General features: G+C 71.7%; 35 protein-coding genes and 1 pseudogene. 19 read left to right on the forward strand and 17 right to left on the reverse strand.

Annotated elements, in window-relative coordinates:
• Positions 1-345, reverse strand: a 345-nt coding sequence (locus ACWC21_RS20330; RefSeq protein WP_450883682.1) for a carboxyl transferase domain-containing protein, incomplete at its 3' end; no start/stop codon positions are given.
• 96 nt (positions 346-441) lie between these two features.
• On the opposite strand from ACWC21_RS20330, the gene ACWC21_RS20335 reads away from it, so the two are divergent.
• From ACWC21_RS20335 to ACWC21_RS20355, 5 genes are all read left to right on the forward strand, one after another.
• Complete coding sequence (locus tag ACWC21_RS20335; protein WP_450883684.1) at positions 442-1047, forward strand: SACE_7040 family transcriptional regulator; 606 nt, start codon at positions 442-444, stop codon at positions 1045-1047.
• Positions 1048-1097: 50 nt separating this feature from the next.
• Positions 1098-1673: a Uma2 family endonuclease gene (locus tag ACWC21_RS20340; RefSeq protein WP_450883808.1), complete on the forward strand. Its 576-nt coding sequence runs from the start codon at positions 1098-1100 to the stop codon at positions 1671-1673.
• Between the two features lie 121 nt (positions 1674-1794).
• A complete protein-coding gene (locus tag ACWC21_RS20345; protein WP_450883686.1) occupies positions 1795-2952 on the forward strand; it encodes an acyl-CoA dehydrogenase family protein in 1158 nt (385 codons plus the stop codon).
• A gap of 35 nt (positions 2953-2987) precedes the next feature.
• Positions 2988-3863 (forward strand): acyl-CoA thioesterase, encoded by an 876-nt coding sequence (locus tag ACWC21_RS20350; protein WP_450883688.1) that lies wholly within the window; start codon positions 2988-2990, stop codon positions 3861-3863.
• Positions 3864-4103: 240 nt separating this feature from the next.
• Positions 4104-4571, forward strand: a complete 468-nt coding sequence (locus tag ACWC21_RS20355) for a hypothetical protein (RefSeq protein ID WP_450883690.1) — start codon at positions 4104-4106, stop codon at positions 4569-4571.
• A gap of 136 nt (positions 4572-4707) precedes the next feature.
• Here ACWC21_RS20355 and ACWC21_RS20360 read toward each other — a convergent pair whose 3' ends face one another.
• Positions 4708-4971 carry a hypothetical protein gene (locus tag ACWC21_RS20360; RefSeq protein WP_450883692.1) on the reverse strand — a complete coding sequence of 88 codons (264 nt, stop codon included), beginning with the start codon at positions 4969-4971 and terminating at the stop codon, positions 4708-4710.
• Between the two features lie 259 nt (positions 4972-5230).
• Here ACWC21_RS20360 and ACWC21_RS20365 point away from each other — a divergent pair, with 259 nt between their 5' ends.
• Positions 5231-6757, forward strand: a complete 1527-nt coding sequence (locus ACWC21_RS20365; RefSeq protein ID WP_450883694.1) for a hypothetical protein — start codon at positions 5231-5233, stop codon at positions 6755-6757.
• A gap of 250 nt (positions 6758-7007) precedes the next feature.
• On the opposite strand, the gene ACWC21_RS20370 is transcribed toward ACWC21_RS20365, so the two are convergent.
• Positions 7008-7802, reverse strand: coding sequence for a phosphatase (locus tag ACWC21_RS20370; RefSeq protein WP_450883695.1), 795 nt, complete (start codon positions 7800-7802; stop codon positions 7008-7010).
• 78 nt (positions 7803-7880) lie between these two features.
• A complete protein-coding gene (locus ACWC21_RS20375) occupies positions 7881-9344 on the reverse strand; it encodes a PucR family transcriptional regulator ligand-binding domain-containing protein (RefSeq protein WP_450883697.1) in 1464 nt (487 codons plus the stop codon).
• Between the two features lie 147 nt (positions 9345-9491).
• Between ACWC21_RS20375 and speB the strand changes: the two genes are divergently transcribed.
• Positions 9492-10472: an agmatinase gene (gene speB, locus ACWC21_RS20380; RefSeq protein WP_450883699.1), complete on the forward strand. Its 981-nt coding sequence runs from the start codon at positions 9492-9494 to the stop codon at positions 10470-10472.
• Entirely contained in the window at positions 10469-12154 is a 1686-nt protein-coding gene (locus ACWC21_RS20385) for a thiamine pyrophosphate-binding protein (RefSeq protein ID WP_450883701.1), read from the forward strand. Before speB ends, ACWC21_RS20385 begins: the two co-directional genes overlap by 4 nt.
• A gap of 54 nt (positions 12155-12208) precedes the next feature.
• On the opposite strand, the gene ACWC21_RS20390 is transcribed toward ACWC21_RS20385, so the two are convergent.
• Positions 12209-12565, reverse strand: coding sequence for a peptidase inhibitor family I36 protein (locus ACWC21_RS20390; protein ID WP_450883703.1), 357 nt, complete (start codon positions 12563-12565; stop codon positions 12209-12211).
• A 282-nt stretch (positions 12566-12847) separates the two neighbouring features.
• Here ACWC21_RS20390 and ACWC21_RS20395 point away from each other — a divergent pair, with 282 nt between their 5' ends.
• From ACWC21_RS20395 to ACWC21_RS20410, 4 genes are all read left to right on the forward strand, one after another.
• On the forward strand, positions 12848-13771 hold the full coding sequence (locus tag ACWC21_RS20395) for a serine hydrolase (RefSeq protein ID WP_450883705.1): 924 nt from the start codon (positions 12848-12850) through the stop codon (positions 13769-13771).
• A gap of 53 nt (positions 13772-13824) precedes the next feature.
• Positions 13825-14853, forward strand: coding sequence for an esterase-like activity of phytase family protein (locus tag ACWC21_RS20400; RefSeq protein WP_450883707.1), 1029 nt, complete (start codon positions 13825-13827; stop codon positions 14851-14853).
• A 103-nt stretch (positions 14854-14956) separates the two neighbouring features.
• Positions 14957-18700 (forward strand): ABC transporter ATP-binding protein, encoded by a 3744-nt coding sequence (locus tag ACWC21_RS20405; RefSeq protein ID WP_450883709.1) that lies wholly within the window; start codon positions 14957-14959, stop codon positions 18698-18700.
• Between the two features lie 113 nt (positions 18701-18813).
• Complete coding sequence (locus ACWC21_RS20410) at positions 18814-19209, forward strand: hypothetical protein (protein ID WP_450883710.1); 396 nt, start codon at positions 18814-18816, stop codon at positions 19207-19209.
• 13 nt (positions 19210-19222) lie between these two features.
• Here the strand turns inward: ACWC21_RS20410 and ACWC21_RS20415 are convergent, their stop codons facing one another.
• The 3 genes from ACWC21_RS20415 to ACWC21_RS20425 form a co-directional block, all read right to left on the reverse strand.
• On the reverse strand, positions 19223-19843 hold the full coding sequence (locus tag ACWC21_RS20415) for a hypothetical protein (RefSeq protein WP_450883712.1): 621 nt from the start codon (positions 19841-19843) through the stop codon (positions 19223-19225).
• Positions 19844-19957: 114 nt separating this feature from the next.
• Positions 19958-21814, reverse strand: coding sequence for a glycoside hydrolase family 3 protein (locus tag ACWC21_RS20420; protein WP_450883714.1), 1857 nt, complete (start codon positions 21812-21814; stop codon positions 19958-19960).
• Between the two features lie 169 nt (positions 21815-21983).
• Positions 21984-22391 carry a DUF3224 domain-containing protein gene (locus ACWC21_RS20425; protein ID WP_450883716.1) on the reverse strand — a complete coding sequence of 136 codons (408 nt, stop codon included), beginning with the start codon at positions 22389-22391 and terminating at the stop codon, positions 21984-21986.
• A gap of 101 nt (positions 22392-22492) precedes the next feature.
• Between ACWC21_RS20425 and ACWC21_RS20430 the strand changes: the two genes are divergently transcribed.
• Positions 22493-23500: a helix-turn-helix transcriptional regulator gene (locus ACWC21_RS20430; protein ID WP_450883718.1), complete on the forward strand. Its 1008-nt coding sequence runs from the start codon at positions 22493-22495 to the stop codon at positions 23498-23500.
• Between the two features lie 47 nt (positions 23501-23547).
• Here the strand turns inward: ACWC21_RS20430 and ACWC21_RS20435 are convergent, their stop codons facing one another.
• From ACWC21_RS20435 to ACWC21_RS20450, 4 genes are all read right to left on the reverse strand, one after another.
• A complete protein-coding gene (locus ACWC21_RS20435) occupies positions 23548-24348 on the reverse strand; it encodes a sugar phosphate isomerase/epimerase family protein (protein WP_450883720.1) in 801 nt (266 codons plus the stop codon).
• A 76-nt stretch (positions 24349-24424) separates the two neighbouring features.
• Entirely contained in the window at positions 24425-25018 is a 594-nt protein-coding gene (locus ACWC21_RS20440; protein WP_450883722.1) for a dihydrofolate reductase family protein, read from the reverse strand.
• 39 nt (positions 25019-25057) lie between these two features.
• Positions 25058-25324, reverse strand: a complete 267-nt coding sequence (locus tag ACWC21_RS20445) for a hypothetical protein (protein ID WP_450883724.1) — start codon at positions 25322-25324, stop codon at positions 25058-25060.
• 435 nt (positions 25325-25759) lie between these two features.
• Entirely contained in the window at positions 25760-26806 is a 1047-nt protein-coding gene (locus tag ACWC21_RS20450; RefSeq protein ID WP_450883726.1) for a LacI family DNA-binding transcriptional regulator, read from the reverse strand.
• Between the two features lie 266 nt (positions 26807-27072).
• Here ACWC21_RS20450 and ACWC21_RS20455 point away from each other — a divergent pair, with 266 nt between their 5' ends.
• Genes ACWC21_RS20455 through ACWC21_RS20465 form a run of 3 tightly spaced genes read left to right on the forward strand, consistent with a single transcriptional unit; the run spans position 27073 to position 30214 of the window.
• Complete coding sequence (locus ACWC21_RS20455) at positions 27073-28224, forward strand: Gfo/Idh/MocA family protein (protein WP_450883728.1); 1152 nt, start codon at positions 27073-27075, stop codon at positions 28222-28224.
• The gene (locus tag ACWC21_RS20460) at positions 28221-29372 is read left to right on the forward strand and encodes a dihydrodipicolinate synthase family protein (protein ID WP_450883730.1); all 1152 of its coding nucleotides are present in this window, start codon (positions 28221-28223) and stop codon (positions 29370-29372) included. Before ACWC21_RS20455 ends, ACWC21_RS20460 begins: the two co-directional genes overlap by 4 nt.
• The gene (locus ACWC21_RS20465; protein WP_450883732.1) at positions 29369-30214 is read left to right on the forward strand and encodes a sugar phosphate isomerase/epimerase family protein; all 846 of its coding nucleotides are present in this window, start codon (positions 29369-29371) and stop codon (positions 30212-30214) included. The genes ACWC21_RS20460 and ACWC21_RS20465 overlap by 4 nt, the downstream gene beginning before the upstream one ends.
• A 191-nt stretch (positions 30215-30405) precedes the next feature.
• Here ACWC21_RS20465 and rbsD read toward each other — a convergent pair whose 3' ends face one another.
• From rbsD to ACWC21_RS20490, 5 genes are all read right to left on the reverse strand, one after another.
• Positions 30406-30795, reverse strand: coding sequence for a D-ribose pyranase (gene rbsD, locus ACWC21_RS20470; RefSeq protein WP_450883734.1), 390 nt, complete (start codon positions 30793-30795; stop codon positions 30406-30408).
• A complete protein-coding gene (locus ACWC21_RS20475; protein ID WP_450883736.1) occupies positions 30792-31694 on the reverse strand; it encodes a ribokinase in 903 nt (300 codons plus the stop codon). The genes rbsD and ACWC21_RS20475 overlap by 4 nt, the downstream gene beginning before the upstream one ends.
• A gap of 88 nt (positions 31695-31782) precedes the next feature.
• Positions 31783-33732, reverse strand: a complete 1950-nt coding sequence (locus ACWC21_RS20480; protein WP_450883738.1) for an ABC transporter permease/substrate-binding protein — start codon at positions 33730-33732, stop codon at positions 31783-31785.
• Entirely contained in the window at positions 33722-35269 is a 1548-nt protein-coding gene (locus ACWC21_RS20485; protein ID WP_450883740.1) for a sugar ABC transporter ATP-binding protein, read from the reverse strand. The genes ACWC21_RS20480 and ACWC21_RS20485 overlap by 11 nt, the downstream gene beginning before the upstream one ends.
• A complete protein-coding gene (locus ACWC21_RS20490; RefSeq protein ID WP_450883742.1) occupies positions 35266-36303 on the reverse strand; it encodes a LacI family DNA-binding transcriptional regulator in 1038 nt (345 codons plus the stop codon). Before ACWC21_RS20490 ends, ACWC21_RS20485 begins: the two co-directional genes overlap by 4 nt.
• A gap of 849 nt (positions 36304-37152) precedes the next feature.
• On the opposite strand from ACWC21_RS20490, the pseudogene ACWC21_RS20495 reads away from it, so the two are divergent.
• The 3 genes and pseudogenes from ACWC21_RS20495 to ACWC21_RS20505 all read left to right on the forward strand — a co-directional run.
• Positions 37153-37596, forward strand: a pseudogene (locus tag ACWC21_RS20495) (RNA polymerase subunit sigma-70); the annotation flags it as partial.
• 86 nt (positions 37597-37682) lie between these two features.
• A complete protein-coding gene (recD2, locus tag ACWC21_RS20500) occupies positions 37683-39989 on the forward strand; it encodes an SF1B family DNA helicase RecD2 (RefSeq protein WP_450883744.1) in 2307 nt (768 codons plus the stop codon).
• A gap of 212 nt (positions 39990-40201) precedes the next feature.
• Positions 40202-41491, forward strand: coding sequence for a citrate synthase (locus ACWC21_RS20505; RefSeq protein WP_450883746.1), 1290 nt, complete (start codon positions 40202-40204; stop codon positions 41489-41491).
• The last annotated feature ends 271 nt before the right edge of the window (positions 41492-41762 follow it).

Consider the following 41762-nt stretch of genomic DNA (forward strand, 5'->3'; position numbering starts at 1 on the left):
AACGGTGGCGTCGTTGGCGACGATCACGCACTCGCGCCCGCTCACCCGCCCGATCCCGGCGATGACACCGGCGGCCGGGGCCTGGCCCTCGTACATCCCGTCGGCCGCCAGCGGGGCCAGTTCCAGGAAGGGTGAGCCGGGGTCGAGGAGGGTGTCCACCCGGTCCCGGGGCAGCAGCTTGCCGCGCGCGGTGTGGCGGGCGCGGGCCTTCTCGCCACCGCCGAGCGCCGCCACGGCGAGCTTGCCGCGCAGCTCCTCGACGAGGGCGCGGTGCGCTTCCTCGTTGGCTCGCCAGGCCTCCGACGCGGGGTCTGCCGCGCTGTGAAGCTCCGGTGCCTCGTGCATCCTTGCGGTCCCCTCACCCAGTGATCGACTGTTAATGAGCGTTAACCATTTCCTTCAGGTTAACGAGCGCTAACCTCGCTGTCTAGAATTGTTCTCATGGCCACCAGAACCGACGCCTCCACCCGACGCGAGCAGATCCTCAAGGAGGCCGCGCGGCTCTTCGCCGAACGCGGCTTCCACGGCGTCGGGGTCGACGAGATAGGGGCGGCGGTCGGCATCAGCGGGCCCGGCCTCTACCGCCACTTCCCGGGCAAGGACGCCATGCTCGCCGAGCTGCTGGTCGGCATCAGCGGCCAGCTGCTGACCGGGGCCAAGCGGCGCCTGGCGGAGGCCGACGGTGCGGCTGCCCCGGAGACGGTCCTCGACTCGCTCATCGAGGGGCACATCGACTTCGCGCTCGACGACCGCCCACTCATCACCCTGCACGACCGCGAGCTGGACCGCCTCCGCGACAGCGACCGGAAACTGGTCCGCCAGCTCCAGCGGCAGTACGTCGAGCTGTGGGTGGAGGTGGTCCGCGAGGTCTACCCGGACCTGGCCGAACCGGCGGCCCGCTCGGCCGTCCACTCGGTCTTCGGCCTGCTGAACTCCACACCGCACCTGGGCCGCGCCGGCTCCCTCCCGGGGCGGGGCGCCACGGCGGTGCTGCTGCACCGGATGGCGCGGGGGGCGTTCGAGGCGGCGGGGGTGGCCGGGGGCTGAGTCGAGGCGGGGCCGGTGTCGGTCCGCGTCGATATGCTCGGACCATGGGCATGGATTACGCCAAGATGCGTGCGATCGCCGAGGAGCTCGGGGCCTACGCCGAGCAGCTTGAAGGGGCTTGGAGCGTCGAGATCGGTCCCTCAGGCCCGATACTGGCCATGATGTGCCCGTCGAAGCGGCACGAGGGGACGGTCAGTCGCATCCGTAATCAGCTCAATGCGCAGCTCCCCGCCACCCATTCGGGGTACGTCTGTGAGAACGGCCCCGAGATCGAGCACCCGGCCATTGGCCGCATGCGTCTCCCCGACGCCGTCGTCATCCCTGACGGAGTCCTCGACGAGGAGGGTGTCGCCGTCGACGCGACCCAGGTTCTCGCGGTCATCGAGATCGTTTCGCCGTCCAACCCGAACAACGACTACATCGAAAAGCTTGCCGACTACCCGGCCATGGGCATCGCCCACTATCTGATCGTCGACCCGCGCACCGGCACGATCGAGGTTCACTCCGATCCGTGCAAGGGCCGCTACACCCGCAAGGATCCGTACATCTACGGAGACTCCGTACAGTTCGGCCCCTGGACGATCGAGACCTCCGCCTTCCGCCGCTACGGCAAGCCCGGGAACTGACGCCCGCCGCCCATCCCGGCAACCGGGGTGGGCAAGGTCACCCTTTACGGCTCAACGTACTCGCCGGTACCTTTGACATGAGCAAGCGCTTAGACATGTCGAGGCAAGTGGAGGTGGCGGGGTGCGCCGCACGGTGTTCAACGAGGATCACGAGGCGTTCCGGGAGACCCTCCGCGCCTTCATCGAAGCCGAGGTCGTACCCGTGTACGACGAGTGGTTCGCCGCGGGCCAGGCGCCGCGCGACTTCTACCACAAGCTCGGCGACCTGGGCATATTCGGCATCAACGTGCCCGAGGAGTTCGGCGGCGCGGGCCTGGACACCCACAAGTTCGAGGCCGTCCTCTACGAGGAGACCGCCCGCGCGGGCGTCCAGTTCGGCGGCTCCGGCGTGCACGTCCTGCTCGCCCTGCCCTACATCAAGATGCTCGCCACCGACGAGCAGAAGAAGCGCTACCTGCCGAAGTTCGTCACCGGCGAGGAGATGTGGGCGCTGGCGATGACCGAGCCGGGCACCGGCTCCGACCTCGCGGGCATGAAGACCACGGCCAAGCTGTCCGAGGACGGCACGCACTACGTGCTCAACGGCGCCAAGACCTTCATCACCGGCGGCGTGCACGCCGACCGCGTGATCGTGGCCGCCCGTACCTCGGCGCCGTCCGCCGAGGACCGCCGCTTCGGCATCTCCCTGTTCGCCGTGGACACCAAGTCCGAGGGCTACTCCATCGGCCGCAAGCTGGACAAGCTCGGCCTGAAGACCTCCGACACCGCCGAGCTGGCCTTCGTCGACGTCAAGGTGCCCGCCGAGGACCTGCTCGGCGAGGAGAACAAGGGCTTCTACTACCTCGGCCACAACCTGGCCTCCGAGCGCTGGGGCATCGCCTTCGGCGCCTACGCCCAGGCCAAGGCCGCCGTCCGGTTCGCCAAGCAGTACGTGCAGGAGCGCACCGTCTTCGGCAAGCCCGTCGCCTCCTTCCAGAACACCAAGTTCGAGCTGGCCGCCTGCCAGGCCGAGGTCGACGCGGCGGAGGCCGTCGCCGACCGCTCGCTCGAGGCCCTGGACGCCGGCGAGCTCACCCCCGCCGAGGCCGCCTCCGCCAAGCTGTTCTGCACCGAGGTCGCCCACCGGGTGATCGACCGCTGCCTGCAGTTGCACGGCGGCTACGGCTTCATGAACGAGTACCCGATCGCCCGCCTGTACGCGGACAACCGCGTCAACCGCATCTACGGCGGCACCAGCGAGATCATGAAGACGATCATCGCCAAGGACATGGGCCTGTAAGCCGCCCGCAATCACTGGCCTATACAACCGACTCCATGAGCCAGGCACTTCAGGATCTCCTCGATCTGCTCGACCTCGAGCAGATCGAGGAGAACATCTTCCGCGGCCAGTCCCGGTCCGCCGTCGTCCCCCGCGTCTTCGGCGGACAGGTCGCGGCCCAGGCACTGGTCGCCGCCGGGCGTACGGTCCCCGCGGACCGGCCCGCCCACTCCCTGCACGCCTACTTCCTCCGCCTCGGGGACCCCGGCGCGCCCATCGTCTACGACGTCGAGCGCATCCGCGACGGCCGCTCGTTCACCACCCGCCGGGTGGTCGCGATCCAGCACGGCAGGCCGATCTTCACCCTGTCGGCGTCCTTCCAGACGTACGAGGACGGCCTCGACCACCAGACCCCGATGCCGCCCGCACCCGACCCGGCGACCCTGCCCACCTCGCAGGAACGGCTGCGCGGCTACGACCACCTCGACCCCCGGGTCGTCGAGCGGTTCCTGGAGGCCCGCGAGGCCGTCGACCTGCGCTATGTCGACGAGCCGCCGTACGGGAGGTTCGGCGAGCCGCGCGAGCCGCACTCCCAGGTGTGGTTCCGCGCCAACGGCAAGCTCGAGGGCGCCATCGACATCCCCCTCCTGCACGTCGTCCTCGCCACCTACGTGTCCGACATGACCCTCCTCGACTCCGTGCTCCTCGCGCACGGACGGGGCGGCTGGGCCGTCGGCGACGTCGTCGGCGCCTCCCTGGACCACGCCATGTGGTTCCACCGGCCGTTCCGGGCCGACGAGTGGCTGCTGTACGACCAGGAGTCGCCGTCGGCGTACGGCGGCCGCGGGCTCGGCCAGGCCCGCATCTACACCCAGGACGGGCGGCTCGCCATCTCGGTCATCCAGGAGGGCGTGGTCCGCGTCCCTCGGTGAGAGGGCGGTCGGACGTCGTCTTCCTGGATCAGCGCAGGGTGCCCGGCAGCACCTTGCCGTCATCCAGACGCTTGCATCCCGGGTGATCGGCGCGACGCGGTACGACCGGCGGCAACGGCTCGATCCGCGCCCGGGGGCCACGGCGGAGCGCCGGGCACTTGAGGTTGTCAACTGCCTTTCCGTCGCAGCGGTTTGATGGGAGCATGCGAGCTCGACATCGCCGCAGGGGGTAGGTCAGGCATGAATGCGCTCACGTTCTTCCAGCTCAACCGGAGCCGGGCGGCGGTGATCGTCTCGGCGTTCGCGCTCGCCGGGATCACGAGTGTCACCCCCGCTCACGCCGGTCCGAACTGCAGCATCGCCGGCTGCTCGTCCACTTACAACGACACCGGGGCCACGGCGACCGCCCTCTTCAACTGGTGCACCTCCGGCGCTTCCACGGGCGACGCCACCACGACGCCGCCGAGGTGTAGCAGCGACGGCGTGGCTCAGAAGTCGTATCTGCTGTTCGGCCATGAGCACACTCCGGAAAATCAGGACTGGGACGTTCTGGAGATCCAAGCCGGCTGGTGCTACAAGGTCTACTTCGACAGCATCACCAATTTCACCCGCACGTACGACCGTCGGGGAAAGACGACGGAGTGGGTGAAAATCGCTGATTACGCCGATGCTCATATCCAGGGTCAGTCGAACACCTCATGCCCATGACCACTCGCTGACGCTGCGTCGCCGGCTCCGGGCTGGTGTCTGAAGGCGTACTGGTCGGCGGTGCAGCCGAAACCGGCGGCGGCGCCCAGTGCCCCGCTCCCGAATCGCATGATGTGCGACAGCTGCACCTTGCTGGTCAGGGACGGTCCTCCTGCGAAGCGGGCGCGGACGTGCGGCGGACCGCCTTCTTCACGTCGAGCTCTACGCCGGCCCGCATCGTGCTCTGCTCTTTCGCGTGCTCGGTGACTGCGGCTTGTACGTCCAGGGCGAGGTCACGCCATGCCTGCCATGCGGTCTCGTACGCGGCCGGGTCGCCTTGGCCGCGCAGGGCTTGGGCGGTCGCGTGTGCCTGGTCGGCGGCGCGTTGTTTCTCCACGAGTTCCTCGAAGGTGTGTGCCACGTGCCGGGATCCTACGTGTCAACGTGGCGAACCCCCCGCCTCGACCCGCGAGACGGAGGCCTGGGCGCGCGGCGCTACGGCCGCCACTCCTCGCGGTGGCCGGCCAGTCCGTGTGGGGCGGCGAGTCCACCACACGCTGCAGGGCGAGTTCACCGATCTCCGCCCTGGTGCCGCGTACGGTGGGCCCGCCGCCGCAGCCATCGGGCACGGCAGGCAGTGAGGCGACGATCGAGGACGCGGAAGCGGGAGGAAGAACGGGATGACGCAGGCTGCGGGGAGCGAACTGGACGAGCGAGTGCCGGGACGCCGGTGGACGGTGCGTCTGGACGCCGCCGGCCGCGGCAGCGCGGCGGTGCGCGTCTCGTGCAGCCGCCCCGCCTGCGCCGAGCAGCGTCTGCCGTCCGCGGCCGCCGGCCGTATGGCCGCCATCGCCCACCTCAAGGCCCACCTGCGTGCCGCCCCCACACCCAGAGCCGGGGCGTACTGCGCGTGCAAGGCTGAGGGCTGCCACACCCACCTGCCCGACACCGGCCGGCATGCGCGTGCCGAACCCTGGCGGTGCGGCGGGCCGATCGTCCTGGCCGTTGTCACCGACCGGGAAGGACGCTGGTGGCAGGCCATGGAGTGCTGCTCTCGGTGCGCGGCCGCCACACCCGGAGCGAAGACCGTGGGCACCGCCCAAGCCCCCGGGCCCCGGACCACCGAATCGCCGCCACCCACAACCCCGGAAGCGGGCACGCCGCAGTTCTCCGACCGCCAGGCCGCGGACGGGAGGGGGGTGCCGGCTCCCCGCTCCGCACCTGTACGCCGCCCGCCACATGTGAAGATCGCCCAGCGTGTCATCCCCCACGATCTGCGGCCTGTCGCCCTGCGGGACGAACTCATGGAACTCGGTAACCTTTTCCGCGCCTACCAGCAGCGCACCGAGCCCGACCTGGCGCTCCTCGCCGACCTCCACGAGCGCAAAGCACGGGCCTTCACCACATGGGCCGACGTCAGCGGCATCGTGAGCCTGCGGCTGGAGGCCCGGCGCGCCGAGCAGGCCGCCACCGCTGCCCGCTTCCAGCACCAGCAGCGCACCGGCGGCATCGTGGACGGCGACGGGCCGGCCGTGTCGCGCCTGCTGACCGTGCCGACACAGGGGGACCACGCACGCTCCGTCCTCGCATACGTGGCCGACCACAGCCCCCTGCCCGGCCCGGAAGCACGGCTGCTGGTGCTGATGCTGACCCTGCGCACCGCACACAAGGGCACCGGCAACCTCGTCGGCCAGGACATCACTGCGCTGGGCCTGACCGACCCGGAGGACCTGGTCGAGAAGCTGACCGGCTGCGGCTGGCTCACCCTGCCCGGCACCACCGGGGACCTGCTCGCCTCCCGGCCGGAGAACCCCACCCCGTTCACCGTCCCCTCACTGGTGCCCCACGAGGACAAGGCGGGCCCGTTCACGTTCGGCAAGAAGATGCGGCCCAAGCTCTCCGGCTGGGCGCAGAAGGTCATCTCGGACAAGAAGCTCCGCAAGGCCAAGGCCACCGCCGGCACCCGGCTGCTCGCCCTGACGCTGGCCACCCGGACCGACGCCTCGGGGGTCCTCGGTCCCCGCGGCCAGGGCATCGCCCTGAACGCTCTCACCGCCTGGGTCCCGGTCGATTCCGGCGAGCTGCACCACCTGGTCGACCAGCTGACCGCAGCGGACTGGCTCACCGACGCCGCCCTCACCGACAACCGGCTCACCGGACAGCTGACCGAACGCGTGCTCCCGCTCACCTGTCCCCTCCGAGCTTGAAATACAGGACCCGTCCGGGTGAACCGGTGACGCTGTCGTCCGTCCCGTCCCTGGCCGTGGTTGTGCGGGACGCTGGTCGGAACCGGCCCGAGGCGGGCCGGTTCCGACCGCCGCCTGATCCGGTCGCGCCGGCCGGAGCCCGCACCGTCGACCAGCTCGAGCGCGGTGGCGACCACGGCGGCAACCGCTGACCCCACCGTGGACACGGGCGGTGTGCGGCTCCTCGACCGGGCCGCGCGCCGCCGGCGCTTCACGCCCCGGACAGTCCCGCCTGCGCCAGCAGATACGCCGTCAGCGGGTCGTAGTGGCGCGGGCTGAGCACATGGTCGTCGAGCGGGACGGCCACCTGCAGGGTGTCCTCCGACTCGGCCAGGAACAGGGCCGGGTCGTTGCAGTCCGCGTATCCCACGGAGTCGACGCCGTGCTGTCCCGCGTAACCCGCCCAGCCGTGGTCGGCGACGACCAGGTCGGGCAGCGGGCGGCCCTCGCGCTCAAGTGCTGTGAGAATGGCGCGCATCGGCTCCCCGGAGTGGGTGTGCCACAGCGTGGCGCCGTGCTCGAGCACCGCCACGTCCGCGAACTGCATCACATAGCCCTCCTCCGTCTGCAGCCCGTCGGGGATGACGACGATCTCGCAGCCGGCGGCGCGCAACGCGGCGGCCGTGGCCCGGTGCACGTCGAGCAGACCACCGGGATGGCCGGTGGCGAACAGCACCCGCTGCTGCCCGTCCGCCGCCTTGCGCAGCCGTCCCGCCAGGCGCTCCAGGGCGTCGACGGTCAGCTCGGGATCGATGGTGTCCTGGCCGTACCGGTACTCCGCGTCGTCGTTGACGCCGACCCGCTCCGCCATCACCGCCAGCACGTCCTGCTCGTCCCGCCAGCGGTCGCCGAGTTCCAGGCCGAGCCAGAAGTTGCGCTCGCCGTTGGCCAGCCTGCGGTAGTGGGAGAGGTTGTTCTCGCGGGGCGTCGCGACGTCGCCCGCGATACGGGTCCTCACAAGGTGGTCGACGAGCTCGGCGCGGCTGGGTGTCCCGGGTATCGGCATCTCTCCATTGTGAGGCAGGCAACCGTCCGCGTCCCTGGCTTACCGCCCGCTGGGACGTGGGTCACTTCGCAGGTCACGTCAGGTTTGCCGAAGGGCGAACCACAGCTCCATCCGGACGTCCGGATCGTCCAGATCGGCGTCCAGAAGTGCCGCGCAGCGGGCGATCCGCTGCCGGACGGTGTTGCGGTGCACCGACAGGGCCACCGCCGTACGGTCCCAACTGCCGTGCAGGGAGAGCCAGGTGCGCAGGGTCTCGGTCAGGGCGGGGCTGTCCGCGACGGGCCCGAGGAGCGCGCGGGCGTGAGCCTCGGCCTCGCCGGGCGGCACCAGCTCGGCCAGGCCCGGCCGGCCGCCGTGCCGGACCAGCGCGCTACGGGTGGCCCGCGCCCGGGCCAGGGCACGGGCCGCCTGGATGTCGGCGGCCGGCCAGTCGTCCGGCGCCACGGGGGCGCTGACCCCGAGGGCCCAGCCGGGCTGCGGGGCCGGCTCACGGCCGGCCGGGACGAGGACCCGCACGACGCCGTCCGCCAGGTCGACCAGCGCGGACCCGAGGGCGGCGCCCAGGGCGGAGGCGGCCATCGCGCCGGGGGCCTGCCGCTCCGGCCGCGCGTGCACGACGACCCATCGGTCGGCCCCGAGCAGCGGTGCCACGTCCGCGGGCCCGGCGCCCAGCAGCAGCCGGACCAGCGCCGACGAACGGGCCGCCCCCGCCCCGCTGTGGTGCTCGCCGGTGAGCAGGGACAGGAGGACGGCGGCGACGGAGGCGATGGTGTGGTCCCCGGGTTCACGCCGCGTGGTGGCGACCCCGAGCACGAAGCCCCGATCGGCGCCCAGGGCGTAGGCGGCCAGGTGGGTGCCGGAGACGGTGTCGGTGGCGGACGAGGGGGCCTGCGCCCGGTCGGGCCGTACGACCCCCGCCAGCCCCGCCAGCGCCGCTCGTACCTGCTGCGGCGTGTCCCCGCCGGCCGCCGCGATCTCGGTGCCGTCCGGGCCGTACAGCGCCGTCCGGCCGCCCAGGTGCCGGGCCAGCCGGCGCAGCACCGACGGCACCGGATCGGGGCGGGAGGCGGCGGAGGCGAGACTCTGCTGGGCCTCCGTGACCCGGCGCAGCTCCGCCAGGCGGGCCTGCGCCATCAGCTGCCACACCGCACGCGCCACCCCGGAGAAGGTGGTCCGCGGCGGCACCTCCAGCAGGGGGAGCGCATGGGCGTCGCAGGCGGCGACCAGGGCTCGCGGCACCGTCTCGTGCACCGGTGCCAGCCCGAACCCGAGGGCCGCTCCGCCCGCCGCGACGATGCGGGAGACATAGCCGTCGAAGTATGCCCCCGACCCGGCCGCCTCCGGCACGTGCACGCCCGCCGTCAGCAGCAGCTCGCCGCCCAGCAGGTACGGGTACGGGTCGGCCATCTCCGAGGTGTGCGCCCAGTGGATCACGACGCCCTGGCCGTCCGGGCCCGCGATCTGCCGGAGGCCCAGGTCCTCGCGGGCCAGCAGGGCCACCAGAGGGACCGGCGGTGTCGGCGGTACGGGAGTGCCCGACATGATGGACGATTCCTCCATCCGGAACGGCCACTATGGATGAAACGTACACTTCTGCGGCTGTCCCCGGCCACCCTAGGCTCGAAGGAGGCGTAGGCGCAGAACAAGACGCACATCACGCGACGCAGCGCAGGAAAGAAGGCAGTACCCATGAGCAGCAACGAGACGCCCCGCGGCCCCGTCGACTCCTCCCGCGTCCCGCGGTACGCCGGACCCGCGACCTTCGCGCGGCTGCCCCGCCTCGACGAGGTCGGCACCACCGACGTCGCCGTGGTCGGTGTCCCGTTCGACTCCGGCGTGTCGTACCGGCCGGGCGCCCGCTTCGGCGGCAACGCCATCCGCGAGGCGTCCCGGCTGCTGCGCCCCTACAACCCGGCGCAGGACGCCTCCCCCTTCGCCCTCGCGCAGGTCGCCGACGGCGGCGACATCGCGGTGAACCCGTTCAACATCAACGAGGCCGTGGAGACCGTCGAGGCCGCCGCCGACGAACTGCTCGGCACCGACGCCCGGCTGATGACCCTCGGCGGCGACCACACGATCGCCCTGCCCCTGCTGAGGTCCGTGGCGAAGAAGCACGGCCCGGTCGCCCTGCTCCACTTCGACGCCCACCTCGACACCTGGGACACCTACTTCGGCGCCGAGTACACGCACGGCACGCCGTTCCGCCGGGCGTTCGAGGAGGGCATCCTCGACACCTCCGCCCTCTCCCACGTCGGCACCCGCGGCCCGCTGTACGGCAAGCAGGACCTCACCGACGACGAGAAGATGGGCTTCGGCATCGTCACCTCCGCCGACATCTACCGGCGGGGCGCCGACGAGGTCGCCGACCAGCTGCGGCAGCGCATCGGCGACCGCCCGCTGTACATCTCCATCGACATCGACTGCCTGGACCCGGCGCACGCGCCCGGCACCGGCACCCCGGAGGCGGGCGGCATGACCTCCCGCGAACTGCTGGAGATCCTGCGCGGACTGGCATCCTGCAACCTGGTGTCGGCGGACGTCGTCGAGGTGGCTCCCGCGTACGACCACGCGGAGATCACGTCGGTGGCCGCGTCCCACACGGCGTACGAACTGACCACGATCATGACCCGGCAGATCGCGGCGGCCCGCGAGGAGAACGAGGGCAAGTGACCCACGACCACGACCTGGTGCTCCGCCCTACGCCCGCCCAGACGGAGGCCGCCCTGAACCCTCCCCCCGGCCGGAGCGGCGGAGACCTGGTCGTGGAGACGCTGGCCGGGCTCGGCGCGACCACCGTCTTCGGCCTGCCCGGCCAGCACGCGCTGGGCATGTTCGACGCCCTGCGCCGCTCCTCGCTGCGGTACGTCGGCCTGCGCATGGAGAACAACGCGGGGTTCGCGGCGGACGCGTACGGCCGGATCACCGGCGAGGCGGCCCCGCTGCTGCTGTCGACGGGTCCGGGAGCGCTCACGTCCCTGGCCGCGCTCCAGGAAGCGGCGGCCGCGTCCGCGCCCGTCGTCGCGATCAGCAGCCAGGTCCCCACCGCGGGCCTCGGCGGCGGCCGGCACGGCTATCTGCACGAGCTGCCCGACCAGGCGGCCTCGTTCCGGAGTGTGGTCAAGTCCGTCCACACCGTCCGCGCCCAGTCCCAGATCCCGTCGGCCGTCGCCGCGGCCTGGAAGTCGGCGCTCACGGCTCCGCACGGCCCGGTGTGGGTGGAGATCCCGCAGGACGTACTGCTCGCGCCGACCGCCCTGCCGGTGGTGACGGGGGTCGACGCCACCCCGGACGAACTGCCCCCGCGACCCGAACTGACCGCCGTGGCCGCCGACCTGCTGTCCCGCGCCGCCCGTCCGGCGATCATCGCGGGCGGGGGAGTGGTACGGGCGGACGCGCCGGGCAAGCTGAGGCAGCTCGCCGAGCGGCTCCGGGCACCGGTGGTGACGACGTTCGGCGGCAAGGGCGCCTTCCCCTGGGAACACCCCCTGTCCCTCCAGTCCTGGCTGGAGGACCGGCACACGACGGACTTCCTGGAGGATGCGGACGTCCTCCTCGTCGTCGGCTCCGGACTCGGTGAACTGTCCTCCAACTACCACACGTTCAAGCCTCGCGGCCGTGTGATCCAGATCGAGGCCGACCTCGGCAAGCTGGAGTCCAACCACCCGGCGCTCGGTATCCACGCCGACGCGCGCCTCGCCCTCCAGGCACTGCTGGAGACGGTGGACCAGCGTGCCGACGAGACGGCACCGGACCGGGTACGGGAGCTGCTGGCGAAGGTGGCGGCTCGCCTGGCCTCCCAGGAACTCACCCTGGAACAGGACGTACTGGCGTCGGTCCGCCGGGCCCTGCCCGCCGGCTCCCCGTCCTTCTGGGACATGACGATCCTGGCGTACTGGGCCTGGTCGGCCTTCGACCCCCGGGGCGCGAACACCATGCACTCGGCCCAGGGCGCCGGCGGCCTCGGCTACGGCTTCCCGGCGGCGCTGGGTGCGGCCGTCGCCGACCCGACCCGCCCGGTGCTGGCGGTGTCGGGCGACGGCGGCGCCCTGTACTCGATCGCCGAGCTGGCCACGGCCAAGCAGTACGACCTGCCGGTCACCTGGCTGATCGTCGACGACGGCGGCTACGGCATCCTGCGCGCCTACATGACCGACGCGTTCGGCGAGACGACGGCGACGGAAATGACCGGCCCGGACTACGCGGCGCTCGCGGAGTCCTTCGGGGTGCCGGGGGTGCGTACGACGCCCCGGACGCTGGAGGCGGACCTGGCGAAGGCCCTGTCGACGCCCGGGCCGTCGGTGGTCGTACTCCCGGCCGCACTGCGGATGTTCGCGCCGACGCACCTGGACTGACGAGACCGACGAGACCGACGAGACCGGCGAGACCGGCGAGACCGGCTCCCGGGATCAGCAGTAGCCCGGACCCACTCCGTCGATACGGCCGCCGAAGTCGCCGAGGTAGCGGGAGCGCCAGTCGCCGTTGTAGACGTCCCGCTTCTCGACCGGCTCCCAGTTGATGAAACACGCCTTGGTGCTCGCGACGGCCGAGCCGACGTGGTCGTGCAGGAAGGACGGCATGTCGCGGTAGCCGCTGCGGGCGGTCCACTCCCAGTAGCTGCCGCTGAAGCCCTCCCCGCTCCAGAAGCACACGGATCCGTCCGGGCAGGGCGGCGGGGCGGCGGCCTGCGCGGTGGCGCTCTGGGCGGGCAGGACGAGGGCGGTCAGCGCGAACACCGCGGCGAGGGACCAGGAACGAAGCGTCATGGGGCTCTCCTGAAGCGGGAGTTGGCGCCCCGGCCGAACTGCCGAGGCGCCGCCATGCTCCTGTCCGGGTGCGGGGACACGCCCGAGCCCAAGATCGACCTCACCTGTGTGAGCGAACTAGTAGAACCAGTACGACCGGGCTGCCGGCAGCTCGCCCATGCAGGAGTTGCCGCCGTCGGTCACCTCCGATGGAGCCCGCCGGTCGACTCGTCGTACAGCCTTTGCCCAACGATCAGCCGGTCTCGTACAACCATTCACTCGAACCTGTGAGTCATCAGATGCATGACTCACGGGAAAACCAGAAGGGCCCGAGCACTGGCGGCCGCCGTCGGCGCCGCCGTACTCATACCGGGCGTCGTCGCCGCCACCCCGGCCGCCGCGACGACCCCCACGGTCAGCTGTACGTCCGCAAAGGCGGGCCTGGCCGACAAGTTGAAGAAGGACATCACGGCGGCCCTCGCGAACCGCAAGGGCACCGTCGCCGTCGGTCTCTACGACCGCTCCACCAAGACGACCTGCACCCTGCGCGCGACCACGTCCTACGACTCGGCCAGCACCGTCAAGGTCACCGTCCTCGCCACGCTGCTGTGGGACGCGAAGAAGCACAACCGGTACCTGACGACCACCGAGCAGTCGCTCGCCAAGGCGATGATCACGCAGTCGGACAACGCCGCGACCACCAGGCTGTGGAAGCAGCTGGGCCTGACGAAGATCAAGGGCTTCCTGGCCGCCGCCGGCATGACGAAGACCACGCCGGGCGCGGACGGTTACTGGGGACTGACCCAGGAGAACGTCAACGACGAGCAGAAGCTGCTCCAGCTCGTCACCGCCAAGAACACGGTGCTGAGCGACAACTCCCGCGCCTACATCCTCAAGCTGATGGGCCAGGTCATCTCCTCGCAGCGCTGGGGCACGCCCGCCGGCGCGCCGTCCACCGTCTCCGTGCACGTCAAGAACGGCTGGCTGCAACGCGCCACGCACGGCTGGCGGGTGCACAGCCTCGGCACCTTCAACGGCGCCGGACACGACTACATGATCTCCGTGCTGACGCAGGACAACAGCACCATGGACTACGGCGTCACCACGATCCAGAACGTCGCCAAGGCCATCCACAAGGACCTGGTGCCGACCACGTCCTCGGTCACGACCTACACCCCGACCAGCACGCCCCGCGAGGCGTTCGTGGCGGTGCCGGAACAGGGCTGACGCTTCACGAGGCGGTCTCCCGCCGGTCACCGGACCGTCCTACGGTGACCGTCATGCGTCCGAGAACCGTACTCGCCACCCTCACCGCCTGCCTGGCGGCGGCCACCTGCCTGTCCGCCGCCGGGCCCGCCGACGCGGCCAATGCCGCCGACAGCCAAGCCTGTTCACCCGCCGTCTCGATCGACCGCTTCTCCGACGCGCTCGACAAGACGACGTACCGGGGCACCTTCGTCGGCAACTTCTCCGCGCTCGCCGTGGACCGGGGTGGCACGCTCGCCGCCCTCTCCGACCGCTCCTCCCTGTTCTCCCTGGACGCGAAGACGCTCGCACCGAAGGCCGTCGTCCCCCTCGCCGACGAGAGCGGCGCCGCGCTCGACTCGGAGGGACTGGTCGTCGACCGGGACGGCACCCGCCTGATCACCTCCGAGACCGAGCCGTCCGTACGCCGCTACTCGCGCGACGGCCACGTCCTCGACCGGCTGCCCGTGCCGAGCCCGCTCCGGGTCGCCCCGGCGGGCCGTGCCCAGTCCAACGGCACCTTCGAAGGGCTGACCCTGCTCCCCGGCGGACGCACCCTGCTGGCGTCCATGGAGTACGCGCTCTCCGGCGACACCGCCGGCATCGTCCGTTTCCAGACCTGGCGGCGGACGAAGGGCGACCACTTCAGGCTCGGCGCCCAGTACGCCTACCGCACGGACTCCGGACTCGGCGTCCCCGAGGTGCAGGCAACCCCGGACGGCCGGCTGCTGGTCCTCGAGCGGGGCTTCACCTCCGGCGTCGGCAACACGGTCCGCCTCTATCTCGCCGACCCGCGCCGCGCCACCGACACCAGCGGCATCGAGAACCTGACCGGCCAGGCCGGCGTCCGCCTGATCAGCAAGACCCTGCTCACCGACATCGCCACCTGTCCGACCCTGGGCGCCACCGCACGGCAGCCCCAGCCCAACCCGCTCCTCGACAACATCGAGGGGATGACGGTCACGGGCCGGGTGCACGGCCGCCTCGAGGTCCTGCTGGTCAGCGACGACAACCAGAACGCGGTGCAGACGACGCGGTTCTACCACCTGCGGGTGCGTGTCTGATTCTCGTTCCCGCTCCATCCCCGATTGTTGCGGAGGGATGAAATCCGCTTCCGTGAGCGTTGGTGCCTTCCGGCAGGCCAGGACGAAGACCGGAGGGCACCGCGTGACACCGCAACGGGGATGGGCACGACGACTGGCCGGATACGCATGGAGGTATCCGAAGGACGTCGTCCTGGCCCTCGGCGCCTCGCTCGCCGGCATGGCCGTCATGGCACTCGTCCCGCTGATCACCAAAGTGATCATCGACGACGTGATCGGCAACCACAGCCGGCACATGGCCCCCTGGGCGGGATCCCTCGTCGCGGCCGCGCTCCTCGTCTACGCATCGGCCTACGTCCGCCGCTACTACGGCGGCCGGCTCGCCCTCGACGTCCAGCACGACCTGCGCACCGAGATGTACGGGACGATCACCCGCCTCGACGGCCGCCGCCAGGACGAACTGTCCACCGGACAGGTGGTCGGCCGGGCCACCAGCGACCTCCAGCTCATCCAGGGCCTGCTCTTCATGCTGCCGATGACCATCGGCAACGTCCTGCTCTTCCTGATCTCCCTGGTGATCATGGCCTGGCTGTCGCTGCCGCTGACCCTGGTCGCCCTCGCGGTCGCCCCCGCGCTGTACTGGATCGCCAAGCGCAGCCGCTCCAGGCTGCACCCCGCCACCTGGTACGCCCAGGCCCAGGCCGCCGCCGTCGCGGGCGTGGTCGACGGGGCCGTCAGCGGCGTACGCGTGGTCAAGGGCTTCGGACAGGAGGAGCAGGAGACCGGGAAACTCCGCGAGGTCGGCCGCCGCCTCTTCGCGGGACGCCTGCGCACCATCCGGCTGAACAGCAGGTACACCCCCGCACTGCAGGCCGTGCCGGCGCTCGGCCAGGCCGCCATGCTGGCGGTGGGCGGCTGGCTGGCCGTACGCGGCCACATCACCCTCGGCACCTTCGTCGCCTTCTCCACCTACCTCGCCCAGCTCGTCGGCCCGGTCCGCATGCTCGCCGTGGTCCTCACCGTCGGCCAGCAGGCCCGCGCCGGCACCGAACGCGTACTGGAGCTCATCGACACCCGGCCGTCGATGAAGGACGGCACCAAACCCCTCCCCGCCGACGCCCCCGCGACCGTCGAGTTCGACGACGTGTCCTTCGGATACGCGGACGAGCACCCGGTGCTCCAGGGCCTGAGCTTCGAGATCCGCCCCGGCGAGACCCTCGCCGTCGTCGGCTCCTCCGGCTCCGGCAAGTCCACCGTCTCCCTCCTCCTGCCGCGCTTCTACGACGTCACCCACGGCGCCGTGCTGATCGGCGGGCACGATGTGCGCGAGCTGACCCTCGACTCGCTCAGGGCCGCGATCGGCCTGGTCCCCGAGGACTCCTTCCTCTTCTCCGACACCGTCCGGGCCAACATCGCCTACGGCCGCCCGGACGCCACCCAGGAGGAGATCCAGGCCGCCGCCCGCGCCGCCCAGGCCGACCGCTTCATCGCCGAGCTGCCCGACGGCTACGACACCAAGGTCGGCGAGCACGGCCTCACCCTCTCCGGCGGCCAGCGCCAGCGCGTCGCACTCGCCCGCGCCCTGCTCACCGACCCCCGGCTGCTCGTCCTGGACGACGCCACCTCCGCCGTGGACGCCCGCGTCGAGCACGAGATCCACGAGGCGCTGAAGCAGGTCATGCGGGGCCGTACCACCCTGCTCATCGCCCACCGCCGCTCCACCCTCAACCTCGCCGACCGCATCGCCGTCCTCGACGCCGGCCGCCTCGCCGACATAGGCACCCACCAGGAACTGCAGGAACGGTCCGCCCTCTACCGCCGCCTGCTCACCGACCCCGACGAGCTCGGCGGCGTCTCCCCGGGCCATGCCCAGCCCGCCGCACCGGACGAGGACACCTCGGTCCGGGACGAACTCGACGCCGAGTTCGACGCCGAGCGGGGTGTGACCCCCCGCCTGTGGACCGGCGACCGCGAACCGAAGGACACCGCACTCGCCGGAACCCCGGCCACACCCGACCTCCTCGCCCAGGTGGAGGCGCTGCCCCCGGCCACCGACACCCCGGACATCGACGAGGCGCGCGCGGTCCGCCCGGAGGACTCCTACGGCCTCCGGCGCCTGCTCCACGGTTTCGGCCGGCCCCTCCTCGTCAGCCTGCTGCTCGTCGCCGTCGACGCCGGCATGGGCCTGCTGCTGCCGATCCTGATCCGGCACGGCATCGACCAGGGCGTCACCCGGATGGCCCTCGGCGCGGTCTGGTCGGCCTCGCTGCTCGCCCTGCTCGCCGTCACCCTGCAGTGGGCCGCGCAGATCGGCGAGACCCGGATGACCGGCCGCACCGGCGAACGGGTCCTGTACTCCCTGCGCCTGAAGATCTTCGCCCAGCTCCAGCGGCTCGGCCTCGACTACTACGAGCGCGAGCTGACCGGCCGGATCATGACCCGCATGACGACCGATGTCGACGCTTTGTCGACATTTTTGCAGACGGGTCTGGTCACGGCGTTCGTCTCGGTCGTCACCTTCTTCGGCATCATGGTGGCCCTGCTGGTCATCGACGTACAGCTGGCGCTGGTCGTCTTCGCGACCCTGCCCCCGCTGATCGTCGCCACCTACTTCTTCCGCCGGGCCAGCGTGAAGGCGTACGAACTCGCCCGCGAGCGTGTTTCGGCGGTCAACGCCGACCTCCAGGAGTCGGTGTCCGGACTGCGGATCGTGCAGGCCTTCCGGCGCGAGCGGGACGGCGGGCGCCGGTTCGCCGAACGCAGCGACAGCTACCGGCGCGCACGCATACGCGGCCAGTGGCTGATATCCGTCTACTTCCCCTTCGTCCAGCTGCTGTCCTCGGTCGCCGCGGCCTCCGTGCTGATCGCGGGCGCGGGCCGGATCGAGGCGGCCACGCTGACGACGGGCGCGCTGGTCGCCTACCTGCTCTACATCGACCTGTTCTTCGCCCCCGTCCAGCAGCTCTCCCAGGTCTTCGACGGCTACCAGCAGGCGACGGTGTCGCTGGGCCGCATCCAGGAACTGCTCCAGGAGCCGACGTCCACCGAGTCCGCCGGGCAGCCGCAGCGGGTGCGCTCGCTCCGGGGCGACCTCGCCTTCGAGAACGTGCACTTCGCGTACGGCCAGGACCACGACCCGGCGGGCGGCGCCGGCGAACAGGCGCTGACCGGCATCGACCTGACGATCCCCGCCGGTCAGACCGTCGCCTTCGTCGGCGAGACCGGCGCGGGCAAGTCGACCCTGGTGAAGCTGGTGGCCCGGTTCTACGACCCCACCGCCGGCCGGGTCACGGTCGACGGCACCGATCTGCGCGCCCTGGACCTCACCTCGTACCGGCACCGCCTCGGCGTGGTGCCCCAGGAGGCGTACCTCTTCCAGGGCACCGTCCGCGACGCCATCGCCTACGGCCGCCCCGACGCCACCGACGCCGAGGTGGAGGCCGCGGCCCGGGCGGTCGGCGCACACGACATGATCGCCACCCTCGACGGCGGCTACCTGCACGAGGTCGCCGAACGCGGCCGCAACCTGTCGGCGGGTCAGCGCCAGCTGATCGCCCTGGCCCGCGCCGAACTCGTCGACCCCGACATCCTGCTCCTCGACGAGGCCACGGCGGCCCTCGACCTGGCCACGGAGGCCCAGGTCAACCAGGCGACGGACCGTCTGACGGGCCGTCGCACCACGCTCGTCGTCGCCCACCGGCTGACCACGGCCGCCCGCGCCGACCGGGTCGTGGTGATGGACCACGGCCGGGTCGCCGAGGACGGCACCCACGAGGAACTGCTCGCCCTGGACGGCCGGTACGCCGAACTGTGGCGGACGTTCATCGGCCGGGCGGAGCCGGAGGAGCCGGTGGGGGCGCCCCGCTGAACAGCCGCACGGCGCCTGCATCCGACGATCGTGCAACCATCCGACATATGTCGTGCGTCCGTACATCAGTACGTTCATGGCTGGTACATGACCGATGTACGGGAGGGACGACAGTGGACAGTGGTGCGATACGCAGGCGCCTGGCGCTCGGCGCGGCCGTGCTGGCCGCGTCGGGGGTGCTCGGCCTCGCGGCGCCGGGCAGCGCCCAGGCGACGACGACGGCGACGTCCTGCGCCGGGCGCGAGGTGAAGACCCTGCCCTTCTCCACCGGAGCCGTGCACGTCTACAAGCGCAATGGCTACGTGTGCGCGCTCACCACACCGGAGAAGACCGGCGCCAAGCGCACCATGTCGGTCAGCGTCCAGGCGCGCGGCAACCGGCCCGTCGTCGACAAGGGCCACTACGCCCACCACGCCGGCCCGGTGACGGTGCACGCCGGCCACCGCTGCGTGTGGATCAAGGGCTCGGTGGGCCGCGGTTCGGTGAGCTCGGGCTGGATCCTGTGCTGACCCTCCGGGGGGCTCACAACCGGCGTGCGCAGCCCACCGGATGGCGCCCGCCGAGCTGGACGTACAGGGCCGTCGACGGCGGGCACTGACGGCGGGCCGCCACCGTCTTCGTGATCTTGTACCGGGGTTTCCGGGTGCCCGAGCCGTCGCACGCCGTCTCACGCACCCGGCCGCCGCCGGAGCCGTAGACGCAGTCGCCCGGGACGGTGCGGGGCCCGCCACCGCCCCCCGGGTCGCCCGGGTGCGGCGGTTCGAGGTTGCGCATGCAGGCGTACCCCTGGGGAATCGTGCCGTCCCCGTGCTCCGGGGAGGACGGGTCCCGCGCGCCGATGTGCAGGACGAAGTCGGTGGTGGGCGGGCACAGCGGGCCGTTGCCAGGGGTGCCGTCGTGGCGGGCGACGACCCGGGCCGCCGCCCGTTCCCCGGCGCACGGCACCTCGGTGAAGCCGGCGGTGCCGAAGGAACTGCACTCGCCGACCGCGAGGAACCGGGCGCCGTAGCCGGTGGTCGGGGCGGCCGCCCCGGTCGGTGTGCCGTGCGCGGTGGGCCCGGGCGAGCGCTGGCAGCCCGTCAGCAGGGCGAGGGGCAGCGCCAGCAGCCCGCACACCAGCCCCACGGAACGTCTCACGTGCATCCCCATCCCCCCAGACACCCCCTGCCCAGCGTGACCCGTCGTGAGTGGGCCACGCCAGCCGTTTCGGAGGCTTTCCGCCCCTTGTGGGGGTTACGCCCCATGCGTGACGTACGTCTAGTACGTCAGCCCATGGCCGATGGGGTACAGCACCTGCGCCGGATCGTCCGCCCGCTGCACCGGCACCGGCAGCCTGCCGCGCGGCCCGACCCGCCCGGCGACCACCCTGGCGGCGGCGCGCAGCTCGACGTCGGTCCACGAGTAGACGGCCAGGCAGGACTTCACGGAAGGCAGCACCGCCACGTCGTACGGGTTGCGAACGGCGATCGCCACCACCGGAACGCCCGTGCCGACCAGCCGTTCGACCAGCGTCTTCTGGCTGCTGCCCGCCGTGACGTTGTACGTCGCCACCACCACCGCGTCCACCCCCTGGGCCGCCGTGACCGCCTTGGCGACGGCCGCCTCGGAGGGGTCGGTCCCGGTCGGCAGGGCGGTGGCGGTGAAGCCGAGTTCGGTGAGGGCGGCGGCCAGCACGCCGGTGGGCGGGCCCGTGGTCCCCGAGGGCGAAGCCGGGTCGGCGCCGACCACCAGCAGCCGGGGGTGCGTGCGGCGGGACAGCGGGAGCAGCCGGCCCTCGTTGACCAGCAGGGTGGTCGTGCGCTCGGCGATGCGGTCGGCCGTGGCCAGGTGCTCGGCGACGCCGACCGTCCGGTGCACGCCGGCCGCGTCGACGTACGGCTGCTCCAGCAGCCCCAGCTTCGACTTCAGCCGCAGGATCCGCAGCACCGATTCATCGAGCCGGCCCTCCGTCAGCTCGCCCTCCTTCACCGCACGGAGCACGGCGTTCCAGGCCACGTCCAGGTTCGGCGGGTTGAGCAGTTGGTCGACACCCGCCTTCAGCGCGAGCACCGGCACCCGGTCGTCCCCGTACTTCGTGCGGACGCCCTGCATGCCGAGGGAGTCGGTGACCACGACCCCGTCGTAGCCGAGTTCCCCGCGCAGGATGCCGGTGAGGACGGGCCGGGAGAGGGTGGCCGGGTCACCGGAGTCGTCGAGGGCCGGGAACTGGATGTGGGCGGTCATGACCGAGTCGATGCCGGCCCTGATCGCCGCCCGGAACGGCACCGCGTCCAGCTTCTCCCACAGCTCCCGGCTGTGGGTGATGACGGGGAAGCCGAAGTGGCTGTCGACGGCGGTGTCCCCGTGCCCCGGGAAGTGCTTGGCGGTCGCCGCGACCCCGGCCGCCTGATACCCCTTCACCTCGGCCGCCACCAGCCCGGCCACCGCCTGCGGGTCCGCCCCGAAGGAGCGTACGCCGATGACCGGGTTGGCCGGGTTGACGTTCACGTCCGCGTCGGGGGAGTAGTCCTGGCGGATACCCATGGCGCGCAGCTCCGCGCCGGAGATCCGGCCGAGGGTGCGGGCGTCGGTGCGGGAGCGGCCCGCGCCGATCGCCATCGCGCCGGGGAACAGCGTCGCGGGCTTGCCGACGCGGCACACGGCGCCGTGCTCCTGGTCGGTGGCGATGAGCACGGGCAGACCGCGGGGCTCCTCCAGCGACGCCCGCTGGATCCCGTTGGACAGTTCCGCGATCTGCCGCGGATCCCGGGTGTTGTGCGCCCAGGTGAAGTAGATGATGCCGCCGACCCGGTACCTGGCGATCAGCTCGGCGGCCGTGCGTACGCCGATCTCCTTGAGGTTGGCGTCGATGTCGGCCTGGTCGGGGGCGGTGGCCGAGTGCCCGTACACCCGCATCACGAACAGCTGACCGACCTTCTCCTCCAGCGTCATGCGGGAGACGAGGGCGCGGAGCTTCCTGTCGCCGGGTGCGGCGTGCGCGACACCACCGACCGTCGCGGTCGCGGTGAGCCCCGCCGTGGCGGCGAGGACGGTACGCCTGGAGGGCCGTGCGGTGCTTGCCGTGGGTCCTGTGGGTTCGGTGGGTCCCGGGCTTCCCGTGCCGGTCTGGTGCACGTGCACTCCTTCCGGAGAGGATCCGCTGGAGGTCCGCTGAAGGAAACTTCCGAGAACTCACCCATATCCGGGAAGTTTCTGCCAGTCAAGGGAATGCACACTAACCAGAAAGGCGCCGCCATCGGCGCAGGCGCCGGGGGGCGCGCCGATGGCGGTACGCTGCCGCCGCTCAGTCCAGCTCGTAGTCGAAGGAGTACGGGAAGGGCGACTCGCCGGGGCGGTACGTGAAGGTGCCCGAGCCGCGCAGCCCGGCCAGCTCCCCGGTGCCCGACGCCGGCACCACCTCGAAGGAACAGAGAACGGAACCGTCCTCCTCGAACGACCCGCGCTCCTCCACCACGAAGCTCCCCTCCCGGCCGTCCAGCCGCCCGGCGAGCAGCTCCATGCCCGTGAAGGTCCCCGTCTTCTCGGTGACGTAGACGATGGTGTACTCGCAGTTCGTGCGGGCCGCCTCGATCCCGCCGGTGAAGGCGTTGACGACGGAGGCACGGGTGAGCTTCGGACTCGCCCCTTCCGGACTGACCGTGCTCTCCTCCCAGTTGGCGTAGGAGATGTGACCGGCGGTGTGCGTGGACATGCGGTTCCCTTCAGTGAAGCGGTGTGCGCCTGTTCCGCCAGCCTGTCCCCCGTACCTGACACCTCCTGTCAGGTACAGCACCCGATCGGCAGAATGACGGCATGCGCGCCGACCGCCTCCTCTCCCTGCTCCTCCTGCTGCAGAACCGCGGCCGGATGACCGCCCCCGAACTCGCGGCGGAGCTGGAGGTGTCGGTGCGTACCGTCTACCGCGACATCGAGGCGCTGGGTGCCTCGGGCGTCCCGGTGTGCGCCGACCGCGGCCCTGCCGGCGGCTACCGCCTCATGGACGGCTACCGCACCCGGCTGACCGGCCTCACCGACGCCGAGGCCGACGCCCTCTTCCTCGCCGGGGCACCCGGCCCCGCCCGCGACCTGGGCCTCGGCGCCGTCCTGCCCACCGCCCAGCTGAAACTGCGCGCGGCCCTCCCGGCCGAACTCGCCGACCGCACCCGCCGCATCCAGGAACGCTTCCACCTCGACACCCCCGCCTGGTTCCGGGACGCCGACCCGGTGCCGTGTCTCGAGCCGGTCGCGCGAGCGGTGTGGGAACAACGGGTGCTGCGCGCCCACTACCGACGCTGGCGCGGCGAGGTGCACCGGGAGCTGCGCCCTCTGGGCCTGGTCCTCAAGGGCGGCAACTGGTACCTGCTGGCGCTGGCCGGCGGCGATCCCGGAGACACGGACGCCCCCGCAGCGACCGTGCGCACGTACCGCATGTCCCGCTTCGTGACCGTGGACCTCACGACGGACACCTTCGAACGCCCCGCCGGCTTCGACCTGGCCGCCCACTGGGCGGAGTCCTCCCGGCACCTGGAGCGGACACTCCACCAGGACACCGCCCGTCTGCGCGTCTCCCCCCGGGCCCAGCGCCTGCTCCCGATGCAGTTCGGCGCGCTGGGCAGACGGGCCCTGGACAGCGCCGGACCACCGGACGTCGAGGGCTGGGTGGAGGTGCGGATGCCGGTGGAGACGCGGGCCGTCGCGGTCACCGACCTGCTGCGGCTCGGCGCGGAGGCGGAGGTCCTCGGCCCGCCCGAGCTGCGGCAGGCGTTCACCGAGGCCGTTGCCGCTCTGGCCCACCGCTACGGGCTGGGTGGGGGTGGGTGATCGGCGGGTCGGTCGGGTGGCCCCACGGTGACCTGGAGGCCCTGCTCCTACGCCGAGTCGCTCAGCAGCCGCACCAGGTGCTCGCGCCCGGCGTCCAGCAGGCCCGGCAGCGGGGCGGCGGCCTCGTACCAGCGTTTCTCGTACTCCCAGCACAGCCAGCCGTCCCAGCCGTGCCGGGAGAGCACCTCCAGGCACTCGGTGAGCGGCAGCACACCGGCGCCGAGCGGGAGCGGGGTGGTGTCCTCGGCGGAGGCGATGTCCTTCACCTGCACGTATCCGAGGTGCGGGGAGAGCGCCGCGAACGTCTCGCTCGGCTGCTCGCCGCCCAGCCAGGTGTGCATCACGTCCCACAGCGCGCCGACATGGCGGTGGCCCACGGGGCCGAGGACGCGGATCGCCTCGGCTCCGGTGCGGTGCGAGTCGTGGGTCTCCAGCAGGATCCGGACGCCGAGGGCGGCGGCGTCCTCGGCGGCGGTGCCCAGCCGCCGGGCGGCCGTGGCGTCGGCGTCGGCCCGGGACTGGTCGGGTTCGGCTCCCGGGAAGACGCGTACGAAGGGGGCACCGAGGTCGTGGGCGAGATCGAGGAGTTGCCGGATTTCGCCGAGTACGGGTTCGTCCGGGCCGGGCGCGGCGACGCGCGCGTATCCGGCGATCCCGAGCAGCCGGATCCCGGACGCCTTGAACGCGGCGGCCACGTCGGCCCGCTCGGCGGGGCCGAGGCCCGGGTGCACCGGTTCCTCCGGATGGGCGCGCAACTCGACGCCGTGGTAGCCGTGTTCGGCCGCGAGGGCCAGTACCTCCGGCACGGGCAGGCCTGGGACACCGAGGGTGGAGAACGCCAGCTTCATGGGGCGGACACTACCCGGCACCGCCCGACACTCACCTGATTCGCGCGGATCGAGCCGTAAGTCTCCGGGCCACCCGCTACTCGGCGACGGGCCGGTACACGTTCACCAGCGCGCCCGTCTCGGCGGTGGTCGTCGACACCAGTTCCAGCGTCCGCTTGCCCCCGTCCGCCGGGAAGACCGACTTGCCGCCGCCGAGGATCACCGGCATGACGACGAGCCGCAACTCGTCGACGAGGCCCTCCTGCAGCAGGGTCCGGACCAGCGTGGGGCTTCCCATCACGGTCAGGTCGCCGCCGTCGGCGGCGCGCAGCTCACGGACCCGGCCGAGGGCCTCGGCGACGGGGATCCGGACGGTGTTGTCCCAGGTGAGCCCGTCGTCCCCGAGGGTGTCGGAGACGACGTACTTCCGGATCGAGTTCATCCGGTCGGCGAAGGGGTCCCCGGCCCGTTCCGGCCAGGCCGCCGCCATCGACTGCCACGTGCGCCGCCCGAACAGCAGCGCCGCCGCCTTCTCCAGTGCCGCGGCGAAGGCACCGCCGACCACCTCGGGCTCGAAGAACGGGTGCGACCAGCCCCCGTGCGCGAACCCTCCGTCGGTGTCCTCCTCGGCCCCGCCGGGCGCCTGCACGACGCCGTCCAGGCTCATGAACTCGGTGACGGTGACACGCATGGGAACCACTCCTTCTGGTCTGCCGCCCCGGCCGGGCGGTCACGGCAGGGGAGACCCTCGTGGTGTACGGAACTCATCGCTCACCGCTCGGACGGCCTCGGCCTCGACTCCCGCCGACCGCAGCCGCCGCGCCGGCAGCTCCGTCTCGGGCAGGGTCGCGCCGTACCGCCCGGCCAGGACGTGCTCGAGGACGTCCCTGGCTTCGGCGAGTCCGACACCGAGCGTCTTGCGCAGCACCCGCATGACCGCCACCCGGTCCGCGGGCGCGCCCAGACGCAGCACTGTCCGCCCGTGCTCGGCAAGCATGCGCTGCCGCACCGGGGCCGGCAACTCGCCGCCGCACAGAGCCGCCGCGCCAGCAGCTCCGTCTCGGGCAGGGTCGCGCCGTACCGCCCGGCCAGGACGTGCTCGAGGACGTCCCTGGCTTCGGCGAGTCCGACACCGAGCGTCTTGCGCAGCACCCGCATGACCGCCACCCGGTCCGCGGGCGCGCCCAGACGCAGCACCGTCCGCCCGTGCTCGGCAAGCATGCGCTGCCGCACCGGGGCCGGCAACTCGCCGCCGCACAGAGCCGCCCCGCTCCCGCAGTTCCGGCACACCACCTCGGTGTCCCACCGCAGCGAGTCGCCCACCAGCACCTGCACGCCGTGCCACTCGGCCGCGCCCCGGCAGTCCTCGCAGGGGACGGAGGCCTCCAGTGATTCGAAGGTCAATTCGAATGTCATGCGGCAGCCGCCGTTCTCACGCCCGCGGCGCCCCCGAGGAGCCCCGCACCATCAGCTCTCCGCGGACCGTCGCGATCCCCCCGGGCGGGGGTTCCTCGCGCCCCATGGCGATGCGGCCGGCCCGTGCCCCGGCCTCCGCGAGGGGCAGTCGTACCGTCGTGAGGGAGGGCACCGCGTCGATGCTGAAGGGCAGGTCGTCGAAGCCGGCGACCGACACGTCCTGCGGGATGCGCATACCGGAGTCGCGCAGGGCGGCGCAGGCGCCGAGGGCGACGGAGTCGTTGGCGGCGACGACGGCGGTGAGGGAGGGGTCCCGGCGGAGCAGCTCGAGGGTGGCCTCGTAGCCGGAGCGCCGGTCGTAGCGGCCGTGCACCGTCCAGCGCTTCTCCTCCTCGATACCGGCGGCGGCGAGCGCGTCGCGGTGGCCTTCGAGCCGGTCCCGGGTGGTGGTCCGCTCCTCGGGTCCGGCGATGTAGCCGAGGCGCCGGTGGCCGAGGCCGATGAGGTGCTCGGTCAGTTGCCGGGCGCCCCCGCGGTTGTCGAAGGCGAGCGCGACGGCCTGCGTGTCGGGGGCCGGGGGCCGTCCGCACAGCACCACCCGGGTTCCGGCTTCCGTGAGCTTGCGCAGCTTCGCGGCCACGGCCGCCGCGTGCGGCGCCTCCTCCACCGCGCCGCCGGTGAGCACCACGGCCGCGGCCCGCTGCCGCTGCAGCAGCGTCAGGTAGGTCAGTTCGCGTTCCGGTGAGCCGCCGGTGTTGCAGACGACGGCCAGCCGTTCCCCGCCGGCCCGTCCGCCGGGTCCGCCCATCTCGCCCTGGACGGCGCCGGCCATGATGCCGAAGAAGGGGTCGGCGATGTCGTTGACGAGGATGCCCACGAGGTCGGAGGTGGCTGCCGCCAGTGCGCTGGCCGGGCCGTTGAGGACGTAGTCCAGCTCGTCCACGGCCCGGAGCACCCGCTCTTTGGTGGAGGCGGCCACGGGGTAGTTGCCGTTCAGCACGCGCGACACCGTCGCGGGCGAGACCTGGGCGCGGGCCGCCACGTCCGCCAGGGTCACCGTCATCTCGTCGTCCTCCGGTCGCGCATCTCGTGGTACGTCTCGTACGTCCTCGTAGACAGGTCAGCCACTGCCACGGTTCCGTGCGGTGTCGAGCAGACCCTAAGGCCAACCGCCCCCGCTGTTCGACCCCTCGAACAATTCCACATGGACCAGGCCTTGTCCGGAGCACCGGTCAGAGGCTAGCTTCTCATGGGATAGAAAGCGCTTGCTGTATTGCTTATGACTGCATTGCCGCTGCACCGCTCATGAATGGACGAATGGGGACTGATGTGACACGCAAGACGGTGCGTATCGCCATGAACGGCGTCACCGGACGTATGGGCTACCGACAGCACCTCGTCCGGTCGATCCTCGCCCTGCGCGAGCAGGGAGGCCTGGACCTCGGCGACGGCACCGTGCTGTGGCCGGAACCCGTCCTGGTCGGCCGCCGTGAACACGCCCTGAGGGAGATCGCGGAACGCCACGGCCTGGAGCACGTCGCGACGGACGTGGACGCGGTGCTCGCCGACCCGGACGTCGACATCTACTTCGACTCCCAGGTCACCTCCGCCCGCGAGGAGTCGATCAAGAAGGCGATCGCCGCGGGCAAGCACGTCTACACCGAGAAGCCCACCGCGACCGGCCTCGACGGCGCCCTCGAACTCGCCCGGCTCGCGCACGCCGCCGGCATCAAGCACGGCGTCGTCCAGGACAAGATCTTCCTGCCCGGCCTGCTGAAGCTGAAGCGGCTCATCGACGGCGGCTTCTTCGGCCGGATCCTGTCCGTCCGCGGCGAGTTCGGCTACTGGGTCTTCGAGGGCGACTGGCAGCCCGCCCAGCGCCCCTCCTGGAACTACCGCACCGAGGACGGCGGCGGCATCGTCGTCGACATGTTCCCGCACTGGGAGTACGTCCTGCACGAGCTGTTCGGCCGCGTGAAGTCCGTCCAGGCCCTGACCGCCACCCACGTCCCGCAGCGCTGGGACGAGAACGGCAAGCCCTACGACGCCACCGCCGACGACGCCGCGTACGGCATCTTCGAGCTCGAGGGCGGCGCCATCGCCCAGATCAACTCCTCCTGGGCCGTCCGCGTCAACCGCGACGAGCTGGTGGAGTTCCAGGTGGACGGCACGGAAGGGTCGGCCGTCGCGGGCCTGCGCAAGTGCCGCGTCCAGCACCGGTCCGCCACCCCCAAGCCGGTCTGGAACCCCGACATCCCCGCCACCGAGGTCTTCCGGGACCAGTGGCAGGAGGTCCCGGACAACGCCGAGTTCGACAACGGCTTCAAGACCCAGTGGGAGATGTTCCTCAAGCACGTCTACGCCGACGCCCCCTACCACTGGGACCTCCTCGCCGGCGCCCGCGGCGTCCAGCTCGCCGAGCTGGGCCTGAAGTCGTCGGCCGAGGGCCGCCGCATCGACGTACCGGAGATCGCGCTGTGACCATCCGACTGCCCGACGCGCACGGCGCACTGCGGACCTACGAACCCCGCACCGAGCCGCTCGCCACCACCCCCGGCACCCCCCTCACCTCCCGTACGGTCTTCTCGGCGGCGCACGTGGTCGCCGACCCGTACGCCGACGTGTCCCCCGACTCGCCCGCCGCCGTCGACTGGGACGCCACCCTCGCCTTCCGCCGCCACCTGTGGTCGCACGGGCTCGGCGTCGCCGAGGCCATGGACACCGCCCAGCGCGGCATGGGCCTGGACTGGGCGGGCGCGGCCGAGCTGATCCGCCGGTCCGCCGCGGAGGCCCGCAGCGTGGGCGGCCGGATCGCCTGCGGGGTCGGCACCGACCAGATCACCGGCGGGTCTCTCGTGGAGATCCGCACGGCGTACGAGGAGCAGCTCGCGCTCGTCGAGGAGTCCGGCGCCCAGGCGATCCTGATGGCCTCCAGGGCCCTCGCGGCCGCCGCCCGGGGCCCCGAGGACTACCTGGAGGTCTACGGCCACCTCCTGCGCCAGTCCGCCGAACCGGTGATCCTGCACTGGCTCGGCCCGATGTTCGACCCGGCCCTGGAGGGCTACTGGGGCTCCTCCGACCTGGACGCGGCCACCGACACCTTCCTCCAGGTCATCGCCGCCCACCCCGACAAGGTCGACGGCATCAAGATCTCGCTCCTGGACGCCCAGCGCGAGATCGACCTGCGCCGCCGCCTCCCGCAGGGCGTGCGCTGCTACACCGGCGACGACTTCAACTACCCCGAGCTGATCGCGGGCGACGAGCGGGGCTTCAGCCACGCCCTGCTCGGCATCTTCGACCCGCTGGGCCCGCTGGCGGCCGAGGCGGTACGGGTCCTGGACACCGGGGACACCGCCGGCTTCCGCGCCCTGCTCGACCCCACCGTGGAGCTGTCCCGCCACCTCTTCCAGGCGCCGACCCGCTACTACAAGACGGGCGTGGTCTTCCTGGCCTGGCTCGCGGGCCACCAGGCACACTTCACGATGGTCGGCGGCCTGCAGTCCGCCCGCTCCCTCCCGCACTTCGCCCGCGCCTACGAACTCGCCGACGGACTGGGCCTGTTCCCCGACCCCAAGCTGGCCGAGGAACGCATGAAGAACCTGCTCGCCATGTACGGGGTGACCCAGTGACCGCTCTGGAACGCTTCTCCATCAACCAGATGACGGTGAAGCAGCTGCCCATGCCCGAACTCGTCGACGCCTGCCGCGACCTGGGCGTCACGAACGTCGGCCTGTGGCGCGAGCCGGTGCGGAGTCACGGCCTCGAGGCGACCGCGAAACTGGTCCGCGACGCGGGCCTCACCGTCACCACCCTGTGCCGGGGCGGCTTCCTCACGGCGATCGACCCTCAGGCGCGGGCGGCGGCCCTGGCCGACAACCGCCGTGCCGTCGACGAGGCCGCGACCCTCGGCACCGAGGTGCTGGTCCTGGTCTCCGGCGGCCTGCCCGCCGGCTCCAAGGACCTGCACGGCGCCCGCGAGCGCATCGCCGACGCCCTCGCCGAGCTGGGGCCCTACGCCGAGGACCACGGGGTGAAGCTGGCCATCGAGCCCCTCCACCCCATGTACGCCGCGGACCGCTGCGTCGTCTCCACCCTCACCCAGGCCCTCGACCTCGCCGAGCGCTTCCCCGCCCACCAGGTCGGCGTCACCGTCGACACGTACCACATCTGGTGGGACGACCAGGCCCCCGCCCAGATCGCCCGCGCCGGAGCGAGTGGCCGCATCCACACCTTCCAGCTCGCCGACTGGACCACCCCGCTGCCCGAGGGTGTGCTCAACGGGCGCGGCCAGATCGGCGACGGCGCGATCGACATGCGCGAGTGGAAGGGCTACGTCGAGGCGGCCGGCTACACCGGTCCCATCGAGGTGGAACTCTTCAACGACGCGCTGTGGGCGCGGGACGGGCGCGAGGTGCTCGCCGAGACCGCGGCGCGGTTCGCGGAACACGTGGGCGAACAGGTGGTCGAATAAAAAAATTCGGAATCCCGTGCAACCCTTCCCGCACCCGGTGGGTCCTACGTGGCATCAGGGCTTCTGGAGGGGGATCCGGGGGGATTACGGGGTTCTGATGCGGAGGGGAAACGCCGAGGGGCCCGGTCGTCGGACCGGGCCCCTCGAAGCTTCCGGGAGTGGGGTACGGGCCCACTCACGGTTCGGCACCGTCAGAAGAACACCCCGCACCGCAGCAGCACGTTCGCATAAGGCCGCGCCTCTCCCGTGCGCACGACCAGACGCGCCCCCGCGGACAGCTCCTTCAGCCGCTCGTGCGGCACCAGGGCAAGGTCGGGGAAGTGCCCGTCCAGCAGGGACGCCGCCGCCGGATTGGCCGCCCGTACCTCCGTCGCCGCCGTCGCGCCCTCCACCACCAGCTCGGCCAGCAGACCGTCCAGCACCTCGGCGAAGGACGGCACTCCGGCGCGGAAGGCGAGGTCCACGACCCGGGGGCCCTGCGGGATCGGCATGCCCGCGTCGCACACGAGGACGCCGTGCCCGTGGCCCAGTTCGGCCAGCGCGCCGGAGAGGTGCCGGTTGAGGATGCCCGCCTTCCTCACAGGGCGTCCACCTCCGCCGCCGTGGGGAACGACTCCTGCGCGCCCCGCTTCGTCACGGCCGCCGCACCGACCCGGGCCGCGTGGGCCGCCGCCTCGGCGAGCGAGGAACCCGACCCGAGCCGCCAGGCCAGCGCCGCCGTGAACGCGTCGCCTGCGCCCGTGGTGTCCACGGCGTCCACCTTCACCGACGGGACCCGCGTGACGCCCTCCACGGACGCCACCAGCGCACCCTCGGCGCCCAGCGTGACGACCACCGAACGCGGGCCCTTGGCGAGCAGGATCCCCGCCCAGTCCTCGGGACGGTCCCCGGCCGGGACGTCGCCCAGGATCACCCTCGCCTCGTGCTCGTTCACGATCAGCGGGTCGCACGCCGCCAGCACCTCCGTCGGGAGCGGACGCGGCGGGGAGGGGTTCAGGACGAACCGGGTGCCCTCCGGCAGGTTCCGTACGACCTCCACGACCGTCTCCAGCGGGATCTCCAGCTGCGCCGACACCACCCGGGAGGCGTGCAGGAGGCAGCTGGCGGCCCGGACGTCCGTCGGCGTCAGCCGCCCGTTGGCACCCGGCGAGACGACGATGCTGTTGTCACCGGACGGATCGACGGTGATCAGCGCCACGCCCGTCGGCGCGCCGCCCACCAGCACGCCCACCGTGTCCACCCCGGCCGCCCGCTGCGAGTCGAGCAGCAGCCGGCCGTGCGCGTCGTCGCCGACCCGCGCCAGCAGGGCCGTACGGGCCCCGAGCCGGGCGGCCGCGACCGCCTGGTTGGCGCCCTTGCCGCCCGGGTGGACGGCCAGGTCGCCGCCGAGCACCGTCTCACCGGCACCCGGGCGTCGCTCGACGCCGATCACCAGGTCGGCGTTGGCCGATCCCACGACCAGAAGGTCGTAGTCGTACATGAGAAGACTCCCCTGAGGAAAAACCCGGAGCGGGCGGTCGCCACGAGCCGTGAACGACCGCCCGCCCGTTCGCCGTTGTTCGCTGTCGTCAGCCGCTGAACCCGGCCACGTTCTCCTTCGTGACCACCTTCACCGGCACCTTCACCGTCGCCGCCACCTTCTTGCCCTGGATCGCCCGCAGCGCGTTGTCCACCGCGATCCTCCCGAGCTGGGTGGGCTGCTGGGCCACGGACGCGTACAAAGTGCCGTTCTTCACAGCGGTCAGACCGTCCGGGGTGCCGTCGAAACCGACGACCTGGACCGACTTCCCGGCCCTGGCTCCCAGCGCCTTGACGGCGCCGAGGGCCATCTCGTCGTTGGCGGCGATGACACCCTGGACGTCGGGGTGGGCCTGGAGCAGGTTCGACATCACGTCGAGGCCCTTGGTGCGGTCGAAGTCGGCGGGCTGCTGGGCCAGCACCCGGATGCCCGGGTAGGCCTTCAGACCCCTGGCGAAACCCTCCGCCCGCTCGCGGGCGGCGGAGGTGCCCGCCTGGCCCTGCAGGATCACGATCCTGCCCTTGCCGCCGAGCTTCTCGGCGATCGTCTTCGCGGCGAGCTCACCGCCGGCCACGTTGTCCGAGGCCACCAGGGCGTCCACCGAGGCCTTGTTGACGCCGCGGTCCACCGCGATGACGGGGGTCCCCGCCTTGTCGGCGGCGCGCACGGACGGGCCCGCGGCGTCCGAGTCCACCGGGTTGACGATGACCGCGTCGAAGCCGGAACTGGTGAAGTTCTGCAGCTGGTTGGCCTGCTGGGAGGCGTCGTTCTGGGCGTCCGTGACGGTCAGGTCCACGCCCAGCTTCCTCGCCTCGGCCTGGGCGCCCGCCCGGATCTGCACGAAGAACGGGTTGTTCAGGGTGGACAGGGACAGGCCCGCCTTCGGGTCGGCCGTGGCGGAGGAACCGCCGTGCAGGAACGTGGTGGCGCCCACGACCGCCACGGTGACCACCGCCGCGAGCGCGTACGTCCCCGCCTGCCGGCCCTTGCCGCCACCGCCCGTGCCGGCGGCCAACGGGGTGGCCCCGGCCTTGCGGCGCAGCGTGTCGAGCAGCACCGCCAGCGCGATGACGACACCGATGACGACCTGCTGCCAGAACGCGGAGACCGACAGCAGGTTCAGTCCGTTGCGCAGCACCGCCAGGATCAGCGCACCGATCAGCGTCCCCGACGCCTTGCCGGTGCCGCCCGCCAGCGAGGCCCCGCCGATGACGACCGCGGCGATCGCGTCCAGCTCGTAGCCGTCGGCCGCCTGCGGCTGCGCGGAGGACAGGCGGGCGGCCAGCACGACCCCCGCGGCGGCGGCGAACACCCCGGACAGGGCGTAGATGGCGAGCTTCTGCCGCTTCACCCGCAGTCCCGACAGCCGGGCCGCCTCCTCGTTGCCGCCGATCGCGTACATGGACCGGCCGATGTACGTCCGCCCGAGCACGAACGCCGCGACGAGCCCCATGACGACCATGACCAGCACCGGCACCGGCAGCCAGCCGCCCAGCGTGTCACCGAGGTGGGAGACGGAGCCGGGGAAGGCGATCGGGGAGCCCCCCGAGATGACCAGCGCCAGACCGCGGGCCACCGACAGCATCGCGAGCGTCGCGATGAACGGCGGCAGTTTCCCGTAGGCGACCAGGAAACCGTTGACCAGACCGGCCGCGACACCGGTGGCGACGGCCAGCAGCACGGCTATGAACACCGGCACGCCGTGCGCTGTCGCACTCCAGGCCAGCACGGTGGCGGACAGCGCGGCCACCGAGCCGACCGACAGGTCGATGCCCGCCGAGACGATCACGAACGTGACGCCGAAGGCGAGGACGGCCGTCACGGCCGCCTGCACACCCACGTTCAGGAGGTTGTCGGTGGTCAGGAAGTCCCCGGACAGCGCCGACAGGGCGACGAGGAGGACGATCAGCGCGGTGAGCGCGCCGTTGTCGAGCAGGAGACGGCGGACCGCCGCGGCGCCACCGGCGCCCGTTGTGCTCTGGAGCGTGTCAGTGGCCACGGGGGGCCTCCAGTTCGGTGGGAGAAGTGCCTGATTCGGTTTCGGTGAGGGGATTGCTCACCGCGAGTGCCATCACGGCGTCCTGGGTGGCCTCGCCGGCCGCGAGCTCGCCCGCGATCCGGCCCTGGGCCATCACCAGCACCCGGTCGCTCATGCCGAGCACCTCGGGCAGATCGCTGGAGATCATCAGGACGGCGGCACCGGCGGCCGTGAGCTCGTTGATGAGCTGGTAGATCTCGACCTTGGCGCCGACGTCGATGCCGCGCGTCGGCTCGTCGAGGATCAGCACCCTGGTGTCGGCGAGCAGCCACTTGCCGATGACGACCTTCTGCTGGTTGCCGCCGGACAGCGTGCGCACCTGCTGGCCGAGGCCCGCCATCCGCACACCCAGCTGCACGGCGATCCGCTCGGCCGACGTGTGCTGCGCCTTGAGGTCGACGAGTCCGGCGCGGGTGGCCGCCCGCATGGTCACCAGGCCCAGGTTCTCCTCCACGGAGGCGTCCAGCAGCAGCCCCTGGCCCTTGCGGTCCTCCGGGACCAGCCCGATCCCGGCCGTCATGGCCGCGTTGACGTCATGGCGCCTCAGCTCCGTACCGGAAACCCGCACGGCCCCCTTGTCGTAGGGGTCGGCGCCGAACACCGCCCGCACGACCTCGGTACGGCCGGCCCCGACGAGCCCCGCGATGCCGACGACCTCACCGGCGTGCACCTCGAAGCTCACGTCGTGGAAGACGCCGTCCCGGGTGAGCCCCTCGACGGTGAGCAGCGGGGCGCCCCGGTCGGCGCGTTCGCGCGGGTACTGCTGCTCGATGGACCGCCCCACCATGAGCCGTACGAGTTCGTCCTCGGGGGTGGAGGCCGGGACCTGCCCGACCGACCTGCCGTCGCGGATGACGGTGACCCGGTCGCCGAGCGCCGCGATCTCCTCCAGGTGATGGGTGATGAAGACGATCCCGACGCCGTCCTCGCGCAGCCTGCGCACGATGGCGAAGAGCCTCTCCACCTCCTCGGAGGTGAGCACGGCGGTCGGCTCGTCCATGACGAGCACGCGCGCGTCCAGGCTGAGGGCCTTGGCGATCTCGACCATCTGGAGGCGGGCGATGCCCAGTTCGCGGACACGCGCGCGTGGGGAGACGCTGACGCCGACGCGCTCCAGGAGGACGGCCGCGTCGGCCTCCATCCGCTTCCGGTCGATCATGCCGAGCCGGCGCGGTTGCCGCCCCAGGAAGATGTTCTCGGCGACCGTCAGATCGGGAACGAGGTTGAACTCCTGGTAGATGGTGGCGATCCCGAGGCGCTCGGAGTCCTGCGCACCGTGGATGCGCACCTCCTCGCCGCCGACGAGGATCCGCCCGGCGTCGGGTGTGTAGGCGCCGGAGAGCATCTTGATGAGGGTGCTCTTGCCCGCGCCGTTCTCACCGAGCAGCACATGGACCTCGCCCCGGCGCAGGTCGAAGTCGACGCCGTCCAGCGCGACCACGCCCGGGAAGGTCTTCCGTATGCCCTCGATGCGCAGCAACTCGTCCGGGTCGCTCACGACGTGCTCCTTTGCACTGGGGAGGGGGACTGGGTGGGGGGAGTGGGCTCGCCGCACGAGCGGCGTACGACGAGACGGGCGGGGAGGGTGACGGACGTGGGGGGACGTCCCTCGATGCGGTCGACCAGGGCCCGTACGGCGGCCCGGCCCAGCTCGCCCGTGGGCTGGGCGATCGCCGTGACCGGCGGATCGGTGTGCACGAACCAGGGGATGTCGTCGAACGCGGCCAGCGCGATGTCGTCCGGCACGCGCAGCCCACGCGCGCGTATCGCGTCCAGTGCGCCGAGTGCCATCAGGTTGTCGGCGGCGAAGACGACCTCGGGCGGCTCGGGCAGGTCGAGGAAACCCTCGGTGACCCGCCGCCCGCTCTCCGCCTGGAAGTCGCCCTGGCCTACGCAGGCGTCCGGCAGGGGGAGCCCGTACTCCGCCATCGCCGCCCGGAAGGCGTCGACGCGCTCGCTGCCGGTGGTGGTGGCGGCGGGGCCCGCGATGATCGCGAGCCTGCGGTGTCCCAGCCCGTGCAGATGCGCGACGAGATCCCGGATGGCCGCCTGCCCGTCGGCCCGTACGACGGGCACGTCCACGCCCGGGATCCACCGGTCCACGAAGACCATCGGCGTCCCCGCCCGCACGGCGTCCAGCATCAGCGGGGAGCCGCCGTCGGTGGGGGAGACGAGGAGGCCGTCGATCCGCCGGTCGAGGAGCGTCCGCACGTGGTGGTCCTGGAGGTCGGGCCGCTCGTCGGCGTTGCCGATGATCACGCTGTAGCCGAGCGCGCGGGCCTCCTCCTCGACCGAGCGGGCCAGCTCGGTGAAGTAGGGGTTCATGACGTCGCTGATGACCAGGCCGAGGGTGCGCGTCTGGTCGGTGCGCAGCGAACGGGCGACGGCGTTCGGGCGGTAGCCCAGCGCCTCGACGGCGGCCAGCACGCGGGTACGTGCGTCGGCGCTGACCGACGGGTGGTCGTTCAGCACACGAGACACCGTGGCGACGGATACGCCCGCCTCGGCGGCGACGTCCTTGATGCTCGCCATCGCCGGCCCCACCTCCTTGTGGAATCGATTACACGCGTGGTGCGCAAGGAGGATTGGAATCGATTACACGGAGGCGGGGCAAGGGGGGAGGAGTGGCCGAAATGCAATCGTGACCGGGGTGGGGGTGGGGGTGTGCGCAGCGCCTGCCGGTATGTGACCGTGGGGCCGCCCGCTTCTTCGTGAGTGTCGTGCTTCCGCGAGCCGAGTAAAGGGCGCTGCGCGTCGCCTGCGGCGATCGGCCTGCGGCCGACCCTTGACTCGGCTCGCTCCAGCACGGGTGAGAAGCGAGCGGGCAGCCCGGTGAAGCGGGGCCCGGGTAGGGCGATCCCTGTCGTCAGTTGGGGTGTCGGGCGGGGTAGGGGGGCGCGGTCGCGTCTCGCCTGCACGCCGGGTGCGCTTGGCGGCTTGCGGCGGGAGGGGGCTGGGGTGCGGGTGGGTGGTGGGTGCGGGTGGGGTGGTGGGGGTGCGCGTGGGGTGGTGGGGGTTCCGTCTGTCGCCGGTGCCTCGCACTCTCGCCACAGTGGCCTCGCCGGTCGCCGTTATCGGGCGATGGGCAGATATGGGCGGGCGGGGGCGGCAAAAGGGCAGGTCGATGAGGTGAGGCCTGGCCCATTGCTGCCAATCTGCCCGGCAGGGTCATCGGCGGGTCAGCGCCAGCACACTCAGGCCGAACATCAGGACGCCCAGGGGGAGGTGGACCGACGGGACGTGTGCGATACCGAGTACCACCTGGAGCGAGGCGAGTACGAGGAAGCCCGAGGCGTGCCAGACGGGGCGGGGCGAGCCGCCGCCCGGCTTCCATGCCGGGCGGCCCCACGGTCACTCTCCAGCAGAGGGCCCGGCTGCACCCGCCGCGGCGACGAGGTGGACCCCGCGTCCGCGCGCCGGATCGTCGAGGAGTTCCTCGCCGCCGCCTCGGGGCGCACCGAACGGCTGGTGGCGTTGCTCACCGACGACGCGACCGCGGTCTCGGACGGTTACGGACTGGCCAGGCGGCTGCTGTGGTACAACACCCGCGAGCGCATCGCCTCCTACGTGCAGGCCGGCTTCAAGCCCACGCCGGCGAAGCGGCGTTCGGCCGGTGGCTCCCCCGCGTTCCGCATCGCGCTGGTCAACGACTCACCAGCCGCCCTCGCCGTCGTCGACGACCGGGTCGTGGGTGCCGTGGTGTTCGAAGTCGGCGACGGCAAGGTCGCGCACCTGCTTGGCATCGCCGCCGCGGACCGGCTCGCCCGCCTCAACTACGCCTGGCGGCAACACGAACACGAGGTGCCGGCCATCATCACATGGTGACCACAGCCACCGAAATCCGCCTCGGACAGCACCGGCCTCATGCCTGATACTCCACCCCTGTCACACCCCACCGGTACCGTCGGTTCATGGCTCAGGCGCAACCAGCGGCGACCCCGCCGAACCCGGCGGCCCCCACGCCCCCCACGCCCCCCACCGGCGAACGGCGGCTCGCCACCCTCGAAGGCGTGCTCGAAAGGATCACGTACGCCAACGAGGAGAACGGCTACACGGTCGCCCGGGTCGACACCGGAAGAGGCGCCGGTGACCTCCTCACGGTCGTCGGGGCGCTGCTCGGTGCCCAGGTCGGGGAATCCCTGCGCATGGAGGGCCGCTGGGGGTCGCACCCGCAGTACGGGAAGCAGTTCCACGTCGAGAACTACACCACCGTCCTGCCCGCCACCGTCCAGGGCATCCGCCGTTACCTGGGGTCGGGGCTGGTGAAGGGCATCGGGCCGGTCTTCGCCGACCGGATCACGCAGCACTTCGGGACGGACACGCTCCGGATCATCGAAGAGGAGCCGAAGCGGCTCATCGAGGTTCCCGGTCTCGGCCCCAAGCGGACCAGGAAGATCGCCGACGCCTGGGAGGAGCAGAAGGCGATCAAGGAGGTCATGCTCTTCCTCCAGACCGTCGAGGTGTCCACCTCCATCGCGGTGCGGATCTACAAGAAGTACGGGGACACCTCCATCTCCGTCGTGAAGAACCAGCCCTACCGGCTCGCCGCCGACGTCTGGGGCATCGGCTTCCTGACCGCCGACAAGATCGCCCAGTCCGTGGGCATCCCGCACGACAGCCCCGAGCGGGTGAAGGCGGGCCTGCAGTACGCGCTGTCGCAGTCCACCGACCAGGGGCACTGCTTCCTGCCGGAGGAGCGGCTGATCGCCGACGCCGTCAAGCTCCTCCAGGTCGACACGGGGCTCGTCATCGAGTGCCTGGCCGAGCTGTCCGCGCCCGCGGAGGAGGGTGAGGAGCCCGGGGTCGTGCGGGAGAAGGTGCCGGGTCCCGACGGTGACTCCGAGCCCGTCACCGCCGTCTACCTCGTCCCCTTCCACCGCGCCGAACTCTCCCTCTCCGCCCAGCTGTTGCGTCTGCTGCGCACCGACGAGGACCGGATGCCCGGCTTCCGGGACGTCGCCTGGGACAGGGCGCTGGCCTGGCTGGCGTCCCGCACCGGCGCCGATCTCGCGCCCGAGCAGGAGGCCGCCGTGAAGCTGGCGCTCACCGAGAAGGTGGCCGTGCTGACCGGCGGCCCCGGGTGCGGCAAGTCCTTCACCGTTCGCTCGATCGTGGAGCTGGCCCGTGCGAGGAAGGCGAAGGTCGTGCTCGCCGCGCCGACCGGGCGGGCCGCGAAGCGGCTGGCCGAGCTGACCGGGGCCGAGGCCTCCACGGTGCACCGGCTGCTGGAGCTGAAGCCGGGGGGTGACGCGGCGTACGACAGGGACCGTCCGCTCGACGCCGATCTGGTGGTCGTCGACGAGGCCTCCATGCTGGACCTCCTGCTCGCCAACAAGCTGGTCAAGGCGGTCCCGCCGGGCGCCCACCTCCTCTTCGTCGGGGATGTCGACCAGTTGCCCAGCGTGGGCGCGGGAGAGGTGCTGCGCGATCTGCTCGCCGACGGCAGCCCGGTCCCCGCCGTCCGCCTCACCAGGGTCTTCCGCCAGGCCCAGCAGTCGGGGGTGGTGACGAACGCGCACCGGATCAACTCCGGGCAGCATCCGGTCACGGACGGGATGAAGGACTTCTTCCTCTTCGTCGAGGACGACACGGAGGCGGCCGGGCGGCTGACCGTGGATGTGGCCGCGCGACGCATTCCGGCCAAGTTCGGTCTCGACCCGCGTCGTGACGTGCAGGTCCTCGCCCCCATGCACCGGGGCCCGGCCGGCGCGGGCGCCCTGAACGGCCTGCTCCAGCAGGCCATCACCCCGGGCCGCCCCGACCTGCCCGAGAAACGGTTCGGCGGCCGGGTCTTCCGCGTCGGCGACAAGGTCACCCAGATCCGCAACAATTATGAGAAGGGCAAGAACGGAGTCTTCAACGGCACCGTGGGCGTGGTCACCTCGCTCGACCCGGTCGACCAGCGTCTGACGGTGCTGACGGACGAGGACGAGGAGGTTCCGTACGAGTTCGACGAACTGGACGAGCTGGCCCACGCGTACGCGGTGACCATCCACCGGTCGCAGGGCAGTGAGTATCCGGCGGTGGTGGTTCCGGTCACCACCGGTGCGTGGATGATGCTCCAGCGCAACCTGCTCTACACGGCGGTGACCCGGGCCAAGCAGCTGGTCGTGCTCGTCGGTTCGCGCAAGGCGATCGGCCAGGCGGTGCGCACGGTGTCGGCCGGACGGCGCTGTACGGCACTCGACTTCAGGCTCCACGGGGCCGGACGGCCCTGACATCACCAAAAATGATCGATCAAACGAGTCGGGAAGGTCACACAGCACTTCCCGATGGCGGATCGAGGGTGGAGGATGGGCAGGTTGGCGGCACTGAGTGCCGTCAGTAGGCCCAATGGTCGACCCCGAGTGCACTCTCCTGAGCCAAATGGGGGATGGTAGAGACAGTCAGGGCACCTCGAAGAAGAGGCACTACGTCGGTGAGGGAAGACGTGAGCGACAACTCTGTAGTACTGCGGTACGGCGACGGCGAGTACACCTACCCGGTGATCGACAGCACCGTCGGCGACAAGGGCTTCGACATCGGGAAGCTCCGCGCCCAGACCGGTCTGGTGACTCTGGACAGCGGTTACGGCAACACGGCCGCATACAAATCCGCCGTCACCTACCTCGACGGCGAGGCGGGCATCCTGCGGTACCGGGGCTACCCGATCGAGCAGCTGGCGGAGCGCTCCACCTTCCTGGAGGTGGCCTACCTGCTGATCAACGGTGAGCTGCCGACCGTCGACGAGCTCTCCACGTTCAAGAACGAGATCACGCGGCACACCCTGCTGCACGAGGACGTCAAGAACTTCTACCGGGGCTTCCCGCGTGACGCCCACCCGATGGCCATGCTGTCCTCGGTCGTCTCGGCGCTGTCCACGTTCTACCAGGACAGCCACAACCCGTTCGACGAGAAGCAGCGCAACCTCTCGACCATCCGGCTGCTGGCCAAGCTTCCGACGATCGCGGCGTACGCGTACAAGAAGTCGATCGGTCACCCGTTCGTCTACCCGCGCAACGACCTCGGCTACGTCGAGAACTTCCTCCGCATGACCTTCTCGGTCCCGGCGCAGGAGTACGACCTCGACCCGGTCGTGGTCTCCGCGCTCGACAAGCTGCTGATCCTGCACGCCGACCACGAGCAGAACTGTTCGACCTCCACGGTCCGCCTGGTCGGCTCCTCGCAGGCCAACATGTTCGCGTCGATCTCGGCCGGCATCAACGCCCTGTGGGGTCCGCTGCACGGCGGCGCCAACCAGTCGGTGCTGGAGATGCTCGAGGGCATCCGCGACTCCGGCAACGACGTCGACACCTTCATCCGCAAGGTGAAGAACAAGGAGGACGGCGTCCGCCTGATGGGCTTCGGCCACCGGGTCTACAAGAACTTCGACCCGCGCGCCCGGATCATCAAGGCCGCCGCGCACGACGTGCTCTCCGCGCTGGGCAAGGAGGACGAGCTCCTCGACATCGCCCTCAAGCTGGAGGAGCACGCCCTTTCCGACGACTACTTCGTCGAGCGCAAGCTCTACCCGAACGTGGACTTCTACACCGGTCTGATCTACCGGGCCATGGGCTTCCCGACCGAGATGTTCACGGTCCTGTTCGCCCTCGGCCGGCTGCCGGGCTGGATCGCCCAGTGGCACGAGATGATCAAGGAGCCGGGCTCCCGCATCGGCCGTCCGCGCCAGATCTACACGGGCGTCGTGGAGCGGGACTTCGTCCCGGTCGAGGAGCGCTGACACCTGCCGGTGCGGGGCGCCGGTTCGCTGGCGCCCCGCCATGGTGGTGGGTTCCCGCGGCCGGGGGTCCGGGGGTTGTCCCCCGGGTGGGTGCAGCCACGGGCGTCGTGGAGCGGGACTTCGTCCCGGTCGAGGAGCGCTGACACCTGCCGGTGCGGGGCGCCGGTTCGCTGGTGCCCCGCCATGGTGGTGGGTTCCCGCGGCCGGGGGTCCGGGGGTTGTCCCCCGGGTGGGTGCAGCCACGGGCGTCGTGGAGCGGGACTTCGTCCCG

Source organism: Streptomyces sp. NPDC001348, assembly GCF_053597535.1.

Bases quoted from the DNA above. Each gene is read 5' to 3' on its own strand.
- ACWC21_RS20340 (WP_450883808.1), top strand. From the start codon at position 1,098: ATGGATTACGCCAAGATGCGTGCGATCGCCGAGGAGCTCGGGGCCTAC.
- ACWC21_RS20430 (WP_450883718.1), top strand. From the start codon at position 22,493: ATGCGCGCCGACCGCCTCCTCTCCCTGCTCCTCCTGCTGCAGAACCGC.
- ACWC21_RS20440 (WP_450883722.1), bottom strand. From the start codon at position 25,018: ATGCGTGTCACCGTCACCGAGTTCATGAGCCTGGACGGCGTCGTGCAG.
- ACWC21_RS20395 (WP_450883705.1), top strand. From the start codon at position 12,848: ATGACTCACGGGAAAACCAGAAGGGCCCGAGCACTGGCGGCCGCCGTC.
- ACWC21_RS20490 (WP_450883742.1), bottom strand. From the start codon at position 36,303: ATGGCGAGCATCAAGGACGTCGCCGCCGAGGCGGGCGTATCCGTCGCC.
- ACWC21_RS20435 (WP_450883720.1), bottom strand. From the start codon at position 24,348: ATGAAGCTGGCGTTCTCCACCCTCGGTGTCCCAGGCCTGCCCGTGCCG.
- ACWC21_RS20425 (WP_450883716.1), bottom strand. From the start codon at position 22,391: ATGTCCACGCACACCGCCGGTCACATCTCCTACGCCAACTGGGAGGAG.
- ACWC21_RS20445 (WP_450883724.1), bottom strand. From the start codon at position 25,324: ATGCTTGCCGAGCACGGGCGGACAGTGCTGCGTCTGGGCGCGCCCGCG.
- ACWC21_RS20400 (WP_450883707.1), top strand. From the start codon at position 13,825: ATGCGTCCGAGAACCGTACTCGCCACCCTCACCGCCTGCCTGGCGGCG.
- ACWC21_RS20415 (WP_450883712.1), bottom strand. From the start codon at position 19,843: ATGCACGTGAGACGTTCCGTGGGGCTGGTGTGCGGGCTGCTGGCGCTG.
- ACWC21_RS20335 (WP_450883684.1), top strand. From the start codon at position 442: ATGGCCACCAGAACCGACGCCTCCACCCGACGCGAGCAGATCCTCAAG.
- ACWC21_RS20390 (WP_450883703.1), bottom strand. From the start codon at position 12,565: ATGACGCTTCGTTCCTGGTCCCTCGCCGCGGTGTTCGCGCTGACCGCC.
- recD2 (WP_450883744.1), top strand. From the start codon at position 37,683: ATGGCTCAGGCGCAACCAGCGGCGACCCCGCCGAACCCGGCGGCCCCC.
- ACWC21_RS20475 (WP_450883736.1), bottom strand. From the start codon at position 31,694: ATGTACGACTACGACCTTCTGGTCGTGGGATCGGCCAACGCCGACCTG.
- ACWC21_RS20375 (WP_450883697.1), bottom strand. From the start codon at position 9,344: ATGTCGGGCACTCCCGTACCGCCGACACCGCCGGTCCCTCTGGTGGCC.
- speB (WP_450883699.1), top strand. From the start codon at position 9,492: ATGAGCAGCAACGAGACGCCCCGCGGCCCCGTCGACTCCTCCCGCGTC.
- ACWC21_RS20355 (WP_450883690.1), top strand. From the start codon at position 4,104: ATGAATGCGCTCACGTTCTTCCAGCTCAACCGGAGCCGGGCGGCGGTG.
- ACWC21_RS20450 (WP_450883726.1), bottom strand. From the start codon at position 26,806: ATGACGGTGACCCTGGCGGACGTGGCGGCCCGCGCCCAGGTCTCGCCC.
- ACWC21_RS20350 (WP_450883688.1), top strand. From the start codon at position 2,988: ATGAGCCAGGCACTTCAGGATCTCCTCGATCTGCTCGACCTCGAGCAG.
- ACWC21_RS20365 (WP_450883694.1), top strand. From the start codon at position 5,231: ATGACGCAGGCTGCGGGGAGCGAACTGGACGAGCGAGTGCCGGGACGC.
- ACWC21_RS20370 (WP_450883695.1), bottom strand. From the start codon at position 7,802: ATGCCGATACCCGGGACACCCAGCCGCGCCGAGCTCGTCGACCACCTT.